Origin of the sequence: Serratia sp. 22264, assembly GCF_052045345.1 — a bacterium.
In the GTDB taxonomy this organism is placed as follows: Bacteria; Pseudomonadota; Gammaproteobacteria; order Enterobacterales; family Enterobacteriaceae; genus Serratia; species Serratia plymuthica.
The window spans coordinates 229,943-283,699 of sequence record NZ_JBQEOY010000006.1 but is presented as its reverse complement, the minus strand read 5'-3'; the positions used below and the strand labels follow the sequence as shown (position 1 = coordinate 283,699).

59 protein-coding genes, 1 other RNA gene and 1 pseudogene (2 of these 61 only partly in view) are annotated in these 53,757 nt (G+C 52.6%); 27 read left to right on the top strand and 34 right to left on the bottom strand.

Features of this window, described 5'->3' with window-relative positions; all coding sequences use genetic code 11:
- Window positions 1–386: the 3' portion of an acid resistance repetitive basic protein Asr gene (gene asr / locus ACTJJ1_RS20130; RefSeq protein ID WP_004953721.1), read on the top strand. It extends 73 nt beyond the left edge of the window; the window shows 386 of its 459 coding nt (coding positions 74–459); its start codon lies beyond the left edge, outside the window; it ends in the stop codon at window positions 384–386.
- 194 nt (window positions 387–580) lie between these two features.
- On the opposite strand, the gene ACTJJ1_RS20125 is transcribed toward asr, so the two are convergent.
- The gene (locus ACTJJ1_RS20125) at window positions 581–961 is read right to left on the bottom strand and encodes a DUF4440 domain-containing protein (protein ID WP_062791793.1); all 381 of its coding nucleotides are present in this window, start codon (window positions 959–961) and stop codon (window positions 581–583) included.
- Complete coding sequence (locus ACTJJ1_RS20120; RefSeq protein WP_004953714.1) at window positions 958–2,340, bottom strand: MFS transporter; 1,383 nt, start codon at window positions 2,338–2,340, stop codon at window positions 958–960. Before ACTJJ1_RS20120 ends, ACTJJ1_RS20125 begins: the two co-directional genes overlap by 4 nt.
- A gap of 106 nt (window positions 2,341–2,446) precedes the next feature.
- Between ACTJJ1_RS20120 and ACTJJ1_RS20115 the strand changes: the two genes are divergently transcribed.
- Complete coding sequence (locus ACTJJ1_RS20115) at window positions 2,447–3,343, top strand: LysR family transcriptional regulator (protein ID WP_440835031.1); 897 nt, start codon at window positions 2,447–2,449, stop codon at window positions 3,341–3,343.
- Here ACTJJ1_RS20115 and ACTJJ1_RS20110 read toward each other — a convergent pair.
- Window positions 3,303–4,340 carry an alpha/beta hydrolase family protein gene (locus tag ACTJJ1_RS20110; RefSeq protein WP_440835029.1) on the bottom strand — a complete coding sequence of 346 codons (1,038 nt, stop codon included), beginning with the start codon at window positions 4,338–4,340 and terminating at the stop codon, window positions 3,303–3,305. The genes ACTJJ1_RS20115 and ACTJJ1_RS20110 overlap by 41 nt on opposite strands.
- A gap of 145 nt (window positions 4,341–4,485) precedes the next feature.
- On the opposite strand from ACTJJ1_RS20110, the gene ACTJJ1_RS20105 reads away from it, so the two are divergent.
- From ACTJJ1_RS20105 to ACTJJ1_RS20095, 3 genes are all read left to right on the top strand, one after another.
- Entirely contained in the window at window positions 4,486–5,499 is a 1,014-nt protein-coding gene (locus ACTJJ1_RS20105) for a helix-turn-helix domain-containing protein (protein ID WP_440835027.1), read from the top strand.
- Window positions 5,500–5,594: 95 nt separating this feature from the next.
- A complete protein-coding gene (locus tag ACTJJ1_RS20100; RefSeq protein WP_421413652.1) occupies window positions 5,595–6,785 on the top strand; it encodes an MFS transporter in 1,191 nt (396 codons plus the stop codon).
- Between the two features lie 102 nt (window positions 6,786–6,887).
- Entirely contained in the window at window positions 6,888–7,226 is a 339-nt protein-coding gene (locus tag ACTJJ1_RS20095; RefSeq protein ID WP_409443777.1) for a DUF2002 family protein, read from the top strand.
- Between the two features lie 27 nt (window positions 7,227–7,253).
- Here ACTJJ1_RS20095 and ACTJJ1_RS20090 read toward each other — a convergent pair whose 3' ends face one another.
- Together ACTJJ1_RS20090 and ACTJJ1_RS20085 are read right to left on the bottom strand one after the other, a co-directional pair.
- Complete coding sequence (locus tag ACTJJ1_RS20090) at window positions 7,254–7,700, bottom strand: DUF1198 family protein (protein ID WP_004953697.1); 447 nt, start codon at window positions 7,698–7,700, stop codon at window positions 7,254–7,256.
- 66 nt (window positions 7,701–7,766) lie between these two features.
- Window positions 7,767–8,105 carry an MbeD/MobD family mobilization/exclusion protein gene (locus ACTJJ1_RS20085; protein ID WP_004953692.1) on the bottom strand — a complete coding sequence of 113 codons (339 nt, stop codon included), beginning with the start codon at window positions 8,103–8,105 and terminating at the stop codon, window positions 7,767–7,769.
- A 182-nt stretch (window positions 8,106–8,287) separates the two neighbouring features.
- On the opposite strand from ACTJJ1_RS20085, the gene smrA reads away from it, so the two are divergent.
- Window positions 8,288–8,860, top strand: a complete 573-nt coding sequence (smrA, locus tag ACTJJ1_RS20080; protein ID WP_409443776.1) for a DNA endonuclease SmrA — start codon at window positions 8,288–8,290, stop codon at window positions 8,858–8,860.
- Between the two features lie 51 nt (window positions 8,861–8,911).
- Here the strand turns inward: smrA and ACTJJ1_RS20075 are convergent, their stop codons facing one another.
- Complete coding sequence (locus ACTJJ1_RS20075; RefSeq protein WP_409443775.1) at window positions 8,912–9,325, bottom strand: DoxX family protein; 414 nt, start codon at window positions 9,323–9,325, stop codon at window positions 8,912–8,914.
- Between the two features lie 117 nt (window positions 9,326–9,442).
- On the opposite strand from ACTJJ1_RS20075, the gene ACTJJ1_RS20070 reads away from it, so the two are divergent.
- Window positions 9,443–9,721, top strand: a complete 279-nt coding sequence (locus ACTJJ1_RS20070) for a GNAT family N-acetyltransferase (RefSeq protein WP_122290103.1) — start codon at window positions 9,443–9,445, stop codon at window positions 9,719–9,721.
- Window positions 9,722–9,754: 33 nt separating this feature from the next.
- Here ACTJJ1_RS20070 and ACTJJ1_RS20065 read toward each other — a convergent pair whose 3' ends face one another.
- Window positions 9,755–9,937: a hypothetical protein gene (locus ACTJJ1_RS20065; RefSeq protein WP_006327415.1), complete on the bottom strand. Its 183-nt coding sequence runs from the start codon at window positions 9,935–9,937 to the stop codon at window positions 9,755–9,757.
- A gap of 158 nt (window positions 9,938–10,095) precedes the next feature.
- Window positions 10,096–10,830 carry a class I SAM-dependent DNA methyltransferase gene (locus ACTJJ1_RS20060; RefSeq protein ID WP_440835022.1) on the bottom strand — a complete coding sequence of 245 codons (735 nt, stop codon included), beginning with the start codon at window positions 10,828–10,830 and terminating at the stop codon, window positions 10,096–10,098.
- A gap of 161 nt (window positions 10,831–10,991) precedes the next feature.
- On the opposite strand from ACTJJ1_RS20060, the gene ACTJJ1_RS20055 reads away from it, so the two are divergent.
- Window positions 10,992–11,444, top strand: a complete 453-nt coding sequence (locus ACTJJ1_RS20055) for a GNAT family N-acetyltransferase (RefSeq protein WP_064799117.1) — start codon at window positions 10,992–10,994, stop codon at window positions 11,442–11,444.
- Between the two features lie 74 nt (window positions 11,445–11,518).
- Here the strand turns inward: ACTJJ1_RS20055 and ACTJJ1_RS20050 are convergent, their stop codons facing one another.
- Window positions 11,519–12,190: a helix-turn-helix domain-containing protein gene (locus ACTJJ1_RS20050; RefSeq protein WP_440835020.1), complete on the bottom strand. Its 672-nt coding sequence runs from the start codon at window positions 12,188–12,190 to the stop codon at window positions 11,519–11,521.
- Window positions 12,191–12,453: 263 nt separating this feature from the next.
- Between ACTJJ1_RS20050 and ACTJJ1_RS20045 the strand changes: the two genes are divergently transcribed.
- Window positions 12,454–13,239, top strand: coding sequence for a MipA/OmpV family protein (locus ACTJJ1_RS20045; RefSeq protein ID WP_440835018.1), 786 nt, complete (start codon window positions 12,454–12,456; stop codon window positions 13,237–13,239).
- A gap of 193 nt (window positions 13,240–13,432) precedes the next feature.
- Here ACTJJ1_RS20045 and ACTJJ1_RS20040 read toward each other — a convergent pair whose 3' ends face one another.
- Window positions 13,433–14,296, bottom strand: coding sequence for an aldo/keto reductase family oxidoreductase (locus ACTJJ1_RS20040; protein WP_440835016.1), 864 nt, complete (start codon window positions 14,294–14,296; stop codon window positions 13,433–13,435).
- Between the two features lie 114 nt (window positions 14,297–14,410).
- On the opposite strand from ACTJJ1_RS20040, the gene ACTJJ1_RS20035 reads away from it, so the two are divergent.
- Window positions 14,411–15,322 (top strand): LysR family transcriptional regulator, encoded by a 912-nt coding sequence (locus tag ACTJJ1_RS20035; RefSeq protein WP_440835014.1) that lies wholly within the window; start codon window positions 14,411–14,413, stop codon window positions 15,320–15,322.
- A gap of 59 nt (window positions 15,323–15,381) precedes the next feature.
- Here ACTJJ1_RS20035 and ACTJJ1_RS20030 read toward each other — a convergent pair whose 3' ends face one another.
- From ACTJJ1_RS20030 to ACTJJ1_RS19985, 10 genes are all read right to left on the bottom strand, one after another.
- Window positions 15,382–16,206, bottom strand: coding sequence for an MrpH family fimbial adhesin (locus tag ACTJJ1_RS20030; protein WP_440835012.1), 825 nt, complete (start codon window positions 16,204–16,206; stop codon window positions 15,382–15,384).
- A 436-nt stretch (window positions 16,207–16,642) separates the two neighbouring features.
- Window positions 16,643–16,900 carry a hypothetical protein gene (locus tag ACTJJ1_RS20025; RefSeq protein ID WP_041417138.1) on the bottom strand — a complete coding sequence of 86 codons (258 nt, stop codon included), beginning with the start codon at window positions 16,898–16,900 and terminating at the stop codon, window positions 16,643–16,645.
- A gap of 272 nt (window positions 16,901–17,172) precedes the next feature.
- Complete coding sequence (locus tag ACTJJ1_RS20020; RefSeq protein ID WP_440835010.1) at window positions 17,173–17,877, bottom strand: helix-turn-helix transcriptional regulator; 705 nt, start codon at window positions 17,875–17,877, stop codon at window positions 17,173–17,175.
- 2 nt (window positions 17,878–17,879) lie between these two features.
- Window positions 17,880–18,812 carry an NAD(P)-dependent alcohol dehydrogenase gene (locus ACTJJ1_RS20015; RefSeq protein ID WP_004953663.1) on the bottom strand — a complete coding sequence of 311 codons (933 nt, stop codon included), beginning with the start codon at window positions 18,810–18,812 and terminating at the stop codon, window positions 17,880–17,882.
- A gap of 185 nt (window positions 18,813–18,997) precedes the next feature.
- A complete protein-coding gene (locus ACTJJ1_RS20010; protein ID WP_421413635.1) occupies window positions 18,998–19,786 on the bottom strand; it encodes a carboxymuconolactone decarboxylase family protein in 789 nt (262 codons plus the stop codon).
- 34 nt (window positions 19,787–19,820) lie between these two features.
- Window positions 19,821–20,540 carry a putative quinol monooxygenase gene (locus ACTJJ1_RS20005; protein WP_440835007.1) on the bottom strand — a complete coding sequence of 240 codons (720 nt, stop codon included), beginning with the start codon at window positions 20,538–20,540 and terminating at the stop codon, window positions 19,821–19,823.
- Between the two features lie 14 nt (window positions 20,541–20,554).
- On the bottom strand, window positions 20,555–21,130 hold the full coding sequence (locus ACTJJ1_RS20000) for an NAD(P)H-dependent oxidoreductase (RefSeq protein WP_440835005.1): 576 nt from the start codon (window positions 21,128–21,130) through the stop codon (window positions 20,555–20,557).
- Between the two features lie 148 nt (window positions 21,131–21,278).
- Window positions 21,279–22,313 carry an amidohydrolase family protein gene (locus tag ACTJJ1_RS19995; protein ID WP_004953653.1) on the bottom strand — a complete coding sequence of 345 codons (1,035 nt, stop codon included), beginning with the start codon at window positions 22,311–22,313 and terminating at the stop codon, window positions 21,279–21,281.
- Window positions 22,314–22,465: 152 nt separating this feature from the next.
- Complete coding sequence (locus ACTJJ1_RS19990) at window positions 22,466–23,155, bottom strand: type 1 glutamine amidotransferase domain-containing protein (RefSeq protein ID WP_006327394.1); 690 nt, start codon at window positions 23,153–23,155, stop codon at window positions 22,466–22,468.
- The gene (locus ACTJJ1_RS19985) at window positions 23,152–23,475 is read right to left on the bottom strand and encodes a hypothetical protein (protein WP_041417136.1); all 324 of its coding nucleotides are present in this window, start codon (window positions 23,473–23,475) and stop codon (window positions 23,152–23,154) included. The genes ACTJJ1_RS19990 and ACTJJ1_RS19985 overlap by 4 nt, the downstream gene beginning before the upstream one ends.
- 141 nt (window positions 23,476–23,616) lie before the next feature.
- On the opposite strand from ACTJJ1_RS19985, the gene ACTJJ1_RS19980 reads away from it, so the two are divergent.
- Window positions 23,617–24,516: a LysR family transcriptional regulator gene (locus ACTJJ1_RS19980; RefSeq protein WP_330760765.1), complete on the top strand. Its 900-nt coding sequence runs from the start codon at window positions 23,617–23,619 to the stop codon at window positions 24,514–24,516.
- 416 nt (window positions 24,517–24,932) lie between these two features.
- Here ACTJJ1_RS19980 and ACTJJ1_RS19975 read toward each other — a convergent pair whose 3' ends face one another.
- The 3 genes and pseudogenes from ACTJJ1_RS19975 to ACTJJ1_RS19965 form a co-directional block, all read right to left on the bottom strand.
- Entirely contained in the window at window positions 24,933–25,484 is a 552-nt protein-coding gene (locus tag ACTJJ1_RS19975) for a hypothetical protein (protein ID WP_440835002.1), read from the bottom strand.
- Window positions 25,485–25,980: 496 nt separating this feature from the next.
- Window positions 25,981–27,285: a hypothetical protein gene (locus ACTJJ1_RS19970; protein ID WP_440835001.1), complete on the bottom strand. Its 1,305-nt coding sequence runs from the start codon at window positions 27,283–27,285 to the stop codon at window positions 25,981–25,983.
- 506 nt (window positions 27,286–27,791) lie between these two features.
- A pseudogene (locus tag ACTJJ1_RS19965) lies at window positions 27,792–28,040 on the bottom strand (winged helix-turn-helix domain-containing protein); the annotation flags it as partial.
- 244 nt (window positions 28,041–28,284) lie between these two features.
- Here ACTJJ1_RS19965 and ACTJJ1_RS19960 point away from each other — a divergent pair.
- Both ACTJJ1_RS19960 and ACTJJ1_RS19955 read left to right on the top strand, forming a co-directional pair.
- Window positions 28,285–28,512, top strand: coding sequence for a hypothetical protein (locus tag ACTJJ1_RS19960; protein ID WP_440834999.1), 228 nt, complete (start codon window positions 28,285–28,287; stop codon window positions 28,510–28,512).
- Window positions 28,509–28,763 (top strand): ogr/Delta-like zinc finger family protein, encoded by a 255-nt coding sequence (locus ACTJJ1_RS19955; protein WP_046374795.1) that lies wholly within the window; start codon window positions 28,509–28,511, stop codon window positions 28,761–28,763. The genes ACTJJ1_RS19960 and ACTJJ1_RS19955 overlap by 4 nt, the downstream gene beginning before the upstream one ends.
- 270 nt (window positions 28,764–29,033) lie before the next feature.
- Here ACTJJ1_RS19955 and ACTJJ1_RS19950 read toward each other — a convergent pair whose 3' ends face one another.
- The 4 genes from ACTJJ1_RS19950 to smpB form a co-directional block, all read right to left on the bottom strand.
- Window positions 29,034–31,271: a hypothetical protein gene (locus ACTJJ1_RS19950; RefSeq protein WP_440834997.1), complete on the bottom strand. Its 2,238-nt coding sequence runs from the start codon at window positions 31,269–31,271 to the stop codon at window positions 29,034–29,036.
- Window positions 31,272–31,311: 40 nt separating this feature from the next.
- On the bottom strand, window positions 31,312–32,499 hold the full coding sequence (locus ACTJJ1_RS19945; protein ID WP_440834995.1) for an integrase domain-containing protein: 1,188 nt from the start codon (window positions 32,497–32,499) through the stop codon (window positions 31,312–31,314).
- 192 nt (window positions 32,500–32,691) lie between these two features.
- Window positions 32,692–33,072: a transfer-messenger RNA gene (gene ssrA, locus ACTJJ1_RS19940) on the bottom strand.
- Between the two features lie 49 nt (window positions 33,073–33,121).
- A complete protein-coding gene (gene smpB, locus ACTJJ1_RS19935; RefSeq protein ID WP_004953643.1) occupies window positions 33,122–33,604 on the bottom strand; it encodes an SsrA-binding protein SmpB in 483 nt (160 codons plus the stop codon).
- Window positions 33,605–33,765: 161 nt separating this feature from the next.
- Between smpB and ACTJJ1_RS19930 the strand changes: the two genes are divergently transcribed.
- Both ACTJJ1_RS19930 and ACTJJ1_RS19925 read left to right on the top strand, forming a co-directional pair.
- Window positions 33,766–34,200 (top strand): type II toxin-antitoxin system RatA family toxin, encoded by a 435-nt coding sequence (locus ACTJJ1_RS19930; RefSeq protein WP_004953639.1) that lies wholly within the window; start codon window positions 33,766–33,768, stop codon window positions 34,198–34,200.
- Window positions 34,193–34,477, top strand: coding sequence for an RnfH family protein (locus tag ACTJJ1_RS19925; RefSeq protein ID WP_004953635.1), 285 nt, complete (start codon window positions 34,193–34,195; stop codon window positions 34,475–34,477). Before ACTJJ1_RS19930 ends, ACTJJ1_RS19925 begins: the two co-directional genes overlap by 8 nt.
- Window positions 34,478–34,591: 114 nt before the next feature.
- Here the strand turns inward: ACTJJ1_RS19925 and bamE are convergent, their stop codons facing one another.
- The 3 genes from bamE to nadK form a co-directional block, all read right to left on the bottom strand.
- Complete coding sequence (bamE, locus tag ACTJJ1_RS19920) at window positions 34,592–34,930, bottom strand: outer membrane protein assembly factor BamE (protein WP_004953634.1); 339 nt, start codon at window positions 34,928–34,930, stop codon at window positions 34,592–34,594.
- 361 nt (window positions 34,931–35,291) lie between these two features.
- Window positions 35,292–36,953, bottom strand: a complete 1,662-nt coding sequence (gene recN, locus ACTJJ1_RS19915; protein ID WP_062868315.1) for a DNA repair protein RecN — start codon at window positions 36,951–36,953, stop codon at window positions 35,292–35,294.
- An 86-nt stretch (window positions 36,954–37,039) separates the two neighbouring features.
- Complete coding sequence (gene nadK, locus ACTJJ1_RS19910) at window positions 37,040–37,918, bottom strand: NAD(+) kinase (RefSeq protein ID WP_004953629.1); 879 nt, start codon at window positions 37,916–37,918, stop codon at window positions 37,040–37,042.
- A 124-nt stretch (window positions 37,919–38,042) separates the two neighbouring features.
- Here nadK and grpE point away from each other — a divergent pair, with 124 nt between their 5' ends.
- Window positions 38,043–38,615, top strand: coding sequence for a nucleotide exchange factor GrpE (grpE, locus tag ACTJJ1_RS19905; protein WP_004953627.1), 573 nt, complete (start codon window positions 38,043–38,045; stop codon window positions 38,613–38,615).
- Between the two features lie 62 nt (window positions 38,616–38,677).
- Here the strand turns inward: grpE and ung are convergent, their stop codons facing one another.
- Window positions 38,678–39,361, bottom strand: coding sequence for a uracil-DNA glycosylase (gene ung / locus ACTJJ1_RS19900; RefSeq protein ID WP_004953626.1), 684 nt, complete (start codon window positions 39,359–39,361; stop codon window positions 38,678–38,680).
- Window positions 39,362–39,707: 346 nt separating this feature from the next.
- On the opposite strand from ung, the gene grcA reads away from it, so the two are divergent.
- From grcA to ACTJJ1_RS19885, 3 genes are all read left to right on the top strand, one after another.
- Window positions 39,708–40,091 (top strand): autonomous glycyl radical cofactor GrcA, encoded by a 384-nt coding sequence (grcA, locus tag ACTJJ1_RS19895; protein ID WP_004953623.1) that lies wholly within the window; start codon window positions 39,708–39,710, stop codon window positions 40,089–40,091.
- Between the two features lie 187 nt (window positions 40,092–40,278).
- Window positions 40,279–41,241 carry a phospholipase gene (locus tag ACTJJ1_RS19890; protein WP_440834989.1) on the top strand — a complete coding sequence of 321 codons (963 nt, stop codon included), beginning with the start codon at window positions 40,279–40,281 and terminating at the stop codon, window positions 41,239–41,241.
- Window positions 41,234–41,989 (top strand): ankyrin repeat domain-containing protein, encoded by a 756-nt coding sequence (locus ACTJJ1_RS19885; protein WP_440834987.1) that lies wholly within the window; start codon window positions 41,234–41,236, stop codon window positions 41,987–41,989. The genes ACTJJ1_RS19890 and ACTJJ1_RS19885 overlap by 8 nt, the downstream gene beginning before the upstream one ends.
- Before the next feature lie 60 nt (window positions 41,990–42,049).
- Here ACTJJ1_RS19885 and srmB read toward each other — a convergent pair whose 3' ends face one another.
- Window positions 42,050–43,375 (bottom strand): ATP-dependent RNA helicase SrmB, encoded by a 1,326-nt coding sequence (gene srmB / locus ACTJJ1_RS19880; protein WP_006327386.1) that lies wholly within the window; start codon window positions 43,373–43,375, stop codon window positions 42,050–42,052.
- Between the two features lie 99 nt (window positions 43,376–43,474).
- On the opposite strand from srmB, the gene trmN reads away from it, so the two are divergent.
- A complete protein-coding gene (gene trmN, locus ACTJJ1_RS19875) occupies window positions 43,475–44,257 on the top strand; it encodes a tRNA(1)(Val) (adenine(37)-N(6))-methyltransferase TrmN (protein WP_440834985.1) in 783 nt (260 codons plus the stop codon).
- A gap of 34 nt (window positions 44,258–44,291) precedes the next feature.
- On the opposite strand, the gene nadB is transcribed toward trmN, so the two are convergent.
- Window positions 44,292–45,893, bottom strand: coding sequence for an L-aspartate oxidase (nadB, locus tag ACTJJ1_RS19870; protein ID WP_006327384.1), 1,602 nt, complete (start codon window positions 45,891–45,893; stop codon window positions 44,292–44,294).
- A 214-nt stretch (window positions 45,894–46,107) separates the two neighbouring features.
- On the opposite strand from nadB, the gene rpoE reads away from it, so the two are divergent.
- The 4 genes from rpoE to rseC are packed head-to-tail and all read left to right on the top strand — an operon-like array spanning window position 46,108 to window position 48,799.
- Window positions 46,108–46,683, top strand: coding sequence for an RNA polymerase sigma factor RpoE (rpoE, locus tag ACTJJ1_RS19865; RefSeq protein WP_004929136.1), 576 nt, complete (start codon window positions 46,108–46,110; stop codon window positions 46,681–46,683).
- A 30-nt stretch (window positions 46,684–46,713) separates the two neighbouring features.
- Window positions 46,714–47,367 (top strand): anti-sigma-E factor RseA, encoded by a 654-nt coding sequence (gene rseA / locus ACTJJ1_RS19860; RefSeq protein ID WP_004953606.1) that lies wholly within the window; start codon window positions 46,714–46,716, stop codon window positions 47,365–47,367.
- Window positions 47,367–48,326, top strand: coding sequence for a sigma-E factor regulatory protein RseB (gene rseB, locus ACTJJ1_RS19855; protein ID WP_013814182.1), 960 nt, complete (start codon window positions 47,367–47,369; stop codon window positions 48,324–48,326). Before rseA ends, rseB begins: the two co-directional genes overlap by 1 nt.
- Entirely contained in the window at window positions 48,323–48,799 is a 477-nt protein-coding gene (gene rseC, locus ACTJJ1_RS19850; RefSeq protein WP_004953599.1) for a SoxR-reducing system protein RseC, read from the top strand. Before rseB ends, rseC begins: the two co-directional genes overlap by 4 nt.
- Here the strand turns inward: rseC and ACTJJ1_RS19845 are convergent.
- Window positions 48,796–49,635, bottom strand: coding sequence for a hypothetical protein (locus tag ACTJJ1_RS19845; RefSeq protein WP_440834982.1), 840 nt, complete (start codon window positions 49,633–49,635; stop codon window positions 48,796–48,798). The genes rseC and ACTJJ1_RS19845 overlap by 4 nt on opposite strands.
- 541 nt (window positions 49,636–50,176) lie before the next feature.
- Here ACTJJ1_RS19845 and lepA point away from each other — a divergent pair.
- The 3 genes from lepA to rnc form a co-directional block, all read left to right on the top strand.
- Window positions 50,177–51,976, top strand: a complete 1,800-nt coding sequence (lepA, locus tag ACTJJ1_RS19840; RefSeq protein ID WP_004953591.1) for a translation elongation factor 4 — start codon at window positions 50,177–50,179, stop codon at window positions 51,974–51,976.
- A 32-nt stretch (window positions 51,977–52,008) separates the two neighbouring features.
- Entirely contained in the window at window positions 52,009–52,986 is a 978-nt protein-coding gene (gene lepB / locus ACTJJ1_RS19835) for a signal peptidase I (protein WP_004953588.1), read from the top strand.
- A 182-nt stretch (window positions 52,987–53,168) separates the two neighbouring features.
- Window positions 53,169–53,757, top strand: the 5' portion of a protein-coding gene (gene rnc, locus ACTJJ1_RS19830; RefSeq protein ID WP_004953587.1) for a ribonuclease III. Its footprint extends 92 nt past the window's final position; only the first 589 of its 681 coding nucleotides appear in the window; the start codon lies at window positions 53,169–53,171; the stop codon falls past the right edge of the window.

Here is a 53,757-nt window from a genome sequence, read left to right as displayed (position 1 = left end):
CAGCTGCTGCTCCAGCAACTACCACTCCGGCTGCAACCACCACCACTACTACCGCTGCGCCGGCCGCTGCTGCTGAGAAAGCACCAGCTAAAGCAACGCATCACAAGAAAGCGAAGCATCACAAAAAAGCCCCAGCTCAGAAAGCTCAGGCCGCTAAAAAGCACCACAAAAAAGCCGCTGTTCAGAAAGCCCAGGCTGCCAAAAAGCACCACAAAGCCACCAAGCAAGCGCCAGCTCAGAAAGCCCAGGCTGCTAAAAAACACCACAAAGCGCCAGTGCAGAAAGCCCAGGCCGCTAAAAAACACCACAAAGCGCCAGTACAGAAAGCTCAGGCCGCTAAAAAACACCACAAAGCTGCCAAAAAAGCCGCTACTCCAGCCGCTTAATTGAGTGAAAAATGCGGGGCCTGAAGGCGCCGCATGATCCAGACAGTATTCAGACACCCGGTCCGCCGGGTGTTTTCTTTGAGGGCTATCTCATGATGATCAATCGCTATCTGTTTGAAGTGATTTTCAGCGCCGTCACCCTGTGCGGGCTGATCGTCGCCTGGGAACTGTTTCTGGCCGACGGTTTCCTGTGATTATTGTGCGAGGGGGGTCTCATGCAGATGCCGCCAGCCCAGGCCGCTTTGGGTCTGTTCAAATACGACCGTTGAGTTACGCAGCGTGGTTGCCTGTCCGGGCAGCGTTTGCCTTTCGCGATAACTGACTACCGCCCCCGTCGGCCATTCGGCCACCAACGTCATTTCTTCTATTGCGATTTCCAGGCCCGGTTTGGCAGCGCGATGCGCGCGGAAAAACGCGCACAATGCGGTGAAGTCCAACCTGCCGCCGTTTAGCGCAATCATGCTGAAGGCCGGATCAAAACGCGCCAGCAGCGCTTGCTCGTCACCCGCTCCTTTTTCCAGCCAGTTTTCAATAGCGGCGTGAGCGTCGATCACTTCGGTAAAATATCGGTTCATGAGGTTTCCTGTTGAGCGTTGAGACGGCGCACGATGGCGCGATTAGCGATGCGCAGACACAGCAGCAGCGGGATCAGCGTGCTGGCGGCGGCAAGGTAAAAACAGCTTCGATAAGCGACAATTGGCGGAAAATGTTCAAGCAGCAGATTGAGCAACAGGCTGAGCAGCGCGACGCCCAGGCAAAAACTGAGTTGGCGATTGATATTCCACAGCGCGCTGGCGTCCGCCAACTGTTCATCGGCGATATGCAGGAACGCGCTGCTTTGTGCGGTGCTGCTGCACAGGCTGCCGCCAAAGCCCATCAGGGCAAAGGCGCTAATTTGCCATCCATGATCCCCGGCGTGGGCAATCTGCGACAGCGCCAGAATACCCAGTCCCTGCAACAGGCAGCCGGCAATAAATAGCGGCCGTGGGCCAAAGCGGTTGAATTTCCTGCCGGTCAGCGTGATGGCAAGGAATGAGGCCAGCGACCAGGGCAGCATCAGGCCGCCGACCTGCGCGGCGCGCATGCCCAGCTGATTTTGCAAATACAGCATAGCGACCAGGCTAACGCCGATGAACAGGCCGGGAATGCACTGATAAATCATCATCGAGGTACGCAGCAGCGGATCCTGTACCAGCCGCAGGTTCAACAGCGGCTGGGCGATGCGCAGGCTGCGCCGCAGGTAATGAGCCAGCACCAGCGCGCCGCCGGCCAGTAACAGCAAGCCCTGCAACAGGTTGTCGGCCTCACCCAATCGAGTCAGGCCAAGCAGGATCAGCGTCAGGGCGGCGCAGGCGCTGAGCAGCCCCTGGACGTCGAGCGGTTTGCGCTGCGGATCTGGGGCCTGGGCGCGCAGCCAAAGTGCGGCCAGCAGCAGCGCCAGGGCCGCCAGCGGCAGGTTGGCAAAAAATACCCAGCGCCAGTCGAGCCTATCGACAATCAGCCCGCCCAGCGCCGGTGACAGCGCGGGAGCCAGCAGGCCGACCAGCATAATGGCGGCGGAAAGCCCGGCGCGTTCATGGCTGCGATACAGCTGATAAGTCAGCGTCTGGCCGATGGGGATCAGCAGCCCACCGCCCATGCCCTGTATAACCCGCCAGCCAACCAACTCGCCGATTGAACCGGCATAGCCCGCCGCTGCGGTCGCCAGCATGAACAGCGTCAGCGACAGCAAAAATACCCGCCGCCCGCCAATGCGCTGCGCCAGCCAGGCGCTGAGCGGGATCACCAGCGTCAGGCCGAGGATATAGCCGTTGCTGACCCAGGCCAGTTCGCCGACCGAGGCATGCAGCGCATGGCCGATGGACGGATAGGCGACGTTGGCGATAAACATGTTGATCAGATCGACGAAAAATCCGAGCAGATAGACGATTGCGACTTTGATGCGATAGGGCATGGAGCCTCCGGTTGAAGGCTGGCAGTGTAGCGGTGACGAAAGTGCGGATAAATCGGCTGAGGGCGATTACACTGTCAAAAATATTTTGACAATAAAGGGCAGCAGCATGCTTAATCTGCAACGGTTGGCTATTTTCGTGGCGGTGGTGGACGCCGGGAGTTTTACCGCTGCGGCGGTGACGCTCGGGCAAACCAAGGCGGTGGTGAGTTTCAATGTCAAACAGTTGGAGAGCGAACTGGGCGTGTCGCTGCTGGTGCGCAGCACCCGGCGGCTGGCGCTGACCGATGCCGGCGAGCGATTTTATCAGCGGTGTTTGCGGCTGTTGCAGGATGCGGAAAACGTGCTTGACGATGTACGCCGCGATCACCACGGATTGAGCGGCGTATTGCGCATCACCACCACACCGGAATACGGCGCTCAGGTGGTGGTACCGGCGCTGGCGGCATTTTCACGGTTGCATCCGCGTTTGCGCATTCAGCACGTTTCTTCCTCTTACCATGCCGATTTGATTTCGGAACGGTTCGACGTGGCTATTCGGCTGGGGCAACTGGCGGACTCCAGCCACCGTGCCGCGCTAATCGACAGCTTTGCCATTTTGCCGGTCGCGGCGCCGGATTATCTGGCCCGCCACCCGGTCGGCACGTTGACGCAACTGGCGCAGGCGCAGTGGATCGCCCACAGCCGCCTCAGTTCACCGCTGAGCTGGCCGGTGATCACCCCGCAGCGGCAGGCGGTGCTGTTCAAGGTTGAAGACGCCGCCACGCTGATGGGCGACAGCGCCGCCGCGCTGCTGGCGTTTGCCCTGCATGGCGCCGGGGTAGCGCTATTGCCCGAATGGCTGGTACGGCCGGCCATCGCCGAAGGCAAGCTGTGCGCGCTGTTGGCGGACCACCAGTTTCCCGCTCAGAGCATCTATGCGTTGTACCCAAATACTCGCCACGTACCGGAAAAGGTGCGGGCGTTTATTGATTTCCTGCGTGAGCGGGTAGCCACGGGCGGATAAACGCCAGGATAGCCGCCAACGTTTGCCGGTGTACCGCTTCGCGCTGTTCGCCGGAAGCGGCGCACAGCATTTCACCATCGCCTTCTTCCTCCAGAATTTGCCTCCCGTTGGGCCGGCAAAGCGGCAGAAAATCAAAATGATTGCCGCCGGTCAGCTTGAGCGCGCGGATCGGTTGCCGCCCGGCGTACGTGGCCAGCGCCGCGCCGCCAAGGCTTTGTTGCCGGTTGCCTGGCAAATAGCGTTGCGGCTCGACGATCAGCAGCGGTGCGCCGAGCCGATGCAGACTGGTCGGCAACAGGTAGGGTGCCATTCCGGGATCGAGGGCGACGGCAAAGCGGATGCGCGGGTCCCGGTAGTCGGCGTCAAACTGCCCGGCGGGGAGTTGGGCCAGTTCGACCTTTGCCTGAGTATAGAACTGGCAGTCAGGTGACTGAGGGCGTTGTCGACAACCGGTGATAAAATCGGCCAACCTGATCCTGCCGCCGAGGGCGGCAATGGCGCTGTAGCCGCCCTTGGAGTGGCCGATAACGCCGATCGCCTGACGATTGATTGACTGGCGCCAGCGGGGATCGTCGGTCATGGCGTCAATCAATGCGGAAATATCGCCGGTCTGTAGCCACAGTTGGGCGGAAAGCGCAGGAATTGAGTTGCCGGTGGTACTGCCTGGATGATTGGCCGCTACCACCACGGCACCCTGCTGAACCAGCGCTGCCGCCAGCCACGCCTGGCTCGCATTATTGCCGCCGCTGCCGTGGCTGATCACGATCAACGGGAAACGGCCCTTTGCCACCGGTGCATCCGGCTGGCTTTCGATGCCCGTAAACACCGGGTTTTCCCCGACCCACTGTGGTGCGCCGGCGGCTGAGGTCGGGTAATAAATACGGCTCGCCAACTGGCGTGTACCGGCCTGAAATACCTCATCGTGTGTGGCGACCCGGTAAGCGGCGGCGTTAGCCATTCCACACAGCAGCAACCACAGAAACAGCGCTCTTTTCATTTTTACTCCTCAAGATGTATGTCAATCCGCAGAAGGCTGGCATTTGCCGCTTAATCCGGCGACCTCGATCGCGATCCGGGTCGTTAAATAATTGTTTTGACAGGTTTAAGGTCCTACACTGCAGATCCCGAATAAAGACAACAAGATGTCGCCGATGCCGCTTATTCCTGTCACTTTTCTGTTTGGCCTGCTGTGTCTGGGGCTGCTGTACCGCCTTGGCCGGCCGCAGGCGCGGCGCTGGGTGTTTCAGCTGTTGCTGCTGTTATGCGCCTGGCAGAGCCTGCTGGTGGGGCTGCGTTACGGCTATGGACTGACGCAGTTCAACGGGCTGCAACCCTTCGGTGCGGTGGCGATACCGCCGCTGACCTATCTGGCATTTCTTGTCAGCACTCAGGGCAGGCTGAGGTGGCGTGAGCTGTGGCACCTGACGCCGTTATGCCTGACGCTGCTGGCAAGCCTCTTGGCTCCGTTCTGGCTGGATATATTGATCGTCGCCACCGATCTCGGCTACGGCGCTGCCCTGTTGTACGCGCTGCGACGCGGCGAAAATGCGTTGCAACAGGTGCCGCTGGCGGAAAGCTGGCTCAGCTATCGGCTGTGGCGCGGGTTGGGGATGTTGCTGGTGGCGATAGCGGCGGCAGAAGGGGTGATTGTGCTCGATTTCGCTTATTTCGAGGGACGACATGCCGCGATGTTGGCGACCTTCGACAACCTGCTGGTGGCGTTGAGCATTTGTCTGGTGCTGTCCCGCAGTCGGCCTTCGGAAACCCCCGCAGAGAGAGTGCCTGAGCCGCCTGACAGCGTCGCGGAAGACGAAGAGCGGCTGGCGGAGTGGTTCGGTCTGGTGCAACACCGGTTGCGGCAGGATGATCTTTATCTGGAGCCTGAGCTGAATCTGGCCCGGCTGGCGCGCAAGGCAGGCTTACCGGCGCGGCGCGTTTCCCAGGCCATCAACCGGCATACGGGGATGAATGTGTCGCAGTATGTGAACCAACTGCGTATTCGCCAGGCAGCGCAGTGGCTGCTGGACGGCGACGATCCGGTGACGGATGTCATGCAAAGGGCCGGGTTTACCACCAAATCGAATTTTAACCGTGAGTTTCTGCGTATCCAGGGCGTCAGTCCGAGCGAATGGCGCAGGCAGCAAAAGGTTAGTTAAATAATAATTCGTTATAACTCTCATATTTATGATCGGATCGCGCCGGGGTATGCTGAACGCTGTTGCTTACCCCGTTTTGATGCGAGCCCCCCTCGATGACCGCAGTCAGCGCCAAAGAAAACACCTTCCAGCTTAACCGGCGGATCTTGTCCGTGGTGATGTTTACCTTCGTCTGCTACCTGACCATCGGTTTGCCGCTGGCGGTATTGCCGGGGTTTGTGCATAACCACCTCGGGTATAACTCGGTGCTGGCCGGGTTAATCATCAGCGCGCAGTACTTCGCAACGCTGTTCAGCCGGCCGCATGCCGGGCGCTATGCCGATCAACTCGGGCCGAAAAAGGTGGTGTTGTTCGGGCTGGCCTGTTGCGGCGTGAGCGGGGTGTTTTACGCCGTCGCCTTTTGGTGCGACGACCTGCCGCTGCTGAGCCTGATCCTGCTGTGCGTCGGCCGGGTGTTTCTCGGCGTCGGCGAAAGCTTTGCCAGCACCGGTTCCACGCTGTGGGGCATAGGTCGGGTGGGGCCGATGCACACCGCCCGGGTGATTTCGTGGAATGGGGTGGCCACCTACGGCGCTATGGCGGCCGGCGCGCCGCTCGGCGTTTATCTCAATCAGCTTTGGGGACTGGCCGGGGTGGCGGCGCTGATCGTGTTGGCGGTGGCGGTTTCGCTGTGGCTGGCGGGCGGTAAACCGAACGTGACGATCTCCGCCGGCAAGCGCCTTGCCTTCAGCGCGGTGTTTGGCCGCATCTGGACCTACGGTCTGGGGTTGGCGCTGGGCACCGTGGGCTTTGGCGTGATCGCCACTTTTATTACCCTCTACTATGCTGATAAGGGCTGGAGCGGGGCGGCGTTCTCGCTGACGCTGTTCAGCTGCGCCTTTGTCGGAATCCGGCTGATCTTCAGCCACACCATTAACCGTCACGGTGGTTTGAAGGTTACGCTGGCGTCATTCCTGATTGAAATTGCGGGGCTGTTGCTCATTTGGCTGGCCAATGATCCGCTGATGGTACAGGCCGGGGCGTTGCTGGCCGGTGCCGGTTTCTCGCTGGTATTTCCGGCGCTGGGGGTGGAGGCGGTGAAGCAGGTGCCGCAGCAGAATCAGGGCACCGCGCTTGGCACTTACTCGGCGTTTCTCGATTTGGCGCTGGGGATCACCGGGCCGCTGGCCGGTTTGCTGATGAGCCGGATGGGCGTGCCGTCGATCTACCTGGCGGCAGCCTTGATGGTATTCCTGGGGGCATTACTGACGCTGCGATTGTTGTTGCAGAACCGAGCAAATACCTAGTTAAGGATTATTCCTAAACCCACATCCATACCGAGAAATTTATTGTTTCATCTCATGATTACGGTAAGGTCGCTCAGCGGTCCAGAACGAGAGGAGAAATCGATGTATTTACGGCCGGATGAAGTGGCTAGAGTGTTGGAGAATACCGGCTTTGAACGTGATTATATCACCGATCAAGCCTATGGTTACCGCAAGGGTGAGCACTACGTGTATGTGAATCGCGAAGCGCGTATGGGCAGAACGGCGCTGGTGATCCACCCTGCGCTGAAAGAGAAAAGCGTGCATTTCGCCACGCCGACCTCGCCGATTCGCACCAGCGAGCAGTACCTTGAATTTCCCCTGGATTTAAGCGGCGATGCCCCGAGTGCGCGTTATGGCATTCCGCACGGCTTTAGCTCGCGTGAGGCGCTCTCGCGCTATCTCTACAGCATGTTCCTGTAATCTATCCCCCGCCAGCGGGGGAGTATCTCACCCGTTGGCGATCGCCTCGCGGTTAAAGCGCTCATTGTAGGCGCGGCGAAACTGCGCCAGTTCGAAGGCGTCAATATCCAGATCGGCAAAGTAAAACAGCGCGGCCTCGGTGTGCTCGGCATGCAGCTCCGGCGACAGCCCGGCGCGCAGCAGCGTTTCACGCCACAGGGCGATTTGCTCGTCGCTCGCCTGCTTGATAAAGGTCAGATAGATAAACAGCAGATAAGCCGCCTGGTGCATCTCTTCGGTGTAACCGTTGTTCAGCATGCGGATAAAGGTCTGGCTGTTGCGGCTGCCCATTTCCTGAATCATCGATTCAATCAGCATCGGTTTAACTTTCAGCAGGTGGGCCAGCGAGTCGATAGCTTTGCGGGTGTCTGAAGTCAGAATGCGGTAACCAATAATAAATACAACGATCAGGGCTGCGATGATGATCCAGGTCATTTATGATTTATTACACTCTCAGAGCGCCAGTATTTGGCAGGAGGCGCTGTGCTACAGCGCCCGGGGTCAACGCTGTTCGCCGCTGAAATTGTCGGCTGCCCGCTGTTGATTGTGCAGGTGATGGTTGAAGGTGGCGGCGTCTTTGGCCAACGCATCCAGATGTGCGCCCAGCATTTTGATTTGCTTCACCAGCGCGTGCTGTTCCGGCACCGAGTTGGCGGTGCTCAGTTTGCGCACCAACTGCGCATTTTGCATATGTAGCGCCGCTTCGCGTTGTTTGGACTCTTCCAATAACTGTTGCAGAGCCTGATAGCTTTGCTGCCATTCACGGTGCTGCTTTTCGAAGCTGGCCTGCAACTCGCTCATCGCATTTTGAAACTGGATTTCCAGCTCGCGCATTCTCATGGTCTCTTCCTTTGCGGCACTCAATAATGGTTTGCAGTATAACGAAAACTGCACAGAACCTCACTCGTTGACGACGATTGCGGACAAACTCCGCTGACAATTCCGGCTTGCAACCGGGACACGACGTCTTACAATCAGCTTCATCCGCGCCAAAAGGCTTCCCGTCCAGGAGTGGCAGTGAGATGAGCAACCAGGAAAAAGATGTTTTTGCGCAGGCGATGGCCGATGTCATCCCGTTATCTCGCGGGTGCCAGACGCTGTACCTCAAACCACGGGAAACGGTGGATAAAAGTGCGCGCCGCGAAGTGCAGGCGCTGCGGCAGGAGAATTTCCTCAGCACCGGTTTTCTTGAGGTGATCCCCTGCGGGCTGCCGCTGGAATACAAAGGCGAGGGCATTCAACAGGGCGTGCTGGATAAGTTGCGCAATGGCCGTTACCCGCCGCAGGCCAACCTCAACCTGCTGAGGAAGCCGGTCGAGACCTGCCGGCAAGAGCTGTTCCGCTTTATTCTGCTGGCGGAAAAGCACAATCTGCGTTCGTTGTTGATTGTCCATGGCCGGGGGCGTGAGGACGAGAGCCACCCCAATATTGTGCGCAGCTACCTCGCCAAATGGCTGGCGCAGTTTGAGCAGGTACAGGCATTTTGTCGGGCGCTGCCGCGCGACGGGGGAGACGGTGCTTGCTACGTCACGTTGCGTAAATCGGCGCAGGCCAAGGCCGACAACTTCGAGCGTCATGCCAAGCGTAGTCGCTAGGGGGTAAATAAAGGAAGAGCAGCCGGCAGCATGACTGCCGGCTGAATGGGGCTATTTATTAAAGAATTTATAGTCCAGCGAATAACGCCCGGCACCGGTGACCGCCAACAGCAGCAACCCGCCGATAATACTGATGTTTTTGAAGAAGTTGATTTCATTGCCCATCATTTCCATCCCGGTCATTTTCCAGAATGGATGGCCGATAAAAGCGGTGCCAAGCACATAGACGGCGAAAATAACCGCAATAGGGCGGGTAAATATGCCGAGAATAAGCGCAATGCCGAAAACAAACTCAACCACCACGGCGATAATCGCCGCCAAATACGGCATCGGGGTACCGTAACCCTCCATTGAGCTCACCGTTGCGCCAAAGCTGGTCAGCTTCATCCAGCCAAAAATGATAAACAGGACCATCAACAATATGCGGGATAGCAGAATAACACCGTCTTTTGAGCCGTCACCCATTTTGAACTCCTCAGCCACTGCGGAATTATGTTGTGTTGCTGTTTAAATAATAGACTAACCTTAGGTTATTTCTAGCGGTGGCAAGCCATTACGCATTTAAATATCAGGAGAAAGGCTGTGGAACTTAACATTCTGGAAGATGAGAAACGTTTCTATATAAACGATCGGCAGGGGAAAACCATCGCCGAGATATCTTTTGTGCCGAGCGGGGATAAATTAACCATCATCGATCACACCTGGGTAGATGAGGTATTGAAAGGTCAGGGTGTGGGTAAAAAGCTGGTGGCGCTGGTGGTGGCGAAAATGCGTGCGGAAAACCGTAAAATCATTCCGTTGTGCCCGTTCGCCAAACACGAATTCGACACCACGCCGGGCTATCAGGACATTCGCGCCTGAAAGTTTAGCGGGGCGCAGCAGCGCCCCGATCGTTCAGCATACGCCGAAATCGCCGTCTTCATGATAGAGCGCCACATCGCTGGCCTGGACTTCCGCACGCTGCTCGGTGCCCAGTTCGTTCCAACTGCAGACCAGCGTGTCACCATCAATGGCCACCACGATCATCTTTGGGCCGCCGGTAGTGCGCTGTACAAAATCGCCGACAGTAAATGCCATTGTTTTCTCTCCGGTTCAAAGGGGGTAAAGCTTAAGTATAGTCGGCTGTTGGCGGGCTTTACGCAAGAAGGCGTCGCCAGGGGCGGAATATAAAACGTTGGGGGGAGGCGGCCTCCCCAAGCGTGGATGTGTTAAGGATGTACTGCGAAAGGGAATAATCAGGCGGGTTTATGGGCGGCCAGGATAAAGATCATCGGGCGTTCTTTTTCTTCATCGAGCGCCGGGTTCTCCGTGATTTGCTGCGCCGAAGGGCCCCATTCATTCAAATAGGTGATGACGAATCCCTGTTGCACCAGCAGGTTGATATAGCTGCCGAGCATACGGTGTTGTTTGATGACGCCTTCCGCCAGCCAGTTGGAGGTTCGCTGCCCTTCCTGCTGATAGCCGTTGACCGGCCAGGATTTTTGCCCGTGTTGATCGACCAGCCAGCCCTGATGCTGCGGCGCAGTATAAATCGGGTGCTCTGCGGTGAAGATAAACTGCCCACCCGCTGCCAGCGCCTGATAAACCGTGGCGAACAGCCGGGCCAGATCTTCGATATAGTGCAGAGTCAATGAACTGTAGGCCAGATCGCAGGATGCCGGCGGCAGTTGAAGCTGCTCCAGATCCTGCCGGCGGTATTCAATGCCGGCGTCGTGCGTCATCTCCCGCGCTTTGTTCAGCATTTTCTCGGAGAGGTCCATGCCAAGTACGCTCGCGGCGCCCTGCTCGCGTGCGCTGCGGCAGAACCAACCGTAGCCGCAGCCGAGATCGACCACCTTCTTGCCGTGCAAATCCGGCAATATGCTGCGGATAGCCGGCCATTCCGGCGCGCCGTCCAGCCCGTTTACCGAACGACTGAGCTGGGCATAACCGTCGAAGAAGGCCTGATTGTCATAAATATTTTGCGTCATAACGGCTCCTGTTTGGGAAAAACACTGCCGAATCTTTGGGCAGTGTCGCCATGTTATCCGCACATCCGGCTGATTTCTATCATAAACGCCGTGCCAATCCCTTTCGCTTACCGCATAATTTTAAGCCGGTTTAAGCAGGGAAAATAATCACAGGAACGGATATGAACATGATTTCGGTGCGTCAATCACCTGAGTTTGCGCAACAAGCGATTCGCTATTTCCAGCAACACTGGGCTTCACCAGACACCCTGATGATGTATGAAGATGCCATTACCCGCTGCATTGGCGCAGCCAATCCGCTGCCGCAGTGGTATTTGCTGATGGATAACCACGATATCCTGGGTTGTGCAGGGTTGATTACCAATGATTTTATCAGCCGCGGCGAGTTGTACCCCTGGTTGTGTGCGCTGTATGTGGAAGAAGCGCACCGTGGGCGGGGTTACGGTGCGTTGCTGATTAATCATGTGGCGGAAGAGGCTCGCAAATTTGGCTTCCCGCAACTGCATCTGTGCACCGATCTTGAGGGCTACTACGAAAAACAGGGCTTTGCTTTTAACGGATTGGGCTATCACCCCTGGGGCGAGGCTTCACGGGTGTATACGCGGGCGCTGTAAAGGCCGCCGCAGCCAGGCCGGCAACGTCAAATAAGGCGAGTACATCGTTTGGAGGGGGGGCCATGAACGGTAATTTAATAACGCTTCGGCAACCGATTAACCGCGTATAAAATCCCTTTTTCGATAGTAATGTAACCCCCCTTACGCAGGTCAGATAATATTTTCATGATGCCGCTGCGTGAGAGTTGCGTTCTTTGCTGGATATAGCGTGGAACGGTGGTGGATAGCCGAAAAGCATCTTTCTCATTCATTAGCATGCGTAGGTGATTACAAACTATCTCATAGGTATCGTTGCCCGAAAGCAATTTATCGCGAATGCTCAGAGTTTGGATAATATAAGCTTGTATATAGACCAGGCTCTGCCAAAGGTTTTCTCGTGCCAGGGTTTCCAGCACGTCGCTTTCCTGATACATCAGAAGTTCAACCGGTGATTCAGCCAGGAAGAAGAGCAGTTCTTTAGGGTAGAAGGTTTCTGCTATGCCGGCGAGTGAGGGCTCTCTAAAATTGGCTATTTTTAACCCATCGCTGTCATGACATGCAGACATTTCACCTGACTGGAGCAAAAACCAATGACGTATTCCGTTGTGAAACAAACGGATTTTCTTTCCAGCAGGAAACGAGCATTTCTTTCCAAATGGCGTTAACGCGTGCTGAAGTGCCAAGATATGTTCTGTGGGTTTATCATCTTGCGTGAATAAGACCGGGGCATTTTTTTTCAGGGGAGTTAAGGTGATTTCTGCTGCCATAATTTGATAGTCCAAAGGCGAGAGCTTATTACGGTGAACCCTAGATTCAGTTTTTCCGCATACTATATTATACCTTGCTGCGATGCAATTGAGCTGCCTTATTACTAAGGCCTCGTAGAGGGGGTATTGGTAAGGTGGAGTGAATGTTTATATAAATCAATCTATTGGCAGGTGTACATTTTTGGACAGATGAGCGGCTATGAGGCGATTACTGTCGGGAGTAGTATGCAGGGCGTTTGATGCCCCCACTATGGATGATAATAATGAAGCCGTTTTCAGTTTCTCTGCTTTCCTTTTTTCTGAGGAAAGTATCTCATATTAATGTTTTTTTGATTTTCGCTTCTCTTGTTTACCCTTCGGTTTCATCCGCTGCAAGCTGGTCTTTAGGCGCAGCCGCTATGCTAAACGATTATGGTTATGTTGATACCGATGCCAAAACACAGGGGCTTCCTACGGTAAATTATGAGCAAGGGAACTTTTATATTCATTCGTTGGCTGCCGGTTATTATTTACTGAATACGCCAAAGGATCAGATCTCGGTTATTACTTACTATTCTCCGCTGGGTTTTGATCCGGACGACAGTCACAACAGCCAAATGAAAAGCCTGGATAAGCGTGACGGCACATTAATGGCCGGGATGGCTGTCACCCATAAAGAGAGATGGGGGGTTATTCGTGCGTCACTGGCCGGAGATACCCTCGATAACAGCAATGGAGTCGTGGGCGATGTGGCTTTCCTATACCCGATCAAGGCGGGCAAGTTGCGGATTGCGCCCGGTGCGGGTGCGGTTTACAACAACGGCAACCAAAATGATTACTACTATGGCATAAGCCAGGCCGAGGCAAAGCGCAGCCATTTCTCGGCATACTCGGCTGGAGAGAGCTGGAGCCCTTATGTAGAACTGAGCGCCAACTATCAGTTTAGTGACCATTGGTATGCCACCGCATTATTGCGCGCGGTACGGTTGAGCAGTGAAATCACCGATAGCCCAATGGTGGATAAAGACATTTCAAGCCAGGTCTTGCTGGGCGGTGGCTACAGGTTTTAATCCACGTGTTCGAGAGCATATTCTGTCCGCAGGGGAGTCGTGCCTGTCTGCCGTGGTGATTTGGCTATGCTCTTGAACCCAATGACGATCGGGAAAGACCGATAAAAGGTAACTGTCGACGGTTCGGAAAGACGAACACTAAAACCCTGCTTCGGCAGGGTTTTGTTTTTTGCGGTATAACTGGCGCCGCGTGTCAGACGAGAGCGTCCAGCGCTTTAGCGATATCCTCCGTCCACGGCAAATCAGGCACCGCGAGGTTTTCGCGCAAATGACCGATGGAGGAGGTGCCCGGTATCAACAGAATATTGGGCGAACGATGATACAGCCACGCCAGCGCGGTTTGCAGAGGCGTGGCCCCAAGACGCACAGCGATATCTGATAACGCCGAGGATTGGAGCGGCGTAAAACCGCCGAGCGGGAAAAACGGCACATAAGCGATGCCTTCCTGGGCCAGATGGTCAATCAGCGCATCGTCGCCGCGGTTTATCAGGTTGTAGTGGTTTTGCACGCAAACAATGCTGCAAATCTTGCGCGCCTGCACCACCTGGGTCGGTGTCACATTACTCAGGCCTATATGTTTCACCCACCCCTGGCGTTGAAGCTCTGCGAGGATCGTCAGGGGTTCTTCTATCGAGCCTTCCGCCGGGCCATGAGTATCAAGCATGATCCTGAGATTGACCACGTCCAGCCTTTCAAGGCCCAGATTACGCAAGTTGTCATGCACCGCACTGGTCAGTTCTGCAGCGGAAAAGGCCGGTAGCCATGAGGCGTCCGCACCCCGGCGCGCGCCGATTTTGGTGACAAGGGTCAGATCGTCCGGATAGGGCGCCAGTGCTTTACGAATCAATTGGTTAGTGATATGCGGGCCATAAAAGTCGCTGGTGTCGATATGGTTAACCCCCAGCGCAACCGCTTCCCGCAGTACCGCCAGGGCGGCATCAGGATCCTTCGGTGGCCCGAACACGCCGGGGCCGGCCAACTGCATGGCGCCGTAGCCTAGCCGCTTGACGTTTCGATCGCCAAGGGGAAATGTGTGATGCTTGTCGTTAATGGACATAACCTGTCTCCTGTTGGGATAGCCAGCGGGGCTGCCGCATTTATTTATAATAGGCGCAGCTCACCCCTGTGATAAGTAGTGAGGCAGTGGACGGGGTGTACGGGGAAACGAACAATGAAAACCGATCTAGAAGACCTGCATGCTTTTCTCGCCGTCGCGCGCTCGGGGGGATTTCGTGAAGGTGCGCGAACGTTGGGCCGGAGCGCGTCCGGGGTCAGCGACGCCATCCGGCGCCTGGAAAAACAGCTTGGCGTCCGGCTGTTTAACCGTACGACGCGCAGCGTAACGCCAACCGCCGCCGGTTACGGCTTGCTGGAAAGGCTGGGACCCGCGCTCGCCGAGGTGCAGGGCGCGCTCGATGTGGTGAATGGTTTTCGCGATAAACCCGCCGGAATGCTTAAGCTAAATGTCCCGGTCAGTGCGGCGCGTCTGGTGCTGCCGGCGTTGATTCCTGCCTTTCTCGCCGCCTACCCGGATATCAAGGTTGAAGTACAGACGGAAGAAAGCTTTGTCGATGTGCTGGCCGCCGGCTGCGATGCCGGTATCCGCTATGAAGAGCGGCTGGAAAAAGACATGATTGCCGTGCCTATTGGCCCCCGGGTACAGCGCTTTGCCGCAGGCGCATCTGCGGATTACCTTGATCGGCGTGGGCGGCCTGCACATCCGCATGATCTGTTTACGCACGCTTGTATCAAGGGTCGTTTCCCCAGCGGCAAAAGTTACCCCTGGGAGTTTGCAAAGGACGGGGAGAATGTCTCACTTCACCCTGAGGGGCCGCTGACGGTGCAGGCCGGTGGCGCCACGGACCTGGCCATCGCGGCGGCGGTGGCCGGCGTGGGGATTGTCTATCTGTTTGAGGATTGGTTGAAACCTTACCTGGCCAAGGGGAGCCTGGAGCCGGTGCTCGAACCCTGGTGGCCGCAGTTTTCCGGCCCGTTTCTTTATTATTCCGACCGGCGGTTTATCCCCTCGCCGCTGCGCGCTTTTATCGATTTTATTAAGCAAGGGGTAGGCCACGGGCCTTGAAACAGCGTCATGACGCTTTCGAGCCAGAAACCCGGCAGGCCGGCATACAATACGCACGTTCAGGGGAGTGCCAACAGTGCCACTGCGCTACCCTGAAAAATGCCTGGCTCAACGTTTCCTACTGCTCTCAATACGGAACTGACCTGTACTGTGGTGCCGGTTGGCCCGACCTGTAGGACAATACCTTTGTTTGCCGGTTGGCCATTGAGTTTGAGGTTTGAAAATAAACTACCGTCGCTACGAAGCATGATTCCACCCGCGTTTTCAGTGATATAGAGCTGGATATTTGTCGTTTGATGGCAGGAGAGCAATAACGAGTCGGTGACACTATGGTTATTCAACTGCTCTGGGGCTAAAACACCGTGATCCAGCGTTAATTGAGGTGTTTTTATTTCACAGGCGTTTGTTTCATCCGGTGGAATAGCGCATATAGAACCTGGCAACCTGAATGCGCTTGGTTCCCAAAGAGTATTCATTGAATAAAAAACACCTACGCAACCACTACCACCAAGTATATTATTGTATTGAATTTTTCCTGATCGAGGTATTCCTACAAACTGTTTGAAATTCTGACCTAAAATACCGATTGTTTCTGAGTCTGATACCCAGGGGTTTTTATTCCCAGTCCAGGAACCATCACTGTAAAGGTCGATAAGGGTTGGATTGTGGTTACTTGATATTGCTATTTTACATTTCGGCTTTTTGTAGCACGGGTTGGGGGTGTTATCGTTGGTGAACCAATCAATTAGTTCATAATCGAATGTTCCAGAATACCAGGTTCCCGTTCTTTTTGTAACCTGCATAAATATACTCGCCTGAGCAGTTTCGGTATAAATTAAAATGGCTGCAAAGATAAAGGTGGCATATTTTTTAATATGATTCATAAGTCCGGCCTTAGGGGGCGTGAAGTTTATTTCATGAAATATATCAGCTTTATCCTGTTATTGGAATTATATACCTAAAAAGTGTGAATATTCAGATTTAAATTTTGATTTTTATTTTAATTTGGTTTTTTATATCAATAATGACAGGTTTGTGACTGATTGGCTTTGAATTGTGACGTGTTATATATGAATTACTGATTGTTTTATTGTTAATTAATTTCTTTGTTTATGTATTGAATGTTGGTTTTCAAGGTATTTTTTTATGTTTCCTGCGTTCTGGAATGCATGTTGGCCACTTTATGGGGGAGATGAGAATCAAGCGTATTGAGACTCTGGCGTGCTGAAACGCTAAAAAACCACCATGTAAATTGCGGCTTTTTCAGTATTCTTCTCGGCTCTGATAGTTGCATCGGTCGCCTATTTTTGTCGTGAACACTCAGCCCTTCTTCAACAAAACATCCATCAGCGAGGTAAATACAGCGCTTGTGGAAAAAGCATGTTCTGTTTTGCGCTCCTCACCTTTGATGTCTTTAAATCTGATAACGGCGGCCTCTGGGGACAGGGCTTCCAGTTCTGCAAACTGCTTTGCGTACCCTTTGTCCAAAAAATGTTTCTGCCTGGTCTCGAAATCAGGTGATGAGGTATTGAGAGCAAAAATTTGATCCCCTCTCACGAAAAAGCTGTAAACCACCATGGCATTGTCCTTACTTCGGTGTACTGCTAAGACGACACGCTGCGGGCATCTCCGATGCTTATAAATCAGCGCGTCACTGTAACCAATAAACTGGCGGGCAACCTTACACTTGGCAAGGGTAATATGGGGTTATTGCGTGAGACGGCTAAGGATATAACGGCAGTTATTTCTATTTTATTTTAAAACAGATGATTAAACGTGGTTGTGAGGCGATGCGGAGTTAAGCATAGGGGCATGGGTGACCGAACGACATTTATGGCATATGCCTAAAATCAGCAAATCTCGCCCTGACCGTTGCACGGCCGCATCTCGAGAGCGCGCCATTCCTTGACGAGCAGCCGGCGGCTCCGAAGGTAGCGTTCGGCAAGAACTTCCGCGCTCGTGATATCGTCCATGCCGATCACCCGGAACTGTTCATCCAGTTCGCACCAGGCTGCGATAAACCGCTTGGCTTCGATAAAGCCGAGCATGATCGGCCATATTACCTGCTCATCTTCCGGTGCGTGTTCGAGAGACAGCTTGATGCGCAGCTTACGCTGTTCGCGCAGCGCTCGACGGACTTCGCTCAGATCAAGATGTGTCGAGCCTTTCAGCGAATGACCTACATAGATAGTGTCATCGTCGAGGGCTGAACGCATGTCGGGTGGAAGGACTGCATTGATTTTGGCCAGCGCGTTTGTCACCGCAAGGGCTAACCTGGCGTCGGTCTGACGGCTGACCCACTTGGCACCGGTCACGAGCGCCAGGATCTCTTCTTCGGTAAAAGACATTGGGGGCAGGAGAGATCCTGGCCGCAGGATGTAGCCGACGCCTGCCTCTCCGTCGATGTCGGCTCCCATGCCTTGCAGTGTGGCAACGTCGCGGCGGATGGTTCGCAGGGACACGCCCAACTCATGCGCAAGTGCCTGGCCCGACACCGTTCTACGGTGCCGGCGGAGCACTTGCATCAGGTCGAACAATCGATGACTTCTGGCCATGCCTACTCCATCGCCACAATGCCTTTACCGCCGAGCTTGCGGCCCTTTTCAAGCTCGGTGATCAGTTTAATCGCCCCCTCCAGAGCAACGGTTTCGCCAATCGCTATTTGGAGCTTGCCCTCTTTAGCGGCACTGGCAAGCTTTTCCAGGATGTCGGCTCGCGGCGAACCAATGACAGGCTTCAACCGGCGATCGAAGACGGCCCGAATGAACTTGCCCAGGCCGGGGTTGAGATCAAGAAACACGCCCCCGCGGCGTAGCATAGCCACGCCGGCGGATAGGGTCATTGTCGCAGCCGTGTCGTATACCACATCGAAGCGCGTGGTTATTGACGACAAATCCGTTGCGCGATAGTCGTAGACCGTCTCTACGCCAAGAGATTTAGCGCGCTCCATGTCTCGGGAGCTGCAACTTCCGGAAACAACTGCACCGAAAAGCCGTGCGATCTGCACGGATGCTTCACCCACCGCTCCGGCACAGCCATTAATGAAGACGTGCTGACCCGCTTGCAGCTTGGCCTTGTCGATCAGTCCGTTCCATGCGGTCACGCCCGGCGTACCCAGACAGGCAGCATCCTCGAAGGAGATACTCACGGGCTTCCTGGTCAGGAAGTTTTCTTTCGTTATCACTGACTGGCCAAGCGCACCGCTTTCCTTGAAGCGAGCGAGGCCGAAGACGGCGTCGCCGACCCTAAAGCGCGAGACACCTGGGCCAATGGAGGTGACGATACCGGAAAAATCCATTCCCATTGCGCGGGGAAAGTTTCTGCCGGTGACGATCTTCATCAGTCCGCTGCGCAGCTTCCAGTCGATGGGGTTGATTGCCGCGAACCTGACTCGCACGGCCACTTCATCGTTACCGGGGGCGGGTAATTCAAACTCATCGACCCGCATCAACTCCGGGCCACCATAACTGTCGTACTGAATACGTTTCATTTGTTTCACCAAGGTTTGAGCGGTTCTGGTCGAGATAGGGTGCAAATCCTTCTAAAAGACAGGAGGAGATGAGTGCGATGTGGATGCCTCTTCTGCTTGCGAAGACATCCTATAACGCCGTGAGGACAGTTTCTGGCACCATTCATCGGGCTCTTTTTGCACCGCTAATCCAGGGCGCTCTATCCTTATCGGGTGCGTAGCACTTCACCGACCACGGGGGCTGCCGAAAAGGCATTTGGCCAGCCGGCATAGAAAGCGCAATGGGTGACGATTTCACCCGCTTCCTCGGCGGTCAATCCATTATCCATGGCCCGGTTAAGGTGGTAACCGATTTGCGCGCTCTGCCCCGATGCTATCAGCGCGCTTACCGTCACCAGACTCCTGTCCCGGGGCTTAAGCGCCGGTCTCTGCCAAAGATCGAGAAAGAGAGGGGAGGTGGTGAATTTGACCAGCCCGGGGGAAATTGGCGCGACATTTTTTTCCACCGTTTCTGAACGCTGCCGTTCAGCATCCTGATTAAGCGGCAGAAGTGCAGGAGAGGCTTCGGCTAACTGTTCTGCCGTGACGCCATATTTCTGAAAAACACCTTTAGTTGCCGCGATAGCCGACATCGCGCTTGGCCACCCGGAATAGAACGCAAGGTGCGTGATAATCTCCGATACTTCGGCCGGCGTGACGCCACTGTCGAGCGCAACCCCGACATAATGCTTTAGCTCGGTGGGCTGGTTCCTGGCAATCAGAATAGCCAGGGTAACGATGCTGCGGTCACGTTGCGAAAGCTCATCACGTTTCCAGAGGTCGTCCGTAATGGCTTCGCTACCGAAGCGGGCCAGTGCCGGAGAAACGGATTGGATATCGGCAACTGAAAGGCCCGATGGATTAATTTTTAACATGGCTTCACCTCTTTTTTCTTCTGCATCCGCGAAATCTGCAAGCACAAGCGACATCACTGCAGCGGCAATCACCTCTTTCATTGCAAACCTCATCTAATCGACTGGCGTTCCGGCGTTAATCATCAAACTGCAGGGTACCTTTATTTCTGAGAAACACGGGCACGACAGGGATTGATTCCTTCCCGGTTGTCATTTCTGAGGTTTGCTCTATATATCCCCGGAAGTGCGGCGTCTGCCTGTGCCGTTGATAATCAGCTTCGCTGGCGTAAATTTCATAGAAGTACCAGCGATTTTCATTTTTCGCATCGGTTGCGGCATACATAGCCAGCACGCCACTTTCAAGCTTCAGGGAGTCAGACATTTCCGCGATGACGATATTTTTGAAGGCCTGTTGGTGCTCGGGTTTTACATCGACAATAACCAGGTTATTTATCGTTCTCTCGTTTTGTACTATTCGCTTGTCGCCAAGAAATTGCGGAGTGACATCTATTTTGCTTTTTTTATCTGTGATTTCAGGAGCACGCTTAATAAATGCCTGGTACTGCTCTGAATCTAAGTGTTTTTTATAGGCCTCCTTTCCGGCGTAGATTTCAATCATGTACGCCTGATTGAGATCATCCTTGCGTTTGAGCGAGTACATTGCCAGGGTGCCACTTTCAGACTCAACGGAAGAGGAAATGGTACTTCTGGCGACTTCATCATACTGCCGGCTTTTCCCCGCTTTGATGCCCAGCTCGAAAATATTCATAACGACTTTATCCAGAGGGGATGAACCGGTCGCAAATGCGGGACTACCGACCAGCAGGCACAGTGTCATGGTTATGATATTTTTCACGGGATACCTTTATTTTATACAGCCAGTTTCAATTCTGGGGATAAGGATCTCAACAACGCGATCAGTCGTGAGGCATGCTCTTTGGCCATGATTTTCTGTTGCGCTATTTTATTTTCATCCCTGTCGGCATAACTGATGCCACAGGTATACACCGGCATTTGCAAATCCAGATTGCAAAGTCTGGCGGTGGTTTCAAACTGGGCAAGGTAATTTTCAAGGCTATGGCCAAAAAATCCTTCCGATGAATAGAGTGCTTGCGGTGCGCCGGTGGTAAACGAAAGAATAAGTTTTTTACCGCCCAGTTTTGCGGTTGAACCATGCGCGAACCCGTGGACAAAAACTTCATCCAGCCATAATTTCATTACGCCCGGAAGTGAATACCAGGAGAATGGAAATTGCCAGACGATCACATCTGCCTTCAGCAGGCTTTCCTGCTCGGCTTTTACATTGATTTTGTTGTCCGGATAGAGCCAGTCCAGGCGGCGAATTTCAACATCTGGCAATGCCAAGGTTATTTCATCCAGAATAGTCGCGTTACCCATTGACTCGTTAAGATTCGGATGTCCGGAAATAATCAGGATATTTTTCATTTTCAATAGATTAGAAGTTAATTGTTTACCAGGTCACCAGTATAGAATGACCGTATTTTGTTTTTTAGGGGATTAATAGTTCAATCACTTTTAGTCAAAAACTAATAATCACCCTGATTGACTCAAGGCTTCCGCAAAGCCTTTTTCATCAAGACGTTAATCCGAATAACCGCTCCGCATTGCGGAAGGCTATCGCTTCTTTCGCCTCTTCAGGAACAGGCAAACTCTGGATAAATGCCTTCACGCCATCCAGCGTCTGGTAGGGATAATCAACAGAAAAAAGGATCCGCTCGGCTCCCAACAGCGCATAGATAAACTGAAAATGCGGCAGCGTCAGCATTCCTGATGGCGTCACATACACCTGCTCGCGAAAGGTCTGCGTAATGGTGCGTCGTAATCCCGTAGCGGCCTGAGGGAGGCTATCGTCCAGACGCTGTAACCAGAATGGCAGCATCTCTCCCCAGTGGCCGCTGATGACCTGCAGGTTCGGATATTTATCAAAGGCTCCGGACAGGATTAACCGCAGCAGATGGATGCCCGCTTCGTGATGCCAACCCCAACCAAACATCGATAGCCTGGCGGTAACTTCATCACTGAAGCCGCTGTAATAAGCTTGTTGTACGCTGCGAACGGGAAGCCCCGGGTGGAGATAGAGCGGGACGCCAAGAGCGTTAAAGCGGGCCAGCAGTCCGTCGTAATCCGGATGGTCGAGAAAGTGGATCGATGGCCTGCCGTTGAGCAGAGCGCCTTTAAAACCCAACTCTTTAACCGCTCGCTCAAGTTCTTTTTCTGCCGCATCGGGCTGAGCCCATGGAAGCGTGGCGAATGCGGCAAAGCGGTCTGGATGAGCGTTAACCGCGTTAGCGAGGCGGTCGTTAGCCGCGCGGTTCAAATCCACCCCCTCAGCAGCCGATATCAGGTGCGGAAATCCGCCAACCGAAAGCACCTGCATGGTGATACCGGCCTCGTCCATATCGTCCAGACGCCCACGACCTATGTCTGCGCCCTTAACGTTGATCAGGTCGTTTTTTTCAATTTGGGGGCGGCTTCGGTCGGGAAGATTGCCGTCAGTAATCGTTTTGCCCCAGTCGCTCAGAAACGGCGCCTGCGCAAGTGCAGCCGGCATGGATGCCATAACCAGCGCTTTGTCCAGAGTATGTTCTTCAAGGCAAATGATTTTCATCGCTTTTGATTTCCGCTCAGTGTGTTGACATAGGGGAACAGCCGCAGAACAAGGGAGAATGCTTGAAATGGCGATGCCTGCCAGAACGCGGAGTCCCGTCGTGAGGACATTGCGACGCCCAGCCGAACACACTGATTCCAACACTGCACTCTCTAGATTGACTGGTGCAACGCGCCCACCAATGCCACGCCAACGCCGTGCGCTGAGGCAGGGTTCTGACCGGTGATCAGGCGACCATCCGTCACCACGTTCTCAGACCAGTTGGGTGCTTCATGATGAAGCGCGCCGTGCTCCCGCAGGGCGGTTTCCAACAAATAGGGGACCACCGCCGTTCCCTGAACTTCGTCTTCTTCTTTATTGGTGAAGGCCGCCAGGTTCTTTCCTTTCACCAGGTATTCACCGTTGCTGAGTTTCGCGTCAACCAGCGCGGCCGGGCCATGGCAGACTGCCGACACTATCCCGCCGTTTTCGTATACCTCTCTGATAATGCGCTGCGCATCCGGGTTATCGCGGTAGTCCCACATTGTGCCGTGCCCGCCGGCAAAAAAGACCGCGGAATAATCGGCCCCGTTCAGCTCAGATAAAGGCGGTGTGGTGGCGAGGCGATGCTGGAAATCGGTCTCGTTCCAGAACCAGGCGTTAACGGGATCGCTGAGATCGAAACCGTCAATCGGCGGTTGGCCCCCACGAATGCTGGCAATCACCGTTGGGATCCCCGCATCTTCCAGCACTTTCAAGGGATGAGTGAGCTCAGCCATGAAAAAACCGGTAGGCACACCGGAAACGCCTTTTATCGGATGGCTGGTGACGACGCACAGCACGGGTTTGCGATCTGATTTCATTTCATCGCTTCCTCTGACTGATTTTTGAACTCTCCGGCAAACAGGTGTTCCCAATTGGCAAATGATCCCAAGGGGATACATTCGAAGGTAAGCAGACCGGCTTTTGCCAGCGGAAAATCGGCCATCACCATCCGGGCTTTTTCCACCGAATCACATTCAAGAAAAATCGCTACGCCGGGCCGATCCTGTCGAAAATAAATATCCCGGATGCTGCCGGATTTATATAAACCCCAGGTATGCAACACTTCTGAAGTCAGATGTGGAGCGTATTTTTCCAGCGTGGCGCCGGAAGCGGGAATATCCAAACACAAAATGCGCATTTCAGTCTCCTGAACTTAACGATGAAGGGGGAACTGAAAAAAGTATAAGCTCGCGATTTTGATAAGATTAGGCCCTTATTGACTTAAGGATATTTAGCCTGTAGTTAATAATCAGTGGGCCATTTGCTTCAGGATGACGTGATGAATAACGTGATTTACAACCAGATACGCATCTTTCAGAGCATTGCCCGGGAAGGCAATATTTCGGCTGCGGCCAGGAAGCTCGAGATTACGCCTCCCTCCGTCAGTAAGGCGCTTAAGCTGCTTGAGCAACACATAGGTCACCCTCTTTTTGTCCGTACGACAAGGCGCATTGAACTGACGGAAGCTGGGCAACAGCTGTTGGAGCAAACCGTAGCGGCAGTGGACTCGCTTGAAACGTCGTTGGAAAACATCCGCGACCAGAACCAGGAACCCTCCGGCCTGGTCAGGATTACGCTCTCCCGCTTTGCTTATCTGCTCATACTTAAACCGGCTATGGCGGCCTTTTGCCGGCAATATCCCGGCATTAAACTTGAAGTTTCGGTTTACGACGGCACCGTCAATATTATTGATGAGCGCTTTGATCTGGGGATACGCTTTGGCGATATTCTTGAAGGCGGAGTGGTGGCTCGCCAGTTGATGAAGCCGTTTAGGGAAGGGCTGTATGCGTCATCGGCCTATCTGGAGGCGTTCGGTACGCCCACTACGCCGGCAGAGCTCCATCAGCACAACCTTATCGGCTATCGATTCATCACCAATAACCGTATCCTTCCGCTGATTCTGGATCACAAAGGCGAGCAGCTAACCGTTGAGATGCCGGGCCAGTTAATCAGCAACGATATTGAGGTTATGGCCGATGGAATACGGAACGGACTGGGCATAGGAAGGTTGTTCGAGCCCATTCACAGCTTGCAGCCCGACAAAGAGAAATTTATTCCCGTGATGGAGAATTACTGGAAAACCTACCCAGCCGTTTATCTCTATTACCCGAAAAATGCGGGCAAGACCAAAAGAGTGAAGACGTTGATTGATTTTTTAATTGAAAGAAAAGCCGTTTAAATGAATATCGCTCCTGTAAACCTCATACATGAGCGACACTCTTTATGCCTGGATTTTTATCAAACTGACTGTTTGTAAAGGGATTAGGTCTCTCGCGAAGAAAGACACTGGAGTGGGAAGCTACGAGGTGGAAGGCCTATGGCGCACAAGGTTCCGCAACGTAGATCCATAAATCCCAGGTTGAACGGGATACTCTCGGACTACGACAGACACAAAAAAGCCCGCAACTCAGTTGCGGGCTTTTTCGCTATTATCGCCGGATCTATCTGGTATCACCGGTGACCTATTTGGTGGAGCTGGCTGAGAGCGACACCAAGTACTAACTGCCTGATTCTTTGAGCAATGTAGCGGGAATCAATGTCACAGCAGTATGTCACAAATTTGAAGCAATTTACAAGGCTATCAAATTAACGATATCACTGAGAAAATGTTCGTTGGAGCTTGCGTGAACGGGTGAATTCGAGCGCCTCAAGAAAAATATCTGACAGCTCTTGCCGAGAAATCACCACACCTTCACTAACTTTCCAAGCAATCCCTATATCATAATCAAATCCGGGATATGCAATATGAAAATCAGTTTTCTTGTAATCCTTAGCTGGCTCTAATTTTGCCAATGGTATTCGCAAGCGAGCAAATCTGGCTCTAGCTGCCTTAAATCGCTGCAATACTTCTGGTGGGTCATCGCTTTGCTGGTCCCTAATGCGCTCTGTAAGAGTGCGAACGATTTCATAGGCTCCTAAAACCCATAAATATGAATTGGTTAGATGATCAACGATTGCGTCATAATCCTCATTAACATCGCCATCAGACTTATATTTTTCGACTAAAGTGGCATCAAATTCCCAAAGATTAGTATCCATCTGGCCGATATGCAGCACTAGGCTTACAAGAAATGGATCAAATCTGGCTAAACCAATTGAAACTTTTACCCAACGCTCGTAGCGGTCTTCTTTTGCTGTTATATCCATGAGTTAGTTTTCCAAGTGTTGTCTAGGTATTAATTTTAACAATACTTGCTCTGACTTTACGAGCAGAAGTTTTGATGTATTTGCAGTGATCAAATATGCTAACTAAATTTATAAACGAAGTGACTAAAGATGCGAATTCAGTTCCGTTGGGGGCGTCTGAATAACATGTTTAGTTTTTTGTATTTATTGATAAAAATAGTTAAGACCTGTGGGGTATACCTAAACGTATGCCAATGCAGGAAAGTGATTTGTTAGAAATCTGACTTCTAATCAGCATGAATAGGGTTTCCTGGTTGAGCATGAGCTAGAAAAAATTTATTTTTTATTCGTTACTAGTTTATCATTGACTCTAACTGAAGTTCGGATGACTGCTTTAGAGGAAAATAGACTTCATGTGGATTTTTATTTTTTATAGATCTTACATGAAGCATATTCAAGGCCTTCTATATGTACATTGATTGCCATTCTTTACAACGGTGGTTGTTTTTTCAGTGAGTTAGGTGCTGCATACTTCAAGAATTAAATTGAAGGTATACCCATTTATAGCGCCAATGAAATCCTCTTTTTCTAAGGTGATGGTATACTCTCCATCTTTTATTATTTTCTTTCCCGTAATCTCTTTAAATTCAGGAATTTCAACTTCACTATTTTTGAGCGCTTTTCTAGTAAGCATTAAAATAGCGATTCTAATGAAAGTGGCTGATTCCTCTGAAATAGGTAAATTATTAATGTGTGCTCGCAGTTTGAGTTTTGTGACTGAACTCTCATTGCCATATATGTAGTATGAAATATTATCTGCAATACATGCATCATCACCAATCTCTAACATTGAGCTTGAGGCCCACCATTCATCATCAGTAGGATGATAATCATTAGTAGTTAAATTTATTTCTTGCAGGAAAAGTCTTGATGAATTAGGTGGCCATTCGGCCAGCTCTGAGTGTGAAGATGGATGTGCCTCCATATGTTTTCTTTTTTTTATTTCGTCTACTTTCGCCCTTAGCTCTTCAATGTTTTTTAAATTGTTAGTTTCCCTTACCCAGCGATGTAAACCATCTATATCACTTCTAAAATTTAAAAGTGACATTAATTTTGCTTTTTTATATAAACTTTCATTATCTATTCTGAACTTTAGCCCAATAAACTCCCTTTCATATCTTTGATATATATGTAAAAGGTAAACAAAAGGTAAGTATGTTAACGAGAGGATTATTGGAGTAAGGAATTCAGTTAGATTTTTCTTTGTAAATGTTTCTGAAAATGACGTCAATGACACGTATAGAGAGTGCATGAAGTAAATTATAACTATAAATGACAATATATATTTCAAGAAAGTGGTGGCACTTTTATTCTTTTCATTTGTTTTCCCAACCACTATCATAGCTGATATCATGAAAATTATAGGGGTAAGAATTAGCTCTGCAATTAAAGAGAAACTTTGCAACTCCAATATGAATGTTAAAATAGCGGTAATCTTTAACGTGCTCTTTATCTGTTCTTTAAAATAATTATTGTCTTTCTCTATTTTTTTCATGTCAAAAAGAGTGGCAAATGCAAAAGTAATCACCCAAACCAAAGTCGTTTTTAGGTTATCTGAACTCCATAGCCCGACTTCTCTCATAGCCACTATGAAAATAGTTGTCCAAATAATCGATGCGCTAAAGACAATGATTACTTGCTTGTTCATCAATATTTGAAAAAATTGAGGAAAAAATGACCTTATCTCTTTCTTAGTCATTAAGAAAGTAAATATTATTGAAAACCATATTATTGTAGCAAGCTCTCTATTGTTAATATCCATTTTAGAATTCCAAGCGCGATTTTCAATTTTATATTGTTATAGCTAATTATAATGTGTTTGTCATGAGAATCATATGGTGCATAAGATACGTTTAAAAAGCTAACTTTGTCAGATAGGGCATTCAGTCATAAAAAAGATTTATAGAAAAACTGATCACACTGTTCACTTTTTGGTTTAGTTGTTTAAAAACAATCAATTAACCAGTGATTAGTTGGTGATGAGTTTGCCAAGACTGGTCACTTACGGTGAACAGTCAGTCACAAAATGCAAAACACCGGCCTGAGTCGGTGATTGTTTTCACAGTGCGTGAGCTGCAGGGAGAGATTTCAGGCAGAGAAAAGGCCTGCAATGCAGGCCTGAGTAGTCACCGCTACGGGGTTCCCCTGTGTTGGGTGTATGCGGTTTGTACCGCTCGACTATAAGTGGCCCCACACAACAGCGTCTAATGGGTTCGACAGCTCAATAAAAGCCTATTGATCGGCAGAAACGATCGTGACGCCATTCGCTTAGCGCATTTCACACTTGGGGAGCCAGTCGGCTTCACAGTCTTCACTTAATATTAGGTTGGTCTGCATCCCCTGATTGGTCTTGCGTTTCAACAGAGCGATTTCATACTCACGCAGGGTTTGCGGCACGGCGCGCCCGAACGCGGTCAGATTCAATGGGTACTTGTGTCCCCGGGCCTCCATATAAGAGAGGTACGCGTGATACAGATATTTGCGTGGGTTCGCCGGGGTAATGTTGGCATTTCCAAGCGGGAGCTGACCAAAGAGTTCGACGGCCTGATTGAAGAGATGGAACTGGACAAAATGCAGCTTCACCTCAGTTGCGGTGAGTCGGCCCCGAAAATGGTGACCTCGCATGAAGCTGAACTCACGGCCTTTGCAAACCATGTTATGTGCCAGGCTATAGATGCATTGAGCACAGCGCTTACCAGTCTCGATGTCATCAAGGTTTGCGCGCTGGCAGCAGGCTTACGGCGTCTATGGGAACAACCCGATGAAAATGATTGAACAACAGCTACTGGGAACGCTACAGGGTCGTATTCACCTTGCCATAGCACAGCAAAATATCGACCACCCGGTACTCAAAGATATTGGTCTGACGATACCGGCAGAAACCGGCGTATTGCCAGAGCTGAAACGCAGCCCTGCCAGACGCATGCAGGTTGCCTTGGAACTGAAGGAAAAACGCCAGCGATTGCAGCAGAAAGGGGCCACATCATGATGCGTTGTCCGCTGTGCACCCATTCGTCTTATACCCGTACCAGCCGTTATGTGACCGAACAAACGAAAGAGGCCTATTATCAATGCCAAAACATCGTGTGTTCCTGCACCTTTAAAACGGTGGAGAGCGTCGATAAGATTTTATGTCAGCCCATACAAGCGGAAACGGTGACCGGCGATGATTTACCACCACCGGAAAAAAGGACATTAAACCGTTATCGCCGTTATAGTCGAAATCAAACACTCCACTGATTGAACAGGCCCCGTTGCATTGTTGATTTTGCTGCGGGGCGTTTACCGTTCCCCCAAGCCCGAAAACAGCTTTTTTCTGGCTAGCCCGCCTTAAATCGAGCGTGCATGCATAGGGTGCATGATTTTGCATGAATTCCCAGCCCCTAAAAACAGCCATAACCCCGCGCCACAAGGGCTTACAGGGCCTCTGTGCCATGCATGAAATGTGCATGATAAAGTCAGAGCGCGTAGGCGAGGGAGTATTGCGCGCGTGCTGTCTTGTCTGATTATCTATCCTCCTATAACTATTGGTCCATGGGGGAATTCATTACTCCTGGATTCTACTTCAAAATATTTATAAATTACTTGATGTGATTCAGAAAAAAGCTCTTTCTTAGTTAATATAAATACTGGTATTTTTATGTTGGTTTCTTTTACTCTCTTTACTGTTTCTTTTATTCTCCCATCGTTTTTTTCTAGGAGACAGGATAGTATTATAAAATCGCATTTTATTGCTTTGGATATTTCAATTATTTCCGTTAATTGACTTTCGCTGAAGGCGCTATGTGACTTACACTCACAAATACCTATTTTACGACCTATTTTTACACATAAATCTATGTCTGAAATAAGAGCTTTATCTTTAAATATTTCATAATTTGATATATGTTCGAAATTCCTATATTGTTGTTTTTTTAAATAACTTAGTAACAATAGGGTTGATAGCTGACCTTGATCAACTGCGCGAGATACAAGTTGATTTAATTTGTAATAGTCACCCTGAACTCGGCCGTTAGCGAAAATAGGTATATTTACCGCGTTGCCACATTCAATGCAAAAATTCAATCTCTCTAAATTTTCTAAAGGCAACCAAATGTTGGTGGAACAATGTTCGCATTTAAAATACTTTCCGCGAAGTATTATTTTATTATCATATAATAATTGTAGTTTTTCCTGGTACGCTACATCACTTGATACTTTTATTTTTAATTTGCTAACAATGTCTTCCATGGTTAATGTTGTTGATGGGGTGATTATTTCCCCATGTTCCTTTAGGCGTCCAATGTGCGCTATTATATCGTCCTTGTGTGATGTTTCATGAATTTCCGGGAGTACTTTCCTAATGAGATTCTCAGTTCTGGTGTGAGGGGTTAGCTCTATAATAAGATTGAATATTTTCTCATCGCAAATAAGATGGGATTCACTCACTCCTTTAATTAATTTTATGAGTTGTTCCAGTATGAATGTTTTAGGTGTTTCTTTTATATCAAAACCATGGCTTTTGAATTGTTTAACCAAAAGTTTTTTAAATGTTGGTAACTTGAATGACTGAGTGATACCAGATGTATCATAAGGTGAGAAATGAGAAAAGTATTTTGAAACTCCTTTATGTGACAACCTAGTGAAATACTCGGGGAACATATCCCTATCTTGAGGTCTATCATTATATAGAATTCCTAGGTGGTGGTTTTTAGGATGAATAAACTCTGGCAACCCTCTTATTTCAAATGAATATCCACCACCAAACCCTATATCGGAAAATGTTTTTTCATTCGGGTGGGTAATCATTGCACTATCATTGTTTAAACTAACATAATGGTCGTGCTCGAAATGTATCCACCTCTCTTTTCCACCATGGAAAAAATATTTAGATGCTAGAATGTAAGTGCTTTTAGGATGTTCTTTTTCAATTTTTAACTTCTCAATTTCTGAATGGTATACGATTATAGAATCTTTATTGATTAGGTGATTAAATTCCGTAAGCAACTCTAAAGGGATCCATGCCAGTTTAGACATACTATAAGTACAGCGGGTGTTCCAAAAGTATAATATAAAATCTAAATTAGCATGGCTTGATATAAAGAAGTGCTCACCATCATCAAAATATCTATTCTTATTATAATTTATCGCATAAATGCTGCCACCAGAACTATAAGCCCCTCCTATCCTATTTGATAAGTTGTTAAATTTAGTATCTAAGTTGAATAAATCAATCTCGGATTTTGTTATATTGTTAATGCAATTTATTTGTACATCTTGGAATATTGATGGGGAACGCTTAAGTTGTACATAGTCTTTTTTACCAATAAAACCATAATTCAATGAGTGAAAAAGGGATTTTGCCGAGCTGTTAATTTCAGAGTTTGCAAAAACATTTTTTGGCATTAATAATGGGTCTTTGCTTAACAGATAGGGTTTGCCTGTGAATGTGAATAATGGCGAGCCGAATTTATGTAAGTTAAAACCTTTCTGACTAGAGTTGAACGTTTCTGTATTGAAAAATTCGGATAAAAATTCATCATCGGCATCTGAGAAGTTAATTATTACATCAGGATCGAATGTGTTTATGAATTCAGATGTTGTGGTGTTATATGTTTCTTTATGGTCTTGAAGAATTAAGTTATTTATCCCATCTATCTCACACATTAAAACTGTAGTGATTTCAAAGAAAGTTTCAAAGTCATTGGGGTTAATAATAAATAGTTTTCTAATAGGTCTAATTTTTGTTGTGACGAAGTTATCCGGCATTTGTTACCTCAGAAGTAATTAATTAAATTTAGTCAATTGATTAGGATATTACTACCTCACCCCACCATGCCATTAGTTTTTTTCGTTGTTCTAGATAAGTTGAGCGATTATAAGCTTTCCTCACTTCATTTTTATCGCTATGCGATAATGCGGCCTCTATCACATCAGTATTAAAACCAGCCTCATTCATAGCAGTGCTGGCGATTGAACGTAATCCATGAGCAACAAGCTTTCCTCCGTACCCAATACGTTTCAATGCAGCATTTGCAGTCTGGCTGTTCATTGGCTTATGTGGATCATTACGACTTGGAAACACATGCTCACGCCTGCCACTGATAGGATACATGATTTCTAATATCTCTAGTGCTTGGTCTGACAGTGGAACAGTGTGATCGCGTTTAGCTTTCATACGTTCTGCCGGGATACACCACTCACGTTTCTCAATATCGATCTCAGCCCATGCGGTTGCTGAGGCTTCAGCAGGACGTATAAGCGTAAGTAGCTGCCACTCAAGTAAGCAACGGGTTGGGATTGATAGATTGCTCATTGAGATAGTACGCATCAGCTTAGGCAGTTCTTCTGGCCGTATAGTTGGCATATGCTGCTTCTTAGGCCGTTCGAATGCGTTACCAATACCAGAGGCCGGGTTAGCATCAATCAATCCAGTATTGACGGCGTAGATCATGATTTCGTTGATGCGTTGCACTAATCGGCGAACGGTCTCTAATGCGCCACGAGCCTTGATAGGTTCCAGCACTTGGATCAGCAAACGCGCTTTGATGTCCTGAACTGGAACATTCTCGATAGATGGCAGTATGTCCTTCTCCAGAGAACGCCAGATGTCTTCAGCATGCTTAGCGCTGACGCTGACCTGTTTCAATGCGAACCATTGCTTTGCCACGTTCAGGAAAATACTTTCTTGGGCTACCTGCTTCTGTTCCGCTTCTTCTGCCTCTTTAGCCTGTGGGTCAATGCCTCTCGCCAGTATCGCGAGCTTTTCGGCACGTATTTGCCGAGCATCGGCAAGTGACAGGGCAGGGTAGGCACCGAGGCTAACCATAGTCCGTGAACTAGTGCCGGGGCGGAGGTAGCGGAATCGCCATAATTTCTTGCCGGTAGTTTTGACTAACAGGAACAGGCCATCGCCGTCATGCAGAGTGAGGTCTTTCTCGAGGGCTTTGGCTTTTTGTACTTCGGTATGTGTGAGGGGGCGTGTAGTCCGCGCCATATAAGGATTCTTCCATAATTGGTATACGTTTATGGCATACATTTTAACGTATACCTAAACGTATACCAATAAATCCCGGATTTAGCTGGATGTTCTCGGACTGCTACAGACACAAAAAAGCCCGCAAACCTAGGTGGGATGCGGGCTTTCCGTACTTCTCCGGACTTATCTGGTAATACCCGGATCATCATTTGGTGGAGCTGGGGGGATTTGAACCCCCGTCCGAAATTACTACACCGTCGGCACTACATGCTTAGTCCAATCATTACATTCGCCGGTCAGCTGCGGATGGACACGCCACTAACAAACTAGCCTGATTGGGTTTAACGCTTCAGCCCCAGGCAGGACATCCACGCGATCTCTTTTGGGTTTGACCTCTCTTGATCCCCGTCCTAAGAGCGGAGGCTAGGGAGAGAGGGAATCTTCAGTTTCTTAGGCTGATTAAGCTGCTAAAGCAGCAGATTCGAATTGCGAGTCGTTTGCAATTATTTTTTTTGCGGCTTTTTACGAGGCCAACCGCCCCTCGGCATGCTCCTAAGGCCTCACAATCCCGTCGAATCCAGAATCAGCCCCAAGTAACTTTGTTCAGTATACCAGAAGTTTAACCCGTTAAGCCAGAGGCTTATCGGTTGGCATGCTTCATGATACGGGATTTCGCCGTCTGCCATTCACGATCTTTGATGTCATCGCGTTTATCGTGTTCTTTCTTGCCTTTGGCTACGCCGATCTTGATCTTGGCCCAGGCATTTTTCCAATACATGGACAAGGCAACCACGGTGTAGCCGTCGCGGTTTACGCGGCCGAGCAGTGAGTCCAGCTCACGTTTTTTCAGCAGCAATTTACGGGTACGTGTCGGATCGCATACCACATGCGACGAGGCTACGTTGAGCGGTGAGACGGTGGCCCCAAACAGATAGGCTTCACCATCGCGGAAGGTCACGTAGCTGTCGCTAATGTTGGCTTTGCCGGCACGCAGCGATTTTACTTCCCACCCTTGCAAAGACAGGCCCGCCTCGAACTCTTCTTCAATGAAGTATTCGAAACGCGCTCGCTTGTTCTGCGCAATGGTGGCGGAACCGGGTTTGTGTGCTTTTTTCTTTGTCATAGTTTGTTCATTATACTGGATGATTCGACGAAAGAAATCCTTTACCGCTCAGCACCTGCGCAATTTTTCGCATTTTTGGCCCTCGCGTTGCATAGCAGATTTTTTGTTTGGCGATAGATAAATGGTATTATCTGTATGTTTTGTGTCTCACAGGAAATGATATGCCCCAGATCAGTCGGTCTGCGTTAGTGCCATTCAGCGCCGAGCAGATGTATCAGTTGGTTAACGATGTTCACTCTTACCCCGATTTTCTGCCAGGTTGCACCGGCAGCCGGGTGATTGACGCGTCCAACAATCAAATGACCGCCGCGGTTGACGTTGCCAAAGCCGGTATCAGCAAAACCTTCACTACGCGCAATACGCTGCAGGATAACCAGAGCATCAATATGCAACTGGTTGATGGCCCGTTCCGCAAGCTGATGGGGGGCTGGCAGTTTACGCCGCTGAGCCCGGAAGCCTGTAAGGTTGAGCTGCACCTGGATTTTGAATTTACCAACAAACTGATTGAGCTGGCGTTCGGCAAGGTGTTCAAAGAGCTGGCCGGTAACATGGTGCAGGCCTTCACCCAGCGGGCGAAAGAGGTTTACAGTGTCTGATATTCGGGTGGAGGTGGTTTACGCCTTGCCGGAGCGTCAGTATCTGCGCAAGGTTACGCTGGCGGAAGGCAGCAGCGTTGAGCAGGCCATCATGGCCTCCGGCTTGCTGGAACTGCGTGGTGACATTGACTTGCAAAGCAATAAAGTGGGCATCTACAGCCGCCCGGCCAAGCTGGGTGATGCGCTAAACGATGGCGACCGGGTAGAAATTTATCGCCCCCTGATTGCAGACCCTAAAGAACTGCGTCGGCAACGGGCAGAGAAAGCAAAAAAATAAGGCGCTGAATGCGCCTTATTTTTTATCAGAATTTTATCTTCCGAGTTGCAGCCTGTTACTGTCATGAAGAACCTGAATCGCCCCTCACGGGCCGGACGATAGCTCCTGCGCTGATTACTTGGTCAGCGCCGGTTTGTTCTGAATATCGGTCAACACGCCCGCGCTATCAAAGGTCAGCGTCAGGGTTTGCTGGGTGATATCTTCATGGCCAGGTTGCTGGCGGAATACATAGAACCACGTCTGAGTACCGAACGGATCCTGTAACATTGGGGTACCCAATGTATAAGCGACCTGTTGCTGGGTCATACCTTTTTGGATTTTGGCCACGTCGGTCGACGTCAGGTAGTTCCCTTGGTTGATGTCAGGCCGGTAAACCACCTTCTCAAAAGTAGAACAGCCTGCAGTCAGCATCACAAGAACCACAGCGGCAGCAGCCAGCGTTTTACAGCGCATAGTAATCACATTCCTTTAGGGCATAGGATGCCGATGATAATAGACCTTGCAGCAGTTGGAAACCTTTATACCCTTCATCTTTCAAGTTGTAGCAGCGTTGCCTTCCCTCGCTCACCCCAGTCACTTAGTTGACTAAGCTCCTGGGGATTCTCTCGGTTGCCGCCTTGCTACAGCTTGAAATCTATTGGGTGTACCCTTCATCTTTCAAGTTGCTGCTGCGATTGCTTCACTCTCGCACCTCAGTCACTTAGCTGACTAAGCGGCTGAGGGATGGGGTGGTTGTCGCCTTACCGCACCTTGAAATCTGCCGGGTAAACAGCGCCAAAGTCAGACCTCGGAAAAGTGAAAAAGTTGAGCTTTTTTATGCGGCCAGCAGTTCTTTCGCGTTTGCCAATGTGTTGCGGGTGACTTCGCTGCCGCCAAGAAGGCGCGCCAGCTCCTGCAAACGGGCACGTTTATCCAACGGCGACATCTGCGTCTCGGTTTCCGTGCCGTCGGTCTGCTTGCTGACAAACAGATGCTGATGCCCGCACCCCGCGACCTGCGGCAGGTGGGTGACGCACATTACTTGTGTAGACTCCCCGAGCTGGCGAAGCAGGCGGCCCACGATGGCGGCGGTCGGGCCACTGATACCCACGTCCACTTCGTCGAAAATCAGCGCCGGGGTTTCCATCTTGCGGGCAGTGATGACCTGAATTGCCAGCGCGATGCGAGACAATTCGCCGCCGGACGCCACTTTAGCCAGCGCCTGCAGCGGTTGCCCCGGGTTGGTGGACACGCAGAACTCGGTGCGGCTTGCCCCTTCGGCGCTCAAATATTGGGGCTCGAAGCGCACATCGATGTTGAATTTGCCGTGTGGCATAGAGAGCGCCTGCATGCTGTCGGTAATCAGCGTGGTCAGTTCGGCGGCGTAATGCTGGCGTTTCTGGTGCAATTGTTCCGCCAGAACCAGCGCCTGCTGATGGTGCAGGGCGACCGCTTCGTTAAGGTGCTCGTGGTCGCTTTCCTGTTGCGACAGCAATTGTTGCTCATCGAGCAACTGCTGGTGTAGCTGCGGCAGTTCTTCTGGCGCTACGTGATGTTTGCGCGCCAGGTTGATTTGCCGCGACAGGCGCTGTTCCAGTTCATGCAGGCGGTTGGGATCGAGATCCATGCGATCGGCATAGTGGCGCAATTCATCGCTGGCCTCGCTGATCTGGATTGAGGCTTCTTCCAGCATGTTCAGCAGTTCGCCGAGTTTTTCATCCATGCCGACCAGCTCCACCAGCAGATGTTTGGCGGTGTAGAGCTGGCTGAGCATGTTGTGTTCTTCGTCATCGGCCAGCAATTGCAGCGTTTGCTGGCTAAGGGTCAGCAACTGGCCGCTGTTGGCCAGGCGCTTGTATTCCGCGTCTGTTTGTTCAAATTCACCGGCCTGCGGGGCGAACTCATTCAGCTCTTTCAACTGATATTGCAGCAGCTGTTTGCGTGCGTCGCGCTCAAGGGACTGTTGTTGGTGATGAGCCAGTTCGCGGCAGCTTTGGTGCCAGCGCTGGTAAGCTTGTTGCATTTGCGCCAGCAGAGCGGGTTCGTCCGCATAGGCGTCCAGCAGTTGCTTTTGATGCTCGGGTTTGAGCAACAGCTGATGAGCATGCTGGCCGTGGATTTGAATCAGGCATTGGCCAAGTTCGCGCAGTTGCGAAAGCGGCACGGCGGTGCCATTGATAAAGCCGCGCGAGCGGCCGTCTGCGTTGATCACCCGGCGCAGCAAGCACTCATTGCTGTCGTCCAGCTGGTTCTGCTCAAGCCATTGGCGGGCGGAAGGGGTATCCGCCAGAGAGAAGCGCGCGCAGATATCGGCACGGGCGGCCCCCAGGCGCACCACATTGCCGTCGGCGCGGTTGCCGAGGCACAGGCCCAGCGCGTCGATGGCGATGGATTTGCCGGCGCCGGTTTCACCGGTAATCGCCGTCATACCCGGTTGAAAATCAATCTCCAACTCACGAACGATAGCAAAATTGCTGATGGTCAATTGCGCCAGCATGGGAACCTTCCTGTGTATAAACACATAACTGTAGTTTCATACAGTATAAACTGGTTTTATATACAGTAAAGTAGCTGGCGACGTTTTTAGAACAATTTTTTTGACCAGCCGAGCTTTGTGCTTAACGTATTGAAATAGCTGTAGTCCTTTGGATGAATAAGATTCAAATGGAAATCACTGCGGCGTATCAATACCTCTTCGCCTTCCTGGATAGGCAGCGCGATCTGGCTGTCGCAGCTGATTTCCAGATCGCTGCCGATCTGCGAAAACTTCAGCCGAATGGTGCTGTTGCCGTTGATCACCAGCGGGCGGGCGGAAAGGGTGTGCGGGAACATCGGCACCAGCGCAATGGCCTCCAGCGAAGGCGTCAGGATCGGCCCGCCGGCGGAGAGCGAGTAGGCGGTCGACCCGGTCGGCGTGGCGATAATCAGCCCATCGGAACGTTGCGAGAAGGCGAAACGATCGTCGATGTACACTTCGAACTCGATCATGTGCGCCACTTTGCCGGGGTGCAACACCACTTCGTTGATGGCGGTGCTGATGCGGCACTGCTGGTTCTCTTTGTGCACGATGGTTTCCAGCAGGAAGCGCTGTTCATCGATGTATTCGCCTTCCAGCACGTCGGCCAATTGCTGCAGGGCGTTGTCGGGGTCGAGATCGGTCAAAAAACCGAGATTGCCGCGGTTTACGCCGATCACTTTAATATCGTAACGCGCCAACACGCGCGCTGCGCCGAGCATATTGCCGTCGCCGCCGACCACCACGGCCAGGTCGGCTTTCTGGCCAATGTCTGCCAGGCTGCCGGTCACGACGTCTTTCAGGCCCAAATCCTGGGCTATCTGCCGTTCAAGCATCACCGAGTAGCCTCGGGCGACCAACCAGTGAAACAACATCTCATGCGTTGCCAGCGCTGAAGGGTGGCGCGGGTGACCCACAATGCCAATACAGGCGAATTTCTTATTCATTGCTGTGATTTTCCTCACCGGGACGAGTTTATGCCCCACATTGTGACCGGTTGACTTGAAACCCCGGTTTTGATCCCCATAATAAGCCAAGTTGCGAGATTAATGCTAAAACGCGGAGATATTCATGAGTAGTAAAGAACAGAAGACGCCAAACGAGCAAGTCTCGGAAGAAATGGACCAGCAGGAAGTTTTGCCGGAAGTGGCTGAGGGCGTCGATCTGCGGGATGCGCGCATTGCCGAGCTGGAAACTCAGCTGGCTGAATCCCAGCAGCATGAACGCGACAGCCTGCTACGCGCCAAAGCGGAAATGGAAAACGTTCGCCGCCGTACCGAGCTGGATATCGAGAAAGCGCACAAATTTGCGCTGGAGAAATTCGCGGGCGACTTGCTGCCGGTGATTGATAACCTGGAGCGCGCGCTGGATCTGGCGGATAAAAGCAATCCGGAACTGACGGCAATGATCGAAGGCATCGAACTGACGCTGAAATCCTTGCAAGACGCAGTGAGCAAGTACGGTATCGAAATCGTCGGCGACATCAACGTGCCGTTCAACCCGGACGTGCACCAGGCGATGAGCCTGATGGAGTCTGCCGATCACCAGCCGAACCACGTAATGATGGTGATGCAGAAAGGCTATACGCTGAATGGCCGCCTGCTGCGCCCGGCGATGGTTGCGGTTTCCAAAGCCAAGGCTTAAGCGGAATTAAGTAAGGAAAAGGCACCTGCGGGTGCCTTTTTTGCGTCTGGACTTTGTCTGAGTTATGCCTGCGGCAGTTGCGGCAGCCAATCGATAGGTTTCAGCCCCTGCTGTTCCAGCAGTTGGTTGGCCTGCGAGAAATGGCGGCAGCCGAGGAAGCCGCGGTGGGCCGAGAGCGGCGAAGGGTGCGGCGCTTTCAGCACGTGGTGGCGCTTCCTGTCGATAATGTTGCCTTTCTTCTGGGCATGCGAGCCCCACAGCAGAAACACCACGCCTTCGCGGTTGTCGTTCAGCGCGGCGATCACTCTATCCGTAAAGGTTTCCCAACCCAGTTTGGCGTGGGAATGCGCCTGGCCACGTTCAACGGTCAATACCGTGTTCAGCAGCAGTACGCCCTGTTCCGCCCAGCTTTGCAGGCAGCCGTGGCTTGGCCGTTCAAACCCCGGGATATCCGTCGCCAATTCTTTATACATATTCACCAGCGAAGGGGGTGCCGGCACGCCGGGCAGCACCGAGAAAGACAGACCGTGGGCTTGATTTGGGCCGTGATAAGGATCCTGGCCGAGGATCACCACTTTCACGTCTGCCAGTTCGGTGTAGCGGAAGGCGTTGAACACGTCTTTCTGTGGTGGATAAATGGTCTTACCGGCCTGACGTTCAGCGGCAACAAAGGCAAGCGTTTCATGAAAATAGGGTTGCTCTTTTTCCTTGCCGATGACGTCATGCCAGGTGAGAGGGGTGGACATAAACGCTCTCCTTTGTTTTCGTTAACAATTCACTAGCCCTAGCTTACCGTTTACCTTCACACAGTGAAACCCGCTTTTGCCGTTGGACTACCTATCTTGGTACAAGGATTTTTTAAAATTTACAAAAATAATTGTTTTCGACGGTATGGGGAAAATTGACATAAAACAGAAACTTGCCCCTTCACTATGTATGGGTAACCCATAAGAATTGATTTTAATCAAAGAATTGCTCCGACCAGGCTGGTATACAGAACAATAAGACAACAATGGTTTTACCAAATGGCCGAAACCAACATTGAATTTTCTCACGAAAGAGAATTTTTCGTCCTTGTACGGAGGCAACAAAATGATTACTGGTATTCAAATCACTAAAGCGAACGACCAGGCGCTGGTGAACTCTTTCTGGCTGTTGGATGATGAAACGTCAGAAGCCCGCTGCGTTTGCGCTAAAGCCAACTATGTCGAAGATCAGGTTGTGCCGGTCAACGATCTGGGCCAGATCGAGTACCGTGAAGTGCCGCTGGAAATGCAGCCAACCGTGCGCGTAGAGGGTGGCCAACACCTGAACGTGAACGTACTGCGCCGCGAGACACTGGAAGATGCGGTCAAGCACCCGGAAAAATACCCGCAGCTGACCATTCGCGTGTCCGGCTATGCGGTGCGCTTCAACTCGCTGACGCCAGAACAGCAACGTGACGTGATCGCACGTACCTTTACTGCCAGCCTGTAATTACCGGCGCAGTCACTGAGGGAGCTTCGGCTCCCTTTTTTATTGCTTGCCGGCCAGTAAACTGAACCCGGATCACATTCCTCGCAAAGATAATCGTCTGCATTACAGAACTGCTCCGACCTGCCGATAGCTACTTTGGCACCCGTATTGGGTGCGGCATTGATAAGCCTATCGACAAGGAGTCGGCATGAGTATGTCTTTGAGTTTTACCTCTGCGGTTAACCCTGCGACCATTCAATCCCCTGTAGCGCGTGCGGCACTGCAACCGGAGAGTTCATCGGAGCCCGTCGAATCACCGGTGGCCGGGGCCGCTGCGACCACGCTTTCACCGAATAACCTGAATACCCGGAACCTGCTGAACGCGCTGGTGAGCGATATGTCGGCTGCCGCGCCGGCCGCTACGCCCCAAGGGGTAACGCGCGGCCAGCAGCCACAACAGGGAGATTATACGCTCGCGTTACTGGCTAAAGACGTTTACAGCCTGAACGGCCAGGGTGTGGAAGGATTCAACCGCCTGAGCGACAGCGCGCTGCTCGGCGCGGGTATTGATCCCGCCAGCCTGCATGATGCGGCGTCGGGTTTTCAGGCCGGTATTTATAGCGACAACCAACAGTATGTCCTGGCCTTTGCCGGCACCAATGACATGCGCGATTGGCTGAGCAATGTGCGGCAGGCGACCGGTTACGATGATGTGCAGTACAATCAGGCTGTCGCGGTAGCTAAAGGCGCCAAGGCGGCGTTTGGAGATGCGCTGGTGATTGCCGGTCATTCTCTCGGCGGCGGGCTGGCGGCAACGGCGGCGCTGGCGACCGGTACTGTGGCGGTCACTTTCAACGCGGCGGGCGTCTCCGACTATACATTAAACCGTATGGGCATCGATCCGACGGCGGCTAAGCAGGATGCGCAAGCCGGCGGTATTCGCCGCTACAGCGAACAATACGACATGCTGACCGGGACGCAGGAATCCACTTCGCTGATCCCGGATGCCATCGGGCATAAAATTACCCTGGCCAATAACGATACCCTGAGCGGCATTGACGACTGGCGACCGAGTAAACATGTGGATCGCAGCTTGACCGCACACGGCATTGATAAGGTCATCAGTTCGATGGCGGAGCAAAAGCCGTGGGAGATGAAGGCCAATGCCTGAAAGGCGTCGGATTAGGCAGACGTTGATTATCGTCGTGCTGGCGCTGATAGTGGTCGCCGGCTTGCTGATTATGGCTAAGGAACAACAGATGAATCAGTCTATTTCCCCGTTCGCCGGGCGCGGCAATCAGGCGCTGGCGCAGGCGGTGATGCGCGGTGATACGCAGGGCATTGCCGAACAGGCAACACGGCCGCGTTTGAGTGAGCAGGGCGATCGCCAGGTCACGCTGCTTCAATGGGCGATTCTCTCGCAGCAACCGCAAAGCCTAAGTTCGCTGCTGGAGCTGGGGGCTGATGTCGCCGTGCCGGGGCTGGAGGGGAACAGCGTGCTGCATACCGCCGCAACGGTGCGGGATCCGCAGTATTTGCGGCTGCTGCTGGCGCATGGCGTACCGGTTAACCTGCGCAATGCGGTGAACGGGGCGACGCCGCTGTCCGCTGCGGTACTTGCGGGGCGTGAGGAGCAATTACGGTTGCTGCTGGCAGCCGGGGCGGATACCACGTTGAGCGATAGATTGGGGGATGCGCCCTTGCACGCGGCGGCGAAAATCAATGCGCCGCAGTTGGCGTTGATGTTGCTGCAGGCGGGAGCGGACGGCAAAGCCCGTAACCGGCAAGGCCAGACCTTCCAGTTCTATTTCTCACTGACGCCTGCACACCTGCAGAGCGAAGAGATGCGCGATCGTTATCGGCAACTGGATGTCTGGTTAAAATCCCATCACCAGGCGACGCATTACGCATCGCCGTAATGGGGACATAAAAAAACGCCTTCAGGTGAGTGAAGGCGTTTTTTATTCACCGCGGCAGCATTATTTAGCGCCGTTGCTCTCAGGCTTGGCCTTTGGCTGGCGACGTTTGCCCACGTTTTTCGCATCGCGATGACGTACTTTCACCTTGGCTTTTTCTTTGTTCTTTTCTTTGTCTTCCGCACGTTTGGCCAGCACCTTCTTCGAAGGTTTGCCGTTGCTCTTTTCGCTTGGCACTTTGGTTGACGGACGCAGCTCGTCGATCACCCGCGCTTTCAGCGGTTCGTTCAGGTAACGGCCGACTTTGCCCAACAGCAGATGATCGTGCGCCTCAACCAGAGAAATCGCGGTACCTTTGCGCCCGGCACGGCCGGTGCGGCCGATGCGGTGCAGATAGGTGTCCGCAGTACGCGGCATGTCGAAGTTGAACACGTGGGTGATATCCAGGATATCCAGACCACGGGCAGCGACGTCGGTGGCGACCAGCACGTTGACGCGGCCGTCCATCATGCGTTTTACCGCTTCGTTGCGCTTGGCCTGCACCATTTCGCCTTCGAGATAGCAGGTGTTGATGCCAGCCTCGCGCAGCCAGGCCGCCAGCTCGTGCACGCGCTCGCGTTTACGGACGAAGATCACGGACTTCAGCACGTCCGGCTGTTGCAGCAAATGCACCAGAATGGCGGTTTTGTGCTGCACGTCGTCGGCACGGTAGTACCACTGCAGGATCTTTTTGCGTTCGCGGCGTGAAGGGTCAGCTTCAATTTCCACCGGCTCTTTCAGAATGCGCTCGGCGAATTCGCGGATGGCATCGCCTTCCAGCGTCGCGGAGAACAGCAGGGTCTGGTTGCGCCAGCGGGTTTCGGCGGAAATGGTTTCGATATCCTGCGCGAAGCCCATGTCCAGCATGCGGTCGGCTTCATCGAGGATCAGCGTTTCTACCGCGCGGCAGTCGAAGTTTTCTTCTTTGATGTATTGCAGCAGACGACCGGTGGTGGCGACCACCACGTCCTGGTTTTCGCTGAAGACTTCCGCGTGGTTCATATAGGCGACGCCGCCGGTGATGGTGGCGATATCCAGCGAAGTATGGGCAGCCAGTTCACGTGCCTGGTCGGCTACCTGCATCGCCAGTTCGCGCGTCGGGGTGAGGATCAGTACGCGCGGTGGGCCGGACTTCTTGCGTGGAAAGTCCAGCAGATGCTGCAATACCGGCAGCAAAAATGCGGCGGTCTTGCCGGTGCCGGTTGGCGCCGAACCCAATACGTCGCGCCCATCCATCGCAGGTGGGATAGCCTCGGCTTGAATGGCGGTCGGGCGTTCGTAGCCTTTATCGCTCAGGGCTTTTATCAGGCGTTCATCGAGATCGAGTTCGGAAAAATTGGTTGCTGTCATGGTCTACCTCTACTTGGGGCGCCGATTATAGACGGGTTGGCCGCGTTCTTCACCTATTTAAGCGGAAAGCAGCTCTTTTCCCACAAATCAGATTGCCTTATGCTACGCCAGTTTTGTATCCAGGTGGTTATTGTGAGCAATCAATCGAAAGCAAATTTTACCCCGCGTCGCGGCGGTTTTACCTTCAAACAATTTTTTGTCGCTCACGATCATTGCGCAATGAAAGTGGGCACCGACGGCGTGCTGCTCGGCGCCTGGGCACCGCTGGCGCAGGCGCGGCGGGTGCTGGATATCGGCAGCGGCAGCGGGCTTATTGCGCTGATGCTGGCGCAAAGATCGGCCGATAACGTACTGATCGATGCGGTGGAGTTGGACGAAGCCGCCGCCGAACAAGCGCGTGACAACGTGCTGGCATCCCCGTGGCCGCAGCGCATTCGGGTGCATGCGCAGGATATTCACCATTTTGCCCGGCATCATGCGGGTGAGTATGACCTGATCGTCAGCAACCCGCCGTATTTCGAGCCGGCGGTCGCCTGCCGCGATCAGGCGCGCCACAATGCGCGCTATACCGAAACCCTGACTCACGATGCCTTGCTGGCAAGCGCTGAGCGGCTGATCGCCGAGCGGGGCGCTTTTTGCGTGGTGCTGCCGCATGATATTGGTGAGGCATTTGAAAGTAATGCGCACCGGAGTGGCTGGCATACTGCACAGCGATTGAACGTCAGCGACCGTGCCGATACGCCGCTGCACCGGGTGTTGTTGGTGCTGACGCGTCAGCCGGTCGAAGAAAAAACGGAGCAAAGCCTGGCGATTAAACAGGCCGACGGCAGTTACACCGATGATTTCCGCCGCCTGATTACCGATTTTTATCTTTTTTACTGAAACCGCCAAGGCGTCGGCGTCCTGGCGGTTTCAATCACGGCTGCAGGATGGTCGGCAGCGCTTCCGGCAACATATCCGGATAGTCCAGCGTATAGTGCAGCCCGCGGCTTTCTTTGCGTTCCATGGCGCTGCGAACGATCAGTTCCGCTACCTGCACCAGGTTACGCAACTCCAGCAGATTGTTGGAAATACGGAAGTTGGCGTAGTACTCATCGATTTCAGCTTGCAGCGTATTGATGCGGCGCAGCGCGCGCTCCAGCCGTTTAGTGGTGCGCACGATCCCGACATAGTCCCACATGAATAGCCGCAGCTCATGCCAGTTGTGCTGAATCACCACCCGCTCGTCCGCATCGTCTACACGGCTTTCATCCCATTGCGGCAACTGTTTCGCCAGCTTGATAAACGGCAGGCGCAGTTTGATGTCCTCCGCCGCCGACCAGCCGTAGACCAGGCATTCCAGCAGCGAGTTGGACGCCATGCGGTTGGCGCCGTGCAGGCCGGTGTAACTGACTTCGCCAATGGCGTAAAGCCCGTCCAGATCGGTACGGCCGTGCTGATCGACCATGACGCCGCCGCAGGTGTAATGCGCGGCGGGTACGATAGGGATCGGTTGTTTTGTCAGATCGAAGCCCAGCGTCAGCAGTTTCTCATGGATCATCGGGAAGTGCTGGGTAATGAATTCAGCCGGTTTATGGCTGATATCCAGATACATGCAGTCCGCGCCCAGGCGCTTCATTTCGTGGTCGATGGCGCGCGCTACAATGTCGCGCGGGGCCAGTTCGCCCCGCGGGTCAAAATCGGGCATAAAGCGGCTGCCGTCCGGCCGTTTCAGATAGGCGCCTTCGCCGCGCAGCGCTTCGGTCAGCAGGAAATTGCGCGCCTGCGGGTGGAACAGACAGGTCGGGTGGAACTGGTTAAATTCGAGGTTGGCGACCCGACAGCCGGCGCGCCAGGCCATAGCGATGCCGTCCCCGGACGAGATGTCCGGATTGGTGGTGTACTGATACACCTTGGCTGCCCCGCCAGTGGCCAGCACTACCGTTTTGGCGCGGTAGGTTTCCACCTGCTCGAGCTCGCGGTTCCAGACATAGGCGCCGACCACGCGGCGGGTGCCCGGCAGGCCGATTTTGTTCGAGGTGATCAGATCGACCGCGTTGCGGCGCTCCATCACGCAAATATTAGGGTGGGCGCTTGCTTTCCCTACCAGGGTGGTCTCTACTTCTTTACCTGTAGCATCGGCGGCATGCAGGATACGGCGGTGGCTGTGTCCCCCCTCGCGCGTCAGGTGATAATGTTCCTCGCCCTGAGCATTGACTTCGGTGTCGAACAAGACGCCCTGATCGATAAGCCATTGCACGCAGTGGCGCGCATTGCCGGCGATAAACTCAACGGCGTCCTTGTCGCACAGGCCGGCTCCGGCAATCAAAGTGTCATCAACGTGTGAGGCAATGCTGTCCGTCTCATCGAAAACCGCGGCGATCCCGCCTTGGGCATAAAATGTGGCGCCTTCGTTGAGCGGCCCCTTGCTGAGTACGGTAACCTTGCAATGCTGCGCGAGGCGCAGCGCCAGTGACAAACCCGCAGCACCGCTGCCGACGATCAAGACATCGCTAACATGTTCAGATGATGGTTGCATAACGTATGATGTGTGCAGAAGAAGAGTGAAATTCATGTTAGCCTAATTGTCCGGGCAAAAGCCACGGATTGGATGACATCAACAGAAAAAACAATGGCGATACGGAACTTCGTGTTCCGTATGAACTCCAAGCGAGTGCTTGCTCAGGAAAAGAATGTATGGCTGGCAGTACAATTTTACGCGTGGAGACGGATTTGGGGAGAATTTACCTCGGATGAGCGAGCAGTTAACGGATCAAGTTCTGGTTGAGCGGGTCCAAAAAGGCGATCAGAAATCGTTTAACTTACTGGTAGTGCGTTACCAGCATAAGGTTGCGAGCCTGGTTTCCCGATATGTACCGCAGGGCGATGTGCCCGATGTGGTGCAGGAGTCGTTCATTAAAGCCTATCGCGCACTGGAATCGTTCCGTGGGGATAGCGCTTTCTATACCTGGTTGTATCGAATTGCCGTGAACACGGCAAAGAATTATCTGGTTGCTCAGGGGCGTCGTCCGCCGTCCAGCGATGTGGATGCCAACGACGCTGAAAATTACGAAAGTGCGGGAGCACTGAAAGAAATTTCGAACCCTGAGAACTTAATGTTGTCAGAAGAGCTGAGACAGATAGTTTTCCGTACCATTGAGTCTCTCCCCGAGGATCTTCGCATGGCGATTACCCTCCGGGAGCTGGATGGTCTAAGCTACGAAGAGATAGCTGCCATCATGGATTGCCCGGTAGGAACCGTACGCTCGCGTATTTTCCGCGCCAGGGAGGCTATCGATAATAAAGTTCAACCGCTGATTCAACGTTAGCAATGGCGGACACAGGAAGGGTACTTAGGCATGCAGAAAGAAAAGCTTTCCGCTCTGATGGATGGAGAATCGCTCGACACTGAGCTGCTGAGCTCATTGTCAAATGACAGAGCGCTTCAACAAACCTGGCAGAGCTATCACCTGATACGCGACACACTACGGGGTGATATCGGACAAGTAATGCATCTCGATATCGCAGATCGTGTTGCTGCTGCACTTGAGAAAGAACCTGCTCGTCTGGTTCCTTCCGCAGTGCCGGAGTCTCAGCCGCAACCGCACACCTGGCAGAAAATGCCGTTCTGGGACAAAGTGCGCCCCTGGGCCAGCCAGATCACTCAGATTGGCATGGCCGCCTGTGTTTCGCTGGCGGTGATTGTAGGCGTACAGCAATACAATCAACCGGCAGCGCAGCCTGGCGCAGCTGAATCGCCGGCGTTTAACACCCTGCCGATCATGGGACAGGCGTCACCGGTTAGCCTCGGCGTACCGGCAGACAGTTTCTCCACCGGCAGCGGGCAACAGCAGCAGGTGCAGGAACAGCGCAAACGTATTAACGCCATGCTGCAGGATTATGAATTGCAACGTCGTTTGCATTCCGATCAGCTGCAGCTTGAGCAAAGCAACCCACAACAGGCTGCCGTTCAGGTTCCCGGAACCCAGTCTTTAGGAATGCAACAGCAGTAATGAAGCAACTTTGGTTCTCCGTCTGTCTATTGACGGGCAGCCTGCTCTACTCAAGCATCGCCCCGGCGCAGCCCACTGCGTCCGGGGCGTTGTTACAACAGATGAGCAGTGCCAGCCGTTCACTCAATTACGAACTCGCCTATATCAGCATCAGCAAGCAGGGGATTGAGTCGCTGCGTTACCGCCATGCGGTAATCGACAAGCAGCCACTGGGTCAACTTTTGCATATGGATGGGCCGCGCCGCGAAGTATTGCAGCGCGGTGAGGGCATTAGCTATTTTGAGCCAGGTCTGGAGCCCTTTACGCTGTCTGGCGATCATATCGTCGATGCGTTGCCGGCTATCGTCTACGCCGATTTTGACCGCCTGGCGAAATATTACGATTTCATCTCTGTCGGCAGCACCCGAATCTCCGATCGCCCCTGCGAGGTGATCCGTGTGGTTGCGCGTGATGGTTCGCGCTACAGCTATATCGTCTGGATGGATGTGGATACCAAGCTGCCGCTGCGGGTGGATTTACTCGATCGTGATGGCGAAACGCTGGAGCAATATCGGGTGATTTCGTTTGTGGTGGGGCCGGAAGTGCAAGGCGTGATGCAGGGGCTGATCAAGGCTAATCTGCCGCCTTTGCTGTCGCTTCCTGCGGTAGACAACGTCAAACTGGGCTGGAGCACTGGCTGGTTGCCGGCCGGCGTGGATGAAGTGGCGCGTAATCGCCGTAAATTGCCGAACGTGACCGAACCCGTCGAGACGCGGCTATACAGCGATGGTCTGTTCAGTTTCTCGGTCAACGTCAGCCCGGCGGGCAGCGGTGCCGGTCAACAGTATTATCGCCAAGGGCGGCGTACTATTCAGACTGAAGTGCGTAACGGCAACGAGATCACCATCGTTGGCGAACTGCCGCCGGCGACGGCCAAGCGTATCGCTGACAGTATTTCCTTCAAGGTGTCACCACAATGATGAAAGAGTGGGCCACGGTGGTTTCGTGGCAACAAGGCGTAGCGTTGCTGCGCTGCGAACCTAAAGCCGGCTGCGGCAGTTGCAATGCCCGTTCGGGCTGTGGCGCGCGCGCGTTGAACGAACTGGTACCGGAAACCGAACATCAGTTGCAGGTGCGCATCGAGCAGCCGCTTGAGCCGGGGCAGCGGGTTGAAGTGGGTATCGCCGAAGGTAGCTTGCTGCGTTCGGCTATGCTGGTCTATCTGACGCCGTTGCTGGGTATGATGTTAGGCGGGAGCCTGCTGCAATATTGGATGGGCACCGATGCCTCCGCGGCGCTCGGCGCGCTGCTTGGCGGCGGCGCGGCCTTTATGTTGGCGCGTAGCCTGGCGCACCGCCTCGGCGAGCAGGCGAATTACCAACCCATAGTTCTGCAAATCGGTTTGCCGCCTGGGGCCATGCGCCTGCAGACGGACACTGAACCCCTGCGCTAAAACTGCTGCCGCGTCATCGCCGTATTATGATAGGCGGGGATGCGGTTGTAGATCATATGCTCCAGCAGCGCCATAAACAGATCGGCGCTTAGCAGCGAAAAATACCCGACCGTAAACAGCGCTTTGCCCTGATTATCCAGCAGGCGGATGATGCCGCGCTGCGTGTTATTCTCCAGCGTGCGGATCTGCTCAATCGGAATACTCCCCTGCGGCGTGATCAGCGCCGTAGCGCTCAGCCGCAGCGTTTGGGGCGTTTGCTTCTTGCGCTTGCCTGGCAGTAAATGGTTCAGCCAGAGGGCACTGCAGCTCAGATAGCTAAACGATAGCACTTCCCCCTGATAAAGCGCATTCAGCGCCTGTGGTCCACGCAGTTGGATTTGTTGGCTGATAATGACATCGGCCAGCCGCCAGGAATGGGACAGATTGCTGAACACTGTGCACCAAGGGTGTTCGGCAGAAGTACGAAATGCCATCACGTTGCACAGCCCGCCAAACAAGCGCCCACCGCGAAAACGATAAATATCGCCAATTTTTTCAAAGGGGATAAACCGTTCTTTGTGGTTATGGTCATTAATCACCCGAACGCCGTGCTCATACAGACGATAAGTCAGCGTTGGCCGCAGACAGTGGCGCAGCGCCAACAGACTGCTGCCGAGTAAAATAGTGGCTGCGCCGGTTTGCAGCAAGGTCAGTACCGCATTTTCATCCATGTTGCTCAGCAGCGGCAGCAACAGCAGCACCGCACCGACAGTTAACAGCAGCGCTGCCGCTGCCAGAATGCCCCAATTGACCTTGGAAAAATCGTGCCGGCTCAGCATTTGCCCTTTATCGATCATTACGCACCTTCCAATCAACGTACAGAGATATGCTGGTGAACTCCGGTGGGCATGCCGATGTAGTGCCCTGAATAATATTTTGTCGCGGAGTTCTGTCCCATTTCTATAGGAGGCTCCGAAGAGCGTATATGGGTATTTTCCGAAAGCCGGAGGGGCGGAATGCAATTCTAAGATGTTGATCCCAATATTATTTATTCAAGATTTAGGAAGGGGTTTATTGCGTTATCGGCGGTTATGTATTAGCGCCGAAGATGAAGGTATGCGCGGCACATGATTTCCGTTGATTCGGTGGTGCTGGCAGTGGTTTTTCATTCGTCGGCTTTTGTTAACATCTTCTTTCACAACCTGGAGCGCCGTGTAACACTAAAGTGCGCATAATAGAATGCCTTCACTGCACCGATCGCTAGGTTTTCAGTGTTGTGGCATGTAGAATGCAGCGATTCAGGCGGAAGACGGCCGAACCCATTCACTGTCGCTTTAGGTCCATACGGGTTTCTATAGGCGAGTAATTCAGAAATACCAAGGCAGAAAAACTTTTATAATGAAGCATATACGAAATTTCTCCATTATTGCCCATATTGACCACGGTAAGTCGACGCTGTCCGACCGTATTATCCAAATTTGCGGTGGCTTGAGCGAACGCGAAATGGCTGCGCAGGTGCTTGATTCTATGGATCTTGAGCGCGAACGTGGCATTACCATCAAAGCGCAGAGCGTAACGCTGGACTACAAGGCGACAGACGGTCAAACCTATCAACTCAACTTTATCGACACCCCAGGGCACGTTGACTTCTCCTACGAAGTTTCTCGTTCACTGGCTGCCTGCGAAGGCGCACTGCTGGTGGTGGATGCCGGGCAGGGCGTAGAAGCTCAGACGCTGGCCAACTGTTACACCGCGCTGGATATGGATCTGGAAGTGGTGCCGGTACTGAACAAAATTGACCTGCCGGCCGCCGATCCCGATCGCGCCGCGCAGGAAATTGAAGACATCGTTGGCATCGACGCCACCGATGCGGTGCGCTGCTCGGCCAAAACCGGCGTCGGCGTGCCGGAAGTTCTCGAACGCCTGGTGCGCGACATCCCACCGCCGGAAGGCGATCCTGAGGCGCCGTTGCAGGCCTTGATCATCGACTCCTGGTTCGACAACTATCTGGGCGTAGTTTCCCTGGTGCGAGTCAAGAACGGCACGATGCGCAAGGGCGACAAGATCAAGGTGATGAGCACCGGCCAGACTTATAACGCCGATCGTCTCGGGATCTTTACCCCGAAACGTGTCGATCGCGACGTGCTGAACTGCGGTGAAGTAGGCTGGCTGGTTTGCGCCATTAAAGACATCTTGGGCGCGCCGGTGGGCGATACCCTGACGTTGGCTCGTCAACCGGCAGACAAAGCGCTGCCAGGTTTCAAAAAAGTGAAGCCGCAGGTTTACGCAGGCCTGTTCCCGATCAGCTCGGACGATTATGAAGCCTTCCGCGACGCGTTGGGCAAACTGAGCCTGAACGACGCTTCCCTGTTCTATGAGCCAGAGAGCTCCACCGCGCTGGGCTTCGGCTTCCGCTGTGGTTTCCTCGGCCTGCTGCACATGGAGATCATCCAGGAGCGTCTGGAGCGTGAATACGATCTGGAGCTGATTACCACCGCCCCAACGGTAGTTTATGAAGTTGAAACCACCGGCAAAGAAACCATTTACGTCGACAGCCCGTCCAAGCTGCCGCCGCTGAACAATATCATGGAGCTGCGCGAGCCGATCGCCGAGTGTCACATGCTGATGCCGCAGGAATTCCTGGGCAACGTAATCACGCTGTGTATCGAAAAACGCGGTGTACAGACCAACATGGTCTACCACGGCAACCAGGTCGCGCTGACCTACGAAATCCCGATGGCGGAAGTGGTGCTCGACTTCTTCGACCGTTTGAAATCCACCTCTCGCGGTTACGCGTCGTTGGATTACAACTTCAAACGCTTCCAGACGTCCGACATGGTGCGTGTCGACGTGCTGATCAACAACGAGCGCGTGGATGCGCTGGCGTTGATCACCCACCGCGACAACTCGCAGTACCGTGGTCGTGAACTGGTGGAGAAGATGAAAGAGCTTATTCCGCGTCAGCAATTCGATATCGCTATTCAGGCCGCGATCGGCACCCATATCATCGCGCGTTCCACGGTGAAGCAGTTGCGTAAAAACGTTCTGGCTAAATGCTATGGCGGTGACGTCAGCCGTAAGAAGAAGCTGTTGCAGAAACAGAAGGACGGTAAGAAACGCATGAAGCAGGTCGGTAACGTTGAGTTGCCGCAAGAAGCGTTCCTGGCCATTCTGCACGTGGGCAAAGACAGCAAGTAACTGCGATAAGGTCGCGTAATTAGGGAGTTTGCATGGCGAATATGTTTGCCTTGATCCTGGCCATAGCTACATTGGTTACCGGGATCATATGGGCTTTTGAGCGCTTCAAATGGGCGCCGGCCCGCCGGCAGAAGATTGCGGCGGTGAATGCACAGGCTACGGGCGCAGTAGACGATAAAACGCTGGCGAAAGTGGCGAAGCAGCCAGGTTGGATCGAAACCGGCGCGTCGGTTTTCCCGGTATTGCTGCTGGTGTTTGTGGTGCGTTCGTTTATTTACGAACCTTTCCAGATCCCATCAGGTTCAATGATGCCGACGTTGTTGATTGGCGATTTTATTCTGGTGGAGAAATATGCCTACGGCATTAAAGATCCAATTACCCAGACCACGCTAATTGAAACCGGTCATCCGAAGCGCGGCGATATTGCGGTATTTAAATATCCGCTGGATCCGAAGTTGGATTATATCAAGCGCGTTGTCGGTCTGCCGGGTGACCGGGTGACTTACGATCCGGTTAATAAACGCGTGACCGTTCAGCCATCCTGTAATAACGGCCAGTCTTGCGAGACCGCACTGGCGGTGACATACAACGATGCGCAACCAAGCGATTTTGTACAGATGTTCAGCCGCAGCGGCATGGGCGAAGCCAGCAACGGTTTCTACCAGATCCCATTGAGCGATAACGTGCCGCAGGGCGGTATTCGCCTGCGCGAGCGCCAGGAAACGCTGGGCACTGTCTCTCACCATATTCTGACCGTGCCGGGCACGCAGGATCAGGTGGGCGCTTACTACCAGCAGCCGGGTAAGCAACTGGCGGAATGGGTTGTGCCGGCGGGGCATTACTTCATGATGGGTGATAACCGCGACAACAGCGCCGACAGCCGTTATTGGGGCTTCGTACCGGAGAAAAACCTGGTGGGTAAAGCCACGGCTATCTGGATGAGTTTTGAAAAGCAGGAAGGTGAATGGCCAACCGGCGTAAGGTTTAGCCGTATTGGTGGAATTCATTAATCACGCGTTTATAAACGCAGCATTATATTTCCACTCGTTGTAGAATACCTCCTCGAGCGATAAAAAGTTGGCTCCCTGTTGGGAGCCACTGCAAACGAAACAGCTTTGGATTGGCTTTCGGCGAAGCAGGCCTGTTCCGTATGCTGCAAGTTTTTGACGCATTCTTGATCTATTGGTAACTCATGAACCCCATCGTAATAAACAGGCTGCAGCGGAAGCTGGGCTACACTTTTCAACAGCAGGAGCTCTTACTGCAAGCGTTGACTCACCGTAGCGCCAGCAGTAAACACAATGAACGTCTTGAGTTTCTGGGTGACTCTATTCTTAGTTTTGTCATCGCCAATGCGCTCTACCATCGTTTTCCTCGCGTAGACGAGGGCGATATGAGCCGCATGCGTGCCACGCTGGTGCGCGGCAATACGCTGGCAGAGATGGCGCGCGAGTTCGACCTGGGTGAATGTCTGCGCCTCGGGCCGGGTGAGTTGAAAAGTGGTGGATTCCGCCGCGAATCAATCCTGGCGGATACGGTGGAGGCATTAATTGGCGGCGTGTTCCTGGATAGCGATATCCAAAACGTCGAACGACTGATTTTGGACTGGTATCGTAGCCGGTTGGACGAGATCAGCCCCGGTGATAAGCAGAAAGACCCGAAAACCCGCTTGCAGGAGTTTTTACAAGGTCGTCATCTGCCGTTGCCTTCTTATCTGGTGGTGCAGGTTCGCGGTGAGGCGCACGATCAGGAGTTTACTATCCACTGCCAGGTGAGTGGTT

Excerpts from the sequence above, each read along its gene's own strand:
- ACTJJ1_RS20125 (WP_062791793.1), bottom strand. The coding sequence starts at position 961 with ATGAACCGATATTTTACCGAAGTGATCGACGCTCACGCCGCTATTGAA.
- ACTJJ1_RS20120 (WP_004953714.1), bottom strand. The coding sequence starts at position 2,340 with ATGCCCTATCGCATCAAAGTCGCAATCGTCTATCTGCTCGGATTTTTC.
- ACTJJ1_RS20115 (WP_440835031.1), top strand. The coding sequence starts at position 2,447 with ATGCTTAATCTGCAACGGTTGGCTATTTTCGTGGCGGTGGTGGACGCC.
- ACTJJ1_RS20110 (WP_440835029.1), bottom strand. The coding sequence starts at position 4,340 with ATGAAAAGAGCGCTGTTTCTGTGGTTGCTGCTGTGTGGAATGGCTAAC.
- ACTJJ1_RS20105 (WP_440835027.1), top strand. The coding sequence starts at position 4,486 with ATGTCGCCGATGCCGCTTATTCCTGTCACTTTTCTGTTTGGCCTGCTG.
- ACTJJ1_RS20100 (WP_421413652.1), top strand. The coding sequence starts at position 5,595 with ATGACCGCAGTCAGCGCCAAAGAAAACACCTTCCAGCTTAACCGGCGG.
- ACTJJ1_RS20095 (WP_409443777.1), top strand. The coding sequence starts at position 6,888 with ATGTATTTACGGCCGGATGAAGTGGCTAGAGTGTTGGAGAATACCGGC.
- ACTJJ1_RS20090 (WP_004953697.1), bottom strand. The coding sequence starts at position 7,700 with ATGACCTGGATCATCATCGCAGCCCTGATCGTTGTATTTATTATTGGT.
- ACTJJ1_RS20085 (WP_004953692.1), bottom strand. The coding sequence starts at position 8,105 with ATGAGAATGCGCGAGCTGGAAATCCAGTTTCAAAATGCGATGAGCGAG.
- smrA (WP_409443776.1), top strand. The coding sequence starts at position 8,288 with ATGAGCAACCAGGAAAAAGATGTTTTTGCGCAGGCGATGGCCGATGTC.
- ACTJJ1_RS20075 (WP_409443775.1), bottom strand. The coding sequence starts at position 9,325 with ATGGGTGACGGCTCAAAAGACGGTGTTATTCTGCTATCCCGCATATTG.
- ACTJJ1_RS20065 (WP_006327415.1), bottom strand. The coding sequence starts at position 9,937 with ATGGCATTTACTGTCGGCGATTTTGTACAGCGCACTACCGGCGGCCCA.
- ACTJJ1_RS20060 (WP_440835022.1), bottom strand. The coding sequence starts at position 10,830 with ATGACGCAAAATATTTATGACAATCAGGCCTTCTTCGACGGTTATGCC.
- ACTJJ1_RS20055 (WP_064799117.1), top strand. The coding sequence starts at position 10,992 with ATGAACATGATTTCGGTGCGTCAATCACCTGAGTTTGCGCAACAAGCG.
- ACTJJ1_RS20050 (WP_440835020.1), bottom strand. The coding sequence starts at position 12,190 with ATGGCAGCAGAAATCACCTTAACTCCCCTGAAAAAAAATGCCCCGGTC.
- ACTJJ1_RS20045 (WP_440835018.1), top strand. The coding sequence starts at position 12,454 with ATGAAGCCGTTTTCAGTTTCTCTGCTTTCCTTTTTTCTGAGGAAAGTA.
- ACTJJ1_RS20040 (WP_440835016.1), bottom strand. The coding sequence starts at position 14,296 with ATGTCCATTAACGACAAGCATCACACATTTCCCCTTGGCGATCGAAAC.
- ACTJJ1_RS20035 (WP_440835014.1), top strand. The coding sequence starts at position 14,411 with ATGAAAACCGATCTAGAAGACCTGCATGCTTTTCTCGCCGTCGCGCGC.
- ACTJJ1_RS20030 (WP_440835012.1), bottom strand. The coding sequence starts at position 16,206 with ATGAATCATATTAAAAAATATGCCACCTTTATCTTTGCAGCCATTTTA.
- ACTJJ1_RS20025 (WP_041417138.1), bottom strand. The coding sequence starts at position 16,900 with ATGGTGGTTTACAGCTTTTTCGTGAGAGGGGATCAAATTTTTGCTCTC.
- ACTJJ1_RS20020 (WP_440835010.1), bottom strand. The coding sequence starts at position 17,877 with ATGGCCAGAAGTCATCGATTGTTCGACCTGATGCAAGTGCTCCGCCGG.
- ACTJJ1_RS20015 (WP_004953663.1), bottom strand. The coding sequence starts at position 18,812 with ATGAAACGTATTCAGTACGACAGTTATGGTGGCCCGGAGTTGATGCGG.
- ACTJJ1_RS20010 (WP_421413635.1), bottom strand. The coding sequence starts at position 19,786 with ATGAAAGAGGTGATTGCCGCTGCAGTGATGTCGCTTGTGCTTGCAGAT.
- ACTJJ1_RS20000 (WP_440835005.1), bottom strand. The coding sequence starts at position 21,130 with ATGAAAAATATCCTGATTATTTCCGGACATCCGAATCTTAACGAGTCA.
- ACTJJ1_RS19995 (WP_004953653.1), bottom strand. The coding sequence starts at position 22,313 with ATGAAAATCATTTGCCTTGAAGAACATACTCTGGACAAAGCGCTGGTT.
- ACTJJ1_RS19990 (WP_006327394.1), bottom strand. The coding sequence starts at position 23,155 with ATGAAATCAGATCGCAAACCCGTGCTGTGCGTCGTCACCAGCCATCCG.
- ACTJJ1_RS19985 (WP_041417136.1), bottom strand. The coding sequence starts at position 23,475 with ATGCGCATTTTGTGTTTGGATATTCCCGCTTCCGGCGCCACGCTGGAA.
- ACTJJ1_RS19980 (WP_330760765.1), top strand. The coding sequence starts at position 23,617 with ATGAATAACGTGATTTACAACCAGATACGCATCTTTCAGAGCATTGCC.
- ACTJJ1_RS19975 (WP_440835002.1), bottom strand. The coding sequence starts at position 25,484 with ATGGATATAACAGCAAAAGAAGACCGCTACGAGCGTTGGGTAAAAGTT.
- ACTJJ1_RS19970 (WP_440835001.1), bottom strand. The coding sequence starts at position 27,285 with ATGGATATTAACAATAGAGAGCTTGCTACAATAATATGGTTTTCAATA.
- ACTJJ1_RS19960 (WP_440834999.1), top strand. The coding sequence starts at position 28,285 with ATGAAAATGATTGAACAACAGCTACTGGGAACGCTACAGGGTCGTATT.
- ACTJJ1_RS19955 (WP_046374795.1), top strand. The coding sequence starts at position 28,509 with ATGATGCGTTGTCCGCTGTGCACCCATTCGTCTTATACCCGTACCAGC.
- ACTJJ1_RS19950 (WP_440834997.1), bottom strand. The coding sequence starts at position 31,271 with ATGCCGGATAACTTCGTCACAACAAAAATTAGACCTATTAGAAAACTA.
- ACTJJ1_RS19945 (WP_440834995.1), bottom strand. The coding sequence starts at position 32,499 with ATGGCGCGGACTACACGCCCCCTCACACATACCGAAGTACAAAAAGCC.
- smpB (WP_004953643.1), bottom strand. The coding sequence starts at position 33,604 with ATGACAAAGAAAAAAGCACACAAACCCGGTTCCGCCACCATTGCGCAG.
- ACTJJ1_RS19930 (WP_004953639.1), top strand. The coding sequence starts at position 33,766 with ATGCCCCAGATCAGTCGGTCTGCGTTAGTGCCATTCAGCGCCGAGCAG.
- bamE (WP_004953634.1), bottom strand. The coding sequence starts at position 34,930 with ATGCGCTGTAAAACGCTGGCTGCTGCCGCTGTGGTTCTTGTGATGCTG.
- recN (WP_062868315.1), bottom strand. The coding sequence starts at position 36,953 with ATGCTGGCGCAATTGACCATCAGCAATTTTGCTATCGTTCGTGAGTTG.
- nadK (WP_004953629.1), bottom strand. The coding sequence starts at position 37,918 with ATGAATAAGAAATTCGCCTGTATTGGCATTGTGGGTCACCCGCGCCAC.
- grpE (WP_004953627.1), top strand. The coding sequence starts at position 38,043 with ATGAGTAGTAAAGAACAGAAGACGCCAAACGAGCAAGTCTCGGAAGAA.
- ung (WP_004953626.1), bottom strand. The coding sequence starts at position 39,361 with ATGTCCACCCCTCTCACCTGGCATGACGTCATCGGCAAGGAAAAAGAG.
- grcA (WP_004953623.1), top strand. The coding sequence starts at position 39,708 with ATGATTACTGGTATTCAAATCACTAAAGCGAACGACCAGGCGCTGGTG.
- ACTJJ1_RS19890 (WP_440834989.1), top strand. The coding sequence starts at position 40,279 with ATGAGTATGTCTTTGAGTTTTACCTCTGCGGTTAACCCTGCGACCATT.
- ACTJJ1_RS19885 (WP_440834987.1), top strand. The coding sequence starts at position 41,234 with ATGCCTGAAAGGCGTCGGATTAGGCAGACGTTGATTATCGTCGTGCTG.
- srmB (WP_006327386.1), bottom strand. The coding sequence starts at position 43,375 with ATGACAGCAACCAATTTTTCCGAACTCGATCTCGATGAACGCCTGATA.
- trmN (WP_440834985.1), top strand. The coding sequence starts at position 43,475 with ATGCTACGCCAGTTTTGTATCCAGGTGGTTATTGTGAGCAATCAATCG.
- nadB (WP_006327384.1), bottom strand. The coding sequence starts at position 45,893 with ATGCAACCATCATCTGAACATGTTAGCGATGTCTTGATCGTCGGCAGC.
- rpoE (WP_004929136.1), top strand. The coding sequence starts at position 46,108 with ATGAGCGAGCAGTTAACGGATCAAGTTCTGGTTGAGCGGGTCCAAAAA.
- rseA (WP_004953606.1), top strand. The coding sequence starts at position 46,714 with ATGCAGAAAGAAAAGCTTTCCGCTCTGATGGATGGAGAATCGCTCGAC.
- rseB (WP_013814182.1), top strand. The coding sequence starts at position 47,367 with ATGAAGCAACTTTGGTTCTCCGTCTGTCTATTGACGGGCAGCCTGCTC.
- rseC (WP_004953599.1), top strand. The coding sequence starts at position 48,323 with ATGATGAAAGAGTGGGCCACGGTGGTTTCGTGGCAACAAGGCGTAGCG.
- ACTJJ1_RS19845 (WP_440834982.1), bottom strand. The coding sequence starts at position 49,635 with ATGATCGATAAAGGGCAAATGCTGAGCCGGCACGATTTTTCCAAGGTC.
- lepA (WP_004953591.1), top strand. The coding sequence starts at position 50,177 with ATGAAGCATATACGAAATTTCTCCATTATTGCCCATATTGACCACGGT.
- lepB (WP_004953588.1), top strand. The coding sequence starts at position 52,009 with ATGGCGAATATGTTTGCCTTGATCCTGGCCATAGCTACATTGGTTACC.